The sequence below is a fragment of the Roseovarius salinarum genome (genome assembly GCF_002834145.1).
GTDB lineage: Bacteria > Pseudomonadota > Alphaproteobacteria > Rhodobacterales > Rhodobacteraceae > Roseovarius > Roseovarius salinarum.
In genome coordinates this window covers 1-55765 of sequence record NZ_PHNT01000001.1, presented here as the reverse complement: position 1 = coordinate 55765, position 55765 = coordinate 1, and the positions used below count along the sequence as shown (strand labels likewise).

Sequence of the window (55765 nt, the reverse complement as noted above, 5' to 3'; positions counted from 1 at the left end):
GCCTTCAAGGGTGATCCGGCCGCAGCCCCGCGTGACGCTTGCCGTGGTCACCACCGTGCCCGAACGGTCGACGTAGAAACCCGACCGCGACTTCATCGGCGTGCGCACCGCCAGCCCCGAGACGAGGTCGACGCTTTGCTGCGCGTCGGCGCCCGCGGTCGGCGGCAGGACACCGTCAAGACGCGTGAAGCTGTCCTGCATCGCGTCCAGCAGACGGGTGCGCCGGTCCTCGTCTCCGGCGGGCCAGACCAGCGTGAAGCCCTTGATGCGCCCGCCGCGCAGCGTGGCCTCTGTGTGGGAAACGATTTTCTGGTTCTCGCCCACCAGCTTGAAGGAGTTGCCGTCACGCTCGCGCGGTCCTTCGCCCGGGACGATCTCGAGTGTCTGCATGATATCGTAGAGCCCGTGCAGGGTGTTGCGGTCGCCTTCCTGGCTGATGAGCAGCACGCGCGCGTTCTCGATCTCGCCGATGGGGTCGTAATGGGCGAAAGGGGCCTGGTACTGGTAGAAGGCCACGACCTCGGTGGGCATCTTCATCTCGATGCCGGCGTTTTCGTCGCGGACCATCTCGACGCCCAGCCCGTCAAGCACGGCATTGTATTGCGCCAGAAGCTCGGCGCGCTGCCGCGTGGTCAGCACCGAGGTCGGCTCGTAGCCATTCTCGCGTTGCCAGTTCGCCATCGCGCCGCGCGTCCCCGGGCCGAAGGCGGCATCAATGCGGCCCTTGTAGTGGCCCGCCCATTTCAGCGCGATCTGAAGGTCCATCTTTTCCTGCCGGCTCAGCCGGTATTCGCTTTGCCGGGCTTCGCGCCGGGTTTCCTGCGGCAGTTCGTTGAACGAGGTCTGGGCCTGCGCGACGACCTGTGCGTCATTGCCGGACGCGTCTTGCGCGTCGGACTGTGACGCCTCGGGTTGTACCTGGGCCTCGGGCTGCACTTGCCCAGCGGCCGCTTGCGCCGCGGCGGCATCTGCGTTCTGCGCGCGCGCCCGTTGCAGGGTCTCGGCACCCACCGGCCAGATCTGGCGTCCGAACTGGGCGTTCTGCGCGATGAAGCTGTCGCGGGCGATCAACCCCCTCGCGGTATAGTCGCGCAGGACCTGCCGCGCCGTGTCCGCCCGGTAGGGGCCAAGCGCCACGGCGTACCATCCGCCGCCCGCCGTGAAGCCCGCCACGTTTTCCATCCGTGCCGACAGGCGCCGCAGCGCGGCCTGTGCCGCGCCCAGGCTCGGCTGGGATTCGATCTGGATCCAGACCAGTTCGTCGGCAGCGGCCCGCTGCTGCGCAAGGGCGGGGCCGGGCGCGGCCCCCAGGGCGGTCGTGACTGCAAGGGAAAAAGCCAGAAAAATCCGTTTCATCGCGTTATGCCGTTATCGTGCGTTTCCGGGTTATGTTTCGACATCCTTACCCGCACCACCCCGGCCTGCATAGAAAAAATATGACGTCGCGGTTGATTGACCCCGCCGGGGCGTCACCGTATGTCGTGCGGGCGAAACAGCAGCCGGCGGCGGAGAGCGACAATGGCGGAAAATCCGGGCAAACCGCGCAGTTTCCAGGAGGTCATCCTGCGGCTTCAGGACTATTGGGCGGCGAAGGGCTGCGCGATCATGCAGCCCTATGACATGGAGGTGGGCGCGGGCACCTTCCACCCGGCGACCACGCTGCGCAGCCTTGGCACGCAGCCCTGGGCGGCGGCCTACGTCCAGCCGTCGCGCCGGCCCACCGACGGGCGCTATGGCGAGAACCCCAACCGGCTGCAGCACTACTACCAGTTCCAGGTGCTGATCAAACCCAGCCCGACGGACCTGCAGGAGCTTTACCTCGGAAGTCTCGAGGCCATCGGCATCGACATGGCGCTGCACGACATCCGCTTCGTCGAGGACGACTGGGAAAGCCCCACCCTGGGCGCCTGGGGGCTCGGCTGGGAGGTGTGGTGCGACGGCATGGAGGTGTCGCAGTTCACCTACTTCCAGCAGGTCGGCGGGCACGATTGCAAGCCGGTCTCGGGCGAGCTGACATACGGGATCGAGCGGCTGGCGATGTACGTGCTGGGCATCGATCACGTGATGGAGATGCCCTACAACGACCCCGACGCTCCGATCGCGCTGTCCTATGCCGACGTCTTTCGCCAGACCGAGCAGGAGTATTCGCGCTTCAACTTCGACGTGGCAGAAACCGAGATGCTGCTGCGGCACTTCGAGGACGCCGAGACCGAGTGCGAGGCGATCCTGTCGCACCCGCACGAGGACCCCAGGACCGGCCAGCGCATCGTCATGGCGCATCCCGCCTATGACCAGTGCATCAAGGCCAGCCACATCTTCAACCTTCTGGACGCGCGCGGCGTGATCTCGCCCACCGAGCGGCAGGCCTACATCGGCCGCGTGCGCGCGCTGGCGCGCAAGTGCGCGGACGCCTTCGTGCAGACCGCCGCCGGGGGGCACGCGGGGTGACCGGCAAGATCATTGGCATCATCATCCTGGTGACGGCGCTTCTGGCGGGCGGCGGCATGTATTACCTTCAGGTCTATCATTTCTACGAGACGGTCGAGCCGACGGGTGCGCAGGACGTCCAGCTGACTTCCCTCGAGACCGGTGAGCCCGAGCCGCTGGCGCACGAGGGTTTCCGCGCCATCGACGCGGCAAGCTCGCCCATCCGCTACCGCGCCTGCTTCACCACGCAGGCACGCCCGGCAATGCTGTCGCAGACCTTTGAGCCGTACCCGGAGGCCGAGCCGCTGGTTGCGCCAAGCTGGTTCGAGTGCTTCGACGCCGAGGCCCTCGGCGCCGCGCTCGAGGAGGGGCGCGCGCGGGCCTTCCTGGGCCACAAGAACCTGCGTTACGGCATCGACCGGGTCGTTGCCGTCACGCGGGAGGGACGCGGCTACGTCTGGCACCAGATCAACCGCTGCGGCGAGGTGGTCTTCGACGGCCGGCCCGCCCCCGCCGACTGCCCCGAACCACCCGAAGGATACCAGTAGGCATGCCCGATCTTCTCATCGAACTGTTTTCCGAGGAAATCCCCGCGCGCATGCAGAGACGCGCCGCCGAGGATCTCAAGACCCGCATGACCGACGGGCTGGTCGAGGCCGGGTTGACCTATGCCGGCGCCGAGGCGTTCTCGACCCCGCGGCGGCTGGCGCTGACGGTGCAGGGGCTGCTGGCCGAAAGCCCGACGGTGACCGAGGAACGCCGCGGCCCGCGGGTGGACGCGCCCGACAAGGCGATCGAGGGCTTCCTGCGCGGCGCCGGTGTGGCGCGCGAGGATCTCGAGGTTGGCGAGGACAAGAAGGGAAAGGTCTACATCGCCCGGGTCACCCATCCCGGCCGGCCCGCCGATGCCATCGTGGCCGAGGTGCTGGGCGAGGTGATCCGCAATTTCCCCTGGCCCAAGTCGATGCGCTGGGGAGCGGGCAGCCTGCGCTGGGTGCGGCCGCTGCATTCGATCCTGTGCATCCTGACCGACGACGCCGGCGAGGCGCGCACGGTCGATTTCGAGATCGACGGCATCCGCGCGGGCGACACGACCTGCGGGCACCGGTTCATGGGGGCGGGGCGGTTCGCCGTCACCTGCTTCGACGACTATCGCGCGAAATTGCGGCGCGATCACGTGCTGCTGGACGCGCAGGAGCGCGCCGACCACATCCGCCAGGAGGCGGGCAACCTCGCCTTCGCCTCCGGGCTGGAGCTGGTGGAGGACCCGGGCCTTCTGGCCGAGGTCGCCGGGCTCGTGGAGTGGCCGGTGGCGCTGATGGGCGGGATCGGCGCGGATTTCCTCGAGCTTCCGCCCGAGGTGCTGCAGACCTCGATGAAGGAACACCAGAAGTTCTTCTCGGTGCGCAATCCGAAATCGGGCCGGATCGAGCGCTTCGTCACCGTCGCCAACCGCGAGACCGCCGACGACGGCGCGACGATCCTCGCCGGCAACCGGAAGGTGCTGGCCGCGCGGCTGGCCGACGCAAAGTTCTTCTGGGACAACGACCTGACCGTCGCACGCGCGGGCATGGACGACTGGCTGACACAATTGCAAAACGTCACCTTCGAACGCCAGCTCGGCAGCCAGGCGGCACGCATCGCCCGGATCCGCGCGCTGGCCGCCGACGTGGCGCAGCGTGTGGGTGCCGACGCCGAGCTGGCCGACTCCGCCGCGCGGGTGGCCAAGGCCGACCTTGAATCCGAGATGGTCGGCGAGTTCCCCGAGCTTCAGGGCACGATGGGCCGCTACTACGCCGCCGCCGCCGACCTGCCCGATGAGGTCGCGACCGCCTGCGAGGAGCATTACGCCCCGCTTGGTCCGAACGACGCGGTGCCGCGCGCGCCCGTATCGGTGGCCGTGGCGCTGGCCGACAAGCTCGACATGCTGGCCGGGTTCTGGGTGATCGGCGAGAAGCCCACCGGATCGAAAGACCCCTTCGCGTTGCGCCGTGCCGCCCTTGGCGTGATCCGCATCATCGTGGAGGGGGGGCACCGTCTCAGGCTCGACCAACTCCTCGATCGCCAGATCCTGCGCCACAAGATCGCGCTCAACCGCGAGACCGCGCGCGACGGCGAGATTGACACGCTCGAGGAAATCCTGGGCGAACTCCGTGAATACGGCGTCTTCGGTGCAGCCTTCCGCGCCGTGTGCGAACGCTTGGCCCACCGCGATGGTGCGCCCGACACCGGCGACGGAAGTCTGCTGCGCACGGTGGGCGACGCCGTGCCCGACATATCCACCGATTTGCTGGTGTTCATCCACGACCGTCTCAAGGTGGCGCTGCGCGAGGAAGGGCTGCGCCACGACGTGATCGATGCTTGCCTTGCCACCGATGGCGGCGACGACCTGACGCTGGTCGTCTCCCGCGCCCGCGCGTTGGCCGAGGTGCTGGAAACCGACGACGGCGAGAACCTCGTGCAGGGGTTCAAGCGCGTCGACCGCATCCTCACCCAGGCCGAGGAGGCCGACGGCGTGGAATACTCCATGGGCGCCGAGGAACGCTTCTTCGAGACCGAGGTGGAGCGTGACCTGTTCGCGGCGCTGGAAACCGGCGAGGTTACGATCGCCGAGGCCATCGGGCAGGAGGATTTCGCCCGCGCGATGGCCGCGATGGCCGCGCTGCGCGGGCCGATCGACGCCTTCTTCGACACCGTTCAGGTCAACACCGACAACCAGGTGGTGCGGCGCAACCGGCTCAACCTGCTCAGCCGGATCCGGCGCATCTGCCTGCAGGCCGCCGACCTGCGCCGGCTGGAAGGCTAGGGCGCGCCGGCGGCCTTTGGCCGGGCGGCGCCGCGTTCGTCGCCGGCCCAGGGCGTCGCCCACGGGCCACGGCGCGGCGCGGTTGCCCTTGCCATGCGCCGCACGCGGCGTATGCTGCGGCCACGAAAGAAGGACGCCGCAGTGCAGCAAAGCGATCCCGATATCACGCCGATCACCCCTGATGCGCCGATTGCCGCCGACACGCACGGCGGGCGGGCGAAGTGCCTTCAGCGTCTGGTGCGGCTGGATCTGCCGGTACCGTCCACGGTGGCGCTGTCCTTCGATGCCGTCCACGCGATCGCGGGCGGCGAGATGCCGGACATGGCCGGGCTCCTGGCGCCGTTCGGACAGTCGCCGTTGCTGTGCGTGCGCCCGTCGTCGGAAGACCCCGACTGGGGTGGGCCGGGCGCGGTGCTCAACATCGGCATGAACGACGCACATTACGTCGAGCTGTGCGACCGCATCGGCAAGCCGGCGGCGGCCGCGCTCTATCGCCGCTTCGTGCAGGCTTATGCCGTGCATGTCGCGCGGCTTGACGCCGACGCGTTCGACGACGCCTGCACCGACGATCCCGCCGAGAGCCTTGGCGCGATATTGCATGTCTACGAGGAAGAGACGGAGGAGCCGTTCCCGCAGGATCCGGCCGTGCAGCTGGCCGAGGTTTTGCGGTCCATGGCCCGGGCATGGGAAGGCACCACCGCCCGCCTGCTGCGGCAGGCCAAGGGGGCGCCCGCGGACGCGGGGCTGGGCCTGGTTGTGCAGGAAATGGCGCTGGGGCTGGGGCAGGGCGAATGCGGCTCCGGCGTGATCCAGCTGGTGGACAGCCAGACCGGCGCGCGCCAGATCACCGGCCGCTACCTCAGCCAGAGCCAGGGGCGCGAGGCGCTGACCGGGGGCGCCGACGCGCTTTACCTCGAACGCGATCCGCGCGGGCCGTCGCTCGAGGAGCTCGCACCGGAGGCGTTTGCCGATCTCGAGCGCTACACCGCGCTCATGCGCGAGAAGCTGCGCGAGGAGATGCAGGCCGAATTCACCATCGAGAACGGCAAGGTCTACCTGCTTGACGGGGTGCGCGTGGCGCGCACCGCCCGCGCGGCGGTGGCGATCGCCGTGAAGCTGGCCGAGGATGGCATCATCTCGCGCCAAGAGGCGCTGATGCGGGTGGAGCCGCGCGCGCTCAACGAACTGCTGCACCGCCAGGTCGACCCGGAGGCGCCGCGCGACGTGCTCGGCCGCGGTGTGGCCGCCAGCCCCGGCGCGGCCACGGGGCGCATCGTGTTCACCGCCGCCGCCGCCCAGGCCTGTGCCGCGCGTGACGAGGCATGCATCCTGGTTCGGCGCGAAACCTCGCCCGAGGACATCCGCGGCATGCATGCCGCCGTGGCCGTGCTGACCGAACGCGGCGGCATGACCAGCCATGCCGCCGTGATCGGCCGCGGCATGGGGCTGCCCTGTGTTGTCGGCGCCTCCGAGATCCGGTTCCAGACGCGCAAGAAACAGCTGCGCGCCCCCGACGGCCGCGTGTTCAGGGAAGGTGACGTGATCACCGTCGACGGCACCCACGGCGACGTGCTGGCCGGGCGCGCGCCCCTGCTGGAACCCGCGCGCGACACGTCGTTCCAGACGCTCATGGGCTGGGCCGACGCGGTGCGCGACATCGCCGTGCGCGCCAACGCCGACACGCCCGCCGACGCCGAGGTCGCCCGCAAGTTCCGCGCGCAGGGCATAGGGTTGTGCCGGACCGAGCACATGTTCTTCGAAACCGATCGCCTGACGGCCATGCGCGAGATGATCTTCGCCGACACCAGCGAGGACCGTGCGGCGGCATTGGAAATCCTGCTGCCGATGCAGCGCGGGGATTTCACCGACCTGTTCCGCATCATGCAGGGCCAGCCTGTGTGCATCCGGCTGTTCGACCCGCCGCTGCACGAATTCCTGCCCACCGACCGGGCGGGACACCGCGAGCTGGCCGAGTCGCTGGACATACCCGTCTCGGAGGTCACGCGGCGGGTCGAGGCGCTGGGCGAATACAACCCCATGCTCGGGATGCGCGGCGTGCGGCTGGGCGTCACCGTGCCGGAAATCTACGAGATGCAGGCGCGGGCGATCTTCGAGGCGACGATCGAGGCCAGCCGGGAGGGTGACCCGGTGGTGCCCGAGATCATGATCCCGCTGGTCTCCGCGCGCCGCGAGGTGGCGCTGGTGAAGGCGCGGATCGATGCCGTCGCGGCCGCGGTTCGGTCCGAGACGGGGACCGACTTCGCCTTTCGGCTGGGCGTCATGGTGGAAACGCCGCGCGCCGCGCTGCGCGCCGCAGACATCGCGCCGCAGGTCTCGTTCCTGAGCTTCGGCACGAATGACCTGACGCAGATGACCTACGGGCTCTCGCGTGACGATGCCGGCCGCTTCATGTCCGATTACGTCCAGCAGGGCGTCTACCCCGAGGATCCCTTTCACACGCTCGACACCGAGGGCGTGGGCGAGCTTCTGACCATCGGTGCCGAACGGGGCCGCTCGGCGTGCCCCGAACTGGTTCTTTCCATCTGCGGCGAGCACGGCGGCAACCCCGAATCAATCGCCTTCTGCCGCGCTGCCGGTTTCGACTACGTCTCGTGCTCGCCGTTCCGGGTGCCGGTGGCGCGACTCGCTGCCGCACAGCTGGCGGTCGCCGACAAGATTTCCTAGCCGGCGCCACGTTTTGTGAAACTTTCTTGAAAGCTGCGGACGGTGCGCCTTTCGTTCGTTGCCGGCGCCCGCCGGGCGCCCGGGTGCCAGGGTGGACAGGTTGTGATATAGTCGGTATCTGCCGCCGGTCGGCCTGAAGGGCCGCCGCGCCACCTGGAGGGACAGAGATGAAACGCATCGCCTTTGCGCTGGCCGTGATGTTTGCCGGAACGGCCTCGGCAGAAACGCCGCTTTCTCAACTCATCGAACGCGAGCGCGCCGCGCTGGACGGGCTGGGTGGCAATGCGCTGGTCAGCTACCTCGAGCGTCCCTCGACCGGGATGCGCTATTCCCGGGCGTGGATCGACGCCCAGCCCGAAGCGGAGGGCGGCGAGCAGTGGCGTTGCCTGGCCGAGGCGCTGTACTTCGAGGCGCGCGGCGAAAGCGTGAAGGGCCAGTTCGCCGTGGCCGAGGTCGTCATGAACCGCGTGGACAGCGCGGAGTTTCCCGATTCCGTCTGTGGCGTGGTCAACCAGGGCACGGGCCGGAAATACGCCTGCCAGTTCACCTATACCTGCGATGGCCATGCCGAGGTGGTGAACGAACCGCGTGCCTTCACGCGGGCGGGAAAGGTGGCCAAGCTGATGGTCGATGGCGCACCGCGGTCGCTTACCAAGGGGGCCACGCATTACCACGCCAAGCGCGTGTCGCCGCGATGGTCGCGCCGCTTCGCACGCACCGCGACGATCGGCGTGCATCACTTCTACCGCATGCCGACGCGGATTTCACAGAACTAGGTTTCGGCCCTCTGGACCGGGGGTACAGTTTGCCGCGCGCACGTGCGGCGAAGCCGGTTTCGTCTCGTCCCACATGACCGTGTGGCGCCAACGGCGGTGCCGCATTCGGACCTTGGTCTGCCGCGCCGTCCCGTGCTAGGGGCAGCCGGATATGCATGATGACAGGCGTGGCAACAAGGGAGCGCCCGGATGAGCAACGAAATCCGCCTCGCGTTCGAGCACCCGGCCGAGCGCGCCGACGCGACGGCGCCGGACGGGCCGCTCGACCGGATATCGGTGCGCGACCACGTCGTGGAGGTCGAGATCGGCGCCTTCCAGGCCGAGCGCGGCACGACCCAGCGGATCTGTTTCAACGTCGTCGTGGAGGTGCGGCCCATCACCGATCCGCTGGCCGACGACGTGGACCGCATCCTGTCGTATGATCGCGTGACCGAGGCGATCACCGCGGAGCTTGCCGAGGAACGGCTCAACCTCCTCGAGACGCTTGCGGAACGGATCGCCGAACGCATCCTCGCCGAGCCGCAGGCGGTTCGAACCTTCGTGCGCATCGAGAAACTCGATCGTGGTCCCGGTGCACTGGGGGTGGAGATCGTCCGCTCGGTCGCCGACCTTGCCACCCAGGCCGCCGCGCCGCAGGGTGCCCAGAGGCCGCACCCGCACGTCGTGTTCCTGTCCAATGCCGCCGCCGCCTCGCCAAACCTGGGCACCTGGCTGGACCAGCTTCAGGCAAGGGCGGAACCCGTCGTGCTTTGCGTGGGCCGGCCGCCGGCGGAGGTGCCCGAGAGCGACCACCCGATGGTGCAGCGCCGCATCGACCTGCTGGCCATCGAGCAGAACGCGTGGCTGCTGGCCGCGCGCGACGCGCGTTGCGTCGTGGTCGACACCCGCACCGAGCTCGACTGGGCGATGAAGAACGGCCAGATCAGCGTCTGGGCCCCCTCCAAGATCGTGCTCGACGCCGTGGACGGGCCCGCGCCGGAGGCTGCGCCCAACGAACTGGCGGCATGGCTCGCCGGGCACCTGGAGGCGTCGGATTTCCTGCTGATCGGCGAAAACCCGCCAAGCGCCGCACCGGTGCCCGTGCTGGTGCAGGACATCGCGCGCTCGGGGCTCTGAGGCGCTTGCCAATTCCGCGGTCTTGTCGCATTCACCGGCCATGACGGACTATTTCCGGCCCATCCCGCGCATTGATCCGGCCCGCCCGAAGGGCGCGCACACGCTGGCCGGCGGCTGGTGCTGGTTCGCGCAGGCCGAGGTGCTGCGCCGCGGCGCGGCGCCCGAGGTGATCGCGGCAGATGACCTTGCGCCCGAGGTGCGCGAAACCCTGACGCGCCCGCGCGCCCCGATCGCCGGGCTCGGGTTCGCCGCGCCGCGGCTGATGGGCATCCTGAACGTGACGCCCGACAGTTTCTCGGACGGTGGCGAGCACGCCACCTTCGACCGGGCCGTGGCGCATGCGCTGTCCATGACGGCCGCGGGTGCGGACATGATCGACGTGGGGGGCGAATCCACACGCCCCGGCGCCACCGAGATCCCGGCATCGCGGGAGATCGACCGCGCCGTTCCCGTGATCGCTGCAGTCGCAAAGGACCTCGGGGCGCCCATTTCGATTGACACGCGCAAGACGGCGGTGGCGCGCGCGGCCCGTGACGCCGGCGCGGCGCTGGTCAATGACGTGTCGGCCTTCACCTTCGACGACGGCCTCGCGCCTTTCTGCGCGGAGGAACGGTTGCCCGTGTGCGCGATGCATGCCCAGGGCGATCCGCAGACCATGCAGGACAACCCGAGTTACGACGACGTGCTGCTGGACGTTTATGATTTCCTTTCCGGGCGGGTCGCCGCGCTGGAGGCCGCGGGCATCCCGCGCGACGCGATCCTGGTGGACCCCGGCATCGGCTTCGGCAAGACGCAGTCGCACAACCTCGCGCTTCTGGCGCGGCTGTCGCTGTTCCACGGTCTGGGCTGCCCGGTGCTGCTGGGCGCGTCGCGCAAGCGGTTCATCGGCGACATCGGCCGCGCGCCTACCTCGCCCGAACGCGTTCCGGGCTCGGTCGCGGTCGCGCTGGCCGGGGTGGCACAGGGGGTACAGATGCTGCGCGTGCACGACGTGGCCGCCACGCGCTCGGCTCTGGCACTTTGGCAGGCGGCCACAACGGGAGACTCGCCATGACCCGAAGTCTGTTCGGCACGGACGGCGTGCGTGGCACCGCCAACACTGCACCCCTGACCGCCGAGACGGCCCTGCGCATCGGGGCGGCGGTGGGCCGCTATTTCCGGCGCGACAGCGAAACCGCGGTGCACCGCGTGGTGATCGGCAAGGACACGCGGCTGTCGGGCTACATGTTCGAGACCGCGCTGACCGCCGGGCTGACCTCGACGGGCATGAACGTGCTGCTGCTGGGGCCGGTGCCCACGCCCGCGGTGGGGCTTCTGACGCCCTCGATGCGCGCGGACCTCGGCGTGATGATCTCGGCCAGCCACAACCCGGCCGAGGACAACGGTATCAAGTTCTTCGGCCCTGACGGGTTCAAGCTGTCGGATGCCGCGGAGGCCGAGATCGAGCGGTTGATCGAGGCCGGTGTCGACCCGGCCCCGGCGGGCGAGATCGGGCGGGCCAAGCGCATCGACGATGGGCGGTTCCGCTACAACGAGCGGGTGAAAACGACCTTCCCGCGGGCCATGCGGCTCGACGGCATCAAGGTGGTCGTGGATTGCGCCAACGGCGCGGCCTACCGCGCGGCGCCCGAGGTGCTGTGGGAGTTGGGGGCCGAGGTGATCCCGGTGGGCGTGGCGCCCGACGGCTACAACATCAACGCCGAGTGTGGCTCCACCAAGCCGCGCGTGGCCGCCGAAACGGTGGTGGCGCACGGTGCCGATCTCGGGATCTGCCTTGACGGTGACGCCGACCGCGTGGTGCTGATCGACGAGACCGGCACCGTTGCCGACGGGGATCAGATCATGGCGCTGCTGGCCGATCGCTGGGCGGCCGAGGGCCGGCTGGCCGGCGGCGCGCTGGTGGCCACGGTGATGTCGAACCTGGGGCTCGAACGCTATCTCGGTGCACGCGGCCTGCGGCTGGAACGGACCGGCGTCGGCGACCGTTACGTCGTGGAACGGATGCGCGCGGGCGGGTTCAACCTTGGCGGCGAACAGTCCGGCCACATCGTGATGACAGATCACGCCACCACCGGCGACGGGCTGATGGCCGCGCTTCAGTTCCTGGCCGAGATGGTGCGCACCGGGCAGCCGGCCAGCGCGCTGGCGCGGTCGTTCGAGCCGGTGCCGCAGCTTCTGCGCAACGTGCGGTTCTCGCGTGGGCAGTTGCCGCTCGAGGTCGAGGCGGTGCAACGCGCCATCGCCGAGACCGAGGCGGAGCTTCAGGGCTGCGGCCGGCTGCTGATCCGCAAGTCGGGGACCGAGCCGCTGATCCGCGTGATGGCGGAATGCGAGGATGAACCACGGCTCACCCGCGCCGTGGAGCGTGTGGTCGAGGCGGTGGAGCGCGCCGTGACGCGGTGAACCACCGCGCCCGTTTCACGCCCGGGCGACCAGACGGCGCAGCGCCTGCGCCTGGCTCAGCGCAAGCCCGGCCATGATAAGCGCGAAGCCCGCGAAAAACAGCGGCGGCAGCGTTTCGCCCAGAAACACGGTGCCCAGCCCGATCGACCAAAGCGGCACGACGTAATTGGTCAGGCTCAGGAAGCTGGGCCCCGCGCTTCGGATCACGCGCACGAGGATCAGCGTCGCCAGCGCCGTGGGCCCGAGCCCGAGATAGAGAAAGCCGAGGGCTGGGATCAGCGTCACCCGCTCCGGCCAGTCCTCCAGCCACAGCGCCACGGGCGCGATCACCACCGTGGCGCACAGCAGCGCCCCGGCGCCGAAGACCAGCCGGTCGACTGGCGGGGCGCGGCGCGTGATGATCGACCCGGTGGCATAGCAGCAGGCCGCCCCAACGCATGCCAGTCGTGCCAGCGTCAGCCGCCAGCCACCGGCATCCAGCTTCATCAACTCGTCGGGCCCGATCAGAAGGATCACGCCCAGGAACCCGGTGAAGAAGCCGACGAGCTTGATCGGCCCGATCCGCTCGCCGGGCACGAAGAGATGCGCCAGCGGCAGCACGAAAAGCGGCACGCTGGCCATCGTCATGCCGGCGAAGGCCGAGGCGACGCTCTGTTGCGCCCAGTTGAGCAGGAAGAAGGGCAGCGCGTTGGAAAACACCCCCATGCCGAGACAGAACAGCCAGACGCGCCGGTCGTGCCCGCCGCGCAGCCCCGGCAGGCGCCGGCCGGTGAGCAGGATAGCCGCCAGCAGCACCGCGGCGGCCAGCGTGATCCGCCCCGCCGCCAGCACCAGCGGCCCGAAATCGGCCAGCGCCACCTTGGCGCCCATGAAGGACGCGCCCCAGAGCAGCCCCAGCGTCATGATCAACAGCCAGTCGGCAAGCCCCGGCGCTGCGGGGCCCACAGATGTCTGGGCGCTCGTCATCGCTGCCACCCGTCTCGTGCACATTCAACCGGACGGGCACCGCCGTTGCCCGGCCGCGCCCGCCCTGCGATCGATGAAAGATGGGTCAGTTCTTGGACTTGTCGACCATCTTGCCGGCGGTGATCCACGGCATCATGCCGCGCAGCTTCTCGCCCACTTCCTCGATCTGGTGGGCGTCGTTGTTGCGGCGGGTGGACTTGAAGAACGGCTGGCCGACGGCGTTCTCGCGCATGAACTCGCTGACGAAACGGCCCGACTGGATGTCGGTCAGGATGTCCTTCATCCGCGCCTTCGTCTCGTCGTAGGGCAGCACGCGCGGGCCCGAGACGTATTCGCCGAACTCCGCGGTGTTGGAGATCGAGTAGTTCATGTTGGCGATGCCGCCCTCGTAGATCAGGTCCACGATCAGCTTGACCTCGTGCAGGCACTCGAAATACGCCATCTCGGGGGCGTAGCCGGCCTCGACCAGCGTCTCGAAGCCCATGCGGATCAGTTCCACGATGCCGCCGCACAGCACGGCCTGTTCGCCGAAGAGATCGGTTTCGCATTCCTCCTGGAAGGTGGTCTCGATGATGCCCGAGCGCCCGCCGCCGATGGCCGAGCAGTAGGACAGGCCCGTCTCCAGCGCCTTGCCCGAGGCATCGGTGTGCACGGCGACGAGGCAGGGCACGCCGCCGCCCTTGGCGTATTCGCCCCGCACCGTGTGGCCCGGCCCCTTGGGGGCCATCATGATGACGTCGACGCCCTCCTTGGGCTCGATCAGGCCGAAGTGCACGTTCAGCCCGTGGGCAAAGGCGATGGCCGCGCCCGGCTTGATGTGGTCATGGACGTACTTGCGGTAGGTCTCGGCCTGCAGCTCGTCGGGCATGGTGAACATCATCAGGTCGCACCACGCGGCGGCCTCGGAAATCTCCTTGACCTCGAGGCCCTCGGCCTCGGCCTTCCTGGCTGACGACGAGCCTTCGCGCAGCGCCACGCAAAGATTCTTGGCGCCCGAATCGCGCAGGTTCAGTGCGTGGGCGTGGCCCTGGCTGCCGTAGCCGAGGATCGCCACCTTCTTGTCCTTGATCAGATTGATGTCGCAATCGCGGTCGTAATACACGCGCATGGCGTTTCTCCTTCGCGGGTTGATGTCGCGGGCCAGCATAGCGCCCGGGCACGCAGGATGGGATCAAAAGCGATGGTTTTCCGGGTTTTGCCGTGATAGCCATTCGTAAAACGACGAATTCCGACAAGATCATGCTCGACGACACCGACCGCCGGCTGCTGCGCCACTACCAGCACGCGCCCGATCTGCCGCCCGCGGAACTGGCCGAGCGCGCGGGCGTGACGCCCGCGACCTGTGCCCGGCGGTTGCAACGGATGCGCACGGCGGGCGTGATCCGGGGCAACCACGCGGTGATCGACTGGCGCGCGCTGGGCTACGAGGTCGAGGTCAGCCTGCGCATCACGCTCGACAAGGCACAGCCCAACGCCTTCGACGAACTGCACGCCGCCGCCCGCGCCGTGCCCGAGATCGTCGAGATCCAGACATTCCTGGGCCGCGTGGACCTGCGGCTGTCGGTGATCGCGCGCGACATGGCCCACTACCAGCAACTCTATCGCGACCACATCCTGACGCTGCCGCATGTCGCCGACATCGAGGCGCTGATGCACGTGGCGCGCATCAAGTCCGACGAGTTGTTGCCGCTGTGATCGAGCTGGACACCACCGACCGGATGATCCTGCGCGAACTGTCGCGCGACGCAACGCAGAGCGCGAGCGCGCTGGGCCGGCAACTTGGCCTGTCGCAACCGGCCGCCTGGCGGCGCGTCAGGCGGTTGCGTGATCTGGGTGTCATCAAGGGCCGGCGCCTCGACCTGAACCGCGAGGCGCTGGGGTTCGGCGTGACCGTCTTCCTCGGCGTGAAACTGGCCACCAAGGGCCGGATGAGCATCGAGGATTTCGAGCGCGCGGTCGCCGCCATCCCCGAAGTGCAGACCGTCGAGCACATCCTCGGCCTGTTCGATTACCGCCTCCGCGTGGTGGCCCGTGACATCGCGGATTTCGAACGCGTGCTGCGCCGCCGGATCATGATGCTTCCCGGCGTGGGAGAGGTGGAGGCCAACGTGCTGCTGAGCGAGGAACGTTTCCCGGGCCCGATAGGCTGACGCGCGGTGTGCTTTCATCCGCGCCGCGCGCTAGCACCCCGGGGCAGGACAGAGGAGAGACAGACCATGACAGCCCTTCGCGACGACGTGGACCCCGACGGCCTCCTGGAATACTCGGTGGTTTTCACCGACCGCTCGCTCAACCACATGAGCGCGGCGTTCCAGCAGGTGATGCGCGACATCTCCGGCATGCTGGGGCAGGTCTACAACGCCCAGGCAGTCGCGATCGTTCCCGGCGGCGGCACTTACGCGATGGAAGCGGTCGCGCGCCAGTTCGCCCGCGGGGCGCGCACGCTGGTGGTGCGCAACGGCTGGTTCTCCTACCGCTGGAGCCAGATCCTCGACTCCGGCGATCTCGGCGCCGGGGGCACCGTGTTGATGGCGCGGCGCACGGGCAACGCCGAGCCGGCCCCCTTCGCGCCCGTGCCGGTCGAGGAGGTCGCGGCGCACATCCGCGCGGAAAAGCCCGATGTCGTCTTCGCACCGCATGTCGAGACCTCTGCCGGGATCATCCTGGCCGACGATTACATCGCGGCGCTGGCGCAGGCCGCCCACGAGGTGGGCGCGCTGCTGGTGCTCGATTGTATCGCGTCCGGGGCGGTCTGGGTGGACATGGAAAAGACGGGCGTGGACGTCCTGATCTCGGCGCCGCAGAAGGGCTGGTCGGCCTCTCCCTCGGCGGGGCTGGTGATGCTCTCGGCGCGCGCGGGCGAGCGGCTGGAGGCGACCGTCTCGGACAGCTTTGCGCTGGACCTCAGGAAATGGCGCGCGATCATGAAGGCGTACGAGGATGGCGGGCACGCCTACCACGCCACCATGCCCACCGACGCCCTGCGCGATTTCCGAGACGCGATGGTCGAGGCACGCGATTTCGGCTTCGAGAAACTGCGCGCGGCGCAGTGGGCGCTGGGCGACGGCGTGCGCGCCATGCTGGCGGCGCGCGGCGTGACCTCGGTCGCCGCCGAGGGGTTCGGCGCACCCGGCGTCGTCGTGGCCTACACCGACGACCCCGAGATCAAGACCGGAGCGAAGTTCGCCGCGCACGGCATGCAGATCGCCGCGGGCGTGCCCCTGGCCTGCGACGAGCCCGAGGGGTTCATGACCTTCCGGCTGGGGCTTTTCGGCCTCGACAAGCTCTACGACGTCGATGGCGCGAAAGCCCGGCTGGAAGGGGTGCTCGACAAGGTGCTGTGACGCGGCGCCCGTCCGTTCATTTCGCCGATTTAGCGATAGGACCCCACTGGGGCTTGCAGCCGTTCACCCCCGTGCGCCAAGGCCGAGCTGCATCATCGTGCGCCGCACCGGCGGCAGCGAATAGATCGCGTCGAGCCCCAGCGCGCGCGCGTCGCGCAGTGGGCGTGCGTGCATCTGCGACGCGCGGTTGAGCACGTCGATGCCCGTCGCCCGCGCCTTGACGTCCCAGTGGCGACGGCGTTCGTAGGTCTCCAGCATCTGCGCGTCGCCCAGCCGGTCGGGGGCCTGCGCGGCCAGGTCTGCCAGCACGCGCATGTCGGCCAGCGACATGTTCAGCCCCTGTGCCCCGATGGGCGGGACGACATGCGCGGCCTCGGCGACCAGTGCCACGCGCTCGGCCTGCATCCGCTCGGCCACCTGGGTGATGATGGGCCAGACGGTGCGGCGCGATTCCAGCGTCAGCGGCCCGAACAGGTGGCACGACCTTTCGCTCATCGCCGCCTCGAACTCGGTCACGGGCAGGCCGGCCAGCCGCAGCGCCTCGGGGCCGTCCTCCATCCAGACCACGGCCGAGCGCGGCCGGCCGTCGGCGCGGTCGGGCAAGGGAACCAGCGTGAAGGGGCCGCCCGAGCGGTGGATCTCGGTCGACACGTTGTCGTGCGGGATCGGGTGCGTGACGGCGAACGCAAGCGCCTTCTGGCCGTATCGCGTGGTCTGCACGCGGATGCCGGCGGCCTGCCGGATGGGCGAATTGCGTCCGTCGGCCGCGATCACCAGCCGGCAGCGCACCGTGTCGCCGTCGCTGAGCGTAACGCGCGCCTCGCGCTCGCGGGTGAACAGGCCCGCCGTGCCGGTGCCGGCGCGGAACGCCACGCCGGGCAGGCTGTCGAGGTGTGCCACCATCTCGCGGCGCAGCAGCCAGTTGGGCAGGTTCCAGCCGAAGGGCCTGTCCGAGATGTCGCCGGCGTCGAAGTCCTTCACCAGCCGTGGCTCGGGCGTGGCGCCGCCGGCGTCCACGATGCGCATGACCTGAAGCTCGGCGGCGTGGGGCGCCAGACGGGCCCAGAGCCCCGCCTGGTCCAGAAGGGCCTGCGCGGGCTGGAGGAAAGCGGTCGTGCGCAGGTCGGCGCCCTCGCCCTCGCTTTCGGTGACCGGCGGGGCCGGATCGACGCAGACGACGGAGAAGCCGAGGTTTCCGAAGACGGCGGCGGCCGTCAGGCCGGCCACGCCGCCGCCGGAAATCAGGATGTCGCAAGAAACGTGCGTCATGGCAGATCCCTTCGGTCCGAAAACCTAGCCCGCGGCGGACGGATCTGCCAGCCGTCTCTGGTCATCCCTTGGTGATCATCAGAAGAACGATCATGATGACGGGCACGGAGGCAAGCGCGGGAATGTAGAGACCCGGCACGCCCCATTGCACCACGGCCAGCGCCCAGCCGGCCAGCAGCAGCACGACGGTCAGCAGGATCTTGAGAAACGTCGCGGTCTCGCCGGTGTCTTTCTGGCTGGTGGCGTGGTCGGCCGGCGCGGTGTCGGAAAGTGTCATGGCGGGGTCCTTTCGTGGGTTTCGGCTTGATCTCGACGGATATGATGCGTTCGTGGACCTGCATCAAAGGCGCATATCGCCGCACGCGGCGGGCTGTCACAGCAGCCGCGCGAGGAACCCCGACAGGTTGTCGGTGTGGTGGTGAATGTGCGGCGCCTCGGCCTTTTCCCCGGCGACGTGAACGGTGCGCAGGCCCATCGCATGCGGCGCGGCAAGGTTGCGCGGATCATCCTCGAAGATCGCCCCCTTGTTCGGGTCCAGACCGTCGCGGTCGAACACGGTGCCGAAGGCCTGCGCATGTGGCTTGGGCCGGAAGCCGGCGTGTTCCACGCCGTAGATCGCGTCGAAGGCGCCCGACAGGCCGCGGCGGTCGACCACCCGCGCGGCGTAAGGGGCACTGCCGTTGGTGTAGACGATCTTGCGCCCCGGCAGATCCCGGATCCGCGCGTGCAGCTCCGTGTCGGGCGCCAGCCCGTCGAGGGGAATGTCGTGGACGTGCTCGAGGTAGGGTTCCGGTGCCAGCCCGTGTTCCTGCATCAGCCCGGCCAGCGTGGTGCCATGTTCCCGCCAGTACTTGAGCCGCAGTCGGTCGGCCTCGGCGTGGGTGACGGCCAGGGCATCCATGACGTAGCGCGTCATCCGCGCCTCGATGCGGTCGAACAGCCGCACCTCCGGCGAATAGAGCGTGTTGTCGAGGTCGAAGACCCAGGTTTCGACGTGGCGGAAGTGATCGCGCGGCATGCCGCCAAGTTAGTGGGCCGCGACAACGCGTTCAATGCGGCAGTCTTGATCGCGGCGTGTGGGCGGGGATAGGGTCGCCCAACCCGGACAATGGCACGAGAGGCAATCGGCGCACCATGAAACCCGTTCAGAAGGATGCCTACACGCTGATCCTCGAGGCCATCGACATCGGTGTCTTCAAGCCCGGCGACCGGCTGGTGGAAAGCGACCTGGCCGAGCGTTTCGGCGTATCGCGCACCCCGATCCGCGAGGCGCTGCAGAGGCTGGAAACGCAATCGCTGCTCACGCGCGACGGGCGCAGCCTGATCGTGTCCTCGCTGGACCACAACCAGCTGGCCGAGCTCTACGTCGTCCGCGCCGAGCTGGAGGGGCTGGCCGCGAACCTTGCGGCGCGCCATGCCACCGACGAGGAGGTGCGCGTGCTGCGCGACATGGTGCGCGAGGACGAGGCGCTTCTTGGCGACCCGCCGGCGATGGCGCGCGCCAACCGGCGCTTCCACAAGCAGATTCACCTGGCGTCGCACAACCGGTTCCTGGTCCAGCAACTGGATCTGGTGCACCGGTCGATGGCGCTGATGGCGACCACCTCGCTGGCCGCGCAGGGGCGCGACGCGACCGCGCTGGAGGAGCATGACGCGATCGTCCGCGCGATCGAGAACCGTGATCCCGACGCGGCCGAGACGGCGCTGAAGGATCACATCTCGAAGGCGTTCGTGACCCGGCTGAAGCTGGATTCGGGCGAGGTCGGCTCGACCGTCTGAGGCCCGCCGCGCCGCCCCGGCAGGCTGAGCGAATGGCCGTGCGCGGTCTTGTCCCAGAAATACGGGGCGAACACCAGTTCGTAGAGCGCCTTGTAGGCGGCGATGGCGCCCAGCGGCCCGTAGAAGTGCATCGTCGGGGTCCATTTCATCAGGTGGCCGTGCTCGCGCCCGGAAACCGAGGCGAGATGGATGCAGATGTTGATCGCCTCGACCATCAGGAACAGGCTGACCAGCGTGATCAGCACGGGGGGCGCCATGATGGTCTGCAAAAGGTCCGGCTTTCCCAGCATCAGCAGCCAGAACAGCCACAGGAAGGGGGCGAGCAACACCTGCGAGACGGCCGAGACGAAATGCGCCTGGAACCCCCAGAACTGCCGGCGGCCGAGCTGCCGGCGCAGCAGCGCGGGCCGGCGCATGTGCACGAGATAGGTTGCCATGTAGCCCTTTAGCCAGCGCGAGCGCTGCTTGATCCAGGGCCAGAGGCGGCAGTTCGCCTCTTCGCCGGTGACGGTGTCGACCATCTCGGTGCGGTAGCCATGGCGTGCCAGCCGGAAGCCGAGGTCGGCGTCCTCGGTGACGTTGTGGGCATCCCAGCCGCCCAGTTCCTCCAGCGCAGCGCGGCGGAAATAGAGCGTCGTGCCGCCCAGCGGGATCGCGAGGCCCAGCCGCCGCATGCCCGGCAGGATGCTGCGGAACCATGTCGCGTACTCTATGGTGAAGCAGCGGGCCAGCCAGTTCTGACGCGCGTTGTAGTAGTCCAGTACGCCCTGCAGGCAGACCACGTCCTCGGGGGCGGACTGGAACCTGCGGGCGATGCGGGTGATCTGGTCGGGCTCGGGCGCGTCCTCCGCGTCGAGGATGCCGATGATCTCGCCCTCGCAGAAGTCCAGCGCATAGTTCATCGCGCGCGGCTTGGTGCGCGGCTGGCCTTCGGGCACCACGACCGGGCGAATCCAGGGCGGCAGGTCGATGCCGGCCAGCGTTTCCAGGGTGGTGGCATCATCCTCCTCGAGCACGAGGATCACGTCGAGCAGGCACTTGGGGTAGGTCAGCCGTGTCAGACGTGCGATCAGCGCGTGCGCGATCTCGGTCTCGCGGTAGAGCGGCACGAGGATCGAGACCCGCGGCAGTGGCCCCTGGCTGACCTCGGGCGCAATGTCCTGCGCGGCGCCGTCGCCGCCCGCGGTGACACGGGCCACGAAGGCAGCCGTCTTCAGCCCTGCGGACACGAGCAGGGTGACGGCGGCCCACACGACGAGCACGGTCAGCACCGCCAGCGGGAAGGCCACCGTGATCGCGGCCAGGGCGGCCAGAAGGCCCAGCGTGATCATCAGCCTCCGGCGCGGGGCGAATCCCCAGGTGCGGCAGCTCTCGGTGGCCGGCACGCGACGTTGGGCGGCGTCGGTCAGAACGGCACGGTTACCGGCGGCTGCGGCCTGTTGCACCTCGTGCCGGGTGGCAACGGCGACCTGCGCATCGCGGACCGCCGGTTCGAGATCTGCCGGAAGGGCGTCGAGCGCATCGGGATCGGGCGTGATGACGAATGGCGCGCCGGTGTCGTCGCGCACGGGCAGAACACCGTGCTTGATCAGCAGCCGGGGGTCGGCGCGGGTGCGACGCTGTTCGGCCGCCCCGAGCTGTTCGGCGTCCAGAACCTGGGTCTCGTGCCGGCGGGCCTGCACGGCCAGAACGTCCGCCTCGCGCAGGAGGTTCTCGGCCTCGAGCACCCGGGCCAGCGGCGCGTCGCAATGACGCTGCACGAGCCGTGCGAGCGATTCGTCGGCGCGGCTGATGATACCGGACTGGACGAGATCCGCGCCCAGCGTGTCGCGCCCCGCCGGCGTCGCCGCGCCGGCACCATCCACCTGACGCAATTCGGAAATGCCCATGGTTCAGCCTCGCCGTCCGTTACGGGACGAGGGTCGACCAATCCGGTTAACGAAAGATAAACGCGGCCCCGGCGCGTCAGCCGGCCATCGCGGCGGCGAAGCGTTCGAAGAGGTAGAAGCTATCCTGCGGGCCGGGGCTGGCTTCGGGGTGGTGCTGGACCGAGAACACCGGCGCATCGGTCATGCGGATGCCGCAGTTCGAGCCGTCGAAGAGCGAGACATGCGTCTCGGCGACGCCGTCGGGCAGGCTCTGGCCGTCGACGGCAAAGCCGTGGTTCATCGAGGTGATCTCGACCTTGCCGGTCTCCACTTCCTTGACCGGGTGGTTGGCGCCGTGGTGGCCGTGGTTCATCTTGACCGTCTTGCCGCCGAGCGCGAGCGCGAGCATCTGGTGGCCGAGGCATATGCCGAACATCGGCAGGCCGCGGTCGAGCACGCCGCGGATCATCGGCACGGCGTAATCGCCCGTGGCCGCGGGATCGCCGGGGCCGTTGGACAGGAACACGCCGTCGGGTTCGTGCGCAAGGACGTCGTCGGCGGTGGCCGTGGCGGGCAGTACCGTGACCTCGCATCCGGCGCTGGCCAGGCAGCGCAGGATGTTGCGCTTGGCGCCGTAATCCACGGCGACGACGCGGTGGCGTGCCTGCGTCTGACGGGTGTAGCCTTCGGGCCAGGCCCAGCGCATCTGGTCCCAGCGATAGGACTGTGCGCAGGTCACCTTGCGTGCGAGGTCCATGCCCTCCAGCCCGGCGAAGCCGCGCGCCTTGTCCACCAGCGCGGCGGCGTCGAAGTCGCCCGCCGGGTCGTGGGCCAGCGCGATGTGCGGCGCGCCCTGCTGACGGATCGCGCGGGTCAGTCGCCGGGTGTCCACGCCGCCGATGGCGATGCGCCCGCGGCGGGCCAGCCAGTTTGCCAGCGTGTCGGCGGCACGCCAGTTGCTGGGGTCCGTCGGGTCCCACTTGACGACCATGCCCTCGGCCACCGGTTCGGCGGTTTCGTCGTCCTCGGGGTTCACGCCCGTGTTGCCGATGTGGGGAAAGGTGAAGGTCACCACCTGACCGGCGTAGGAGGGGTCGGTCATGATCTCCTGGTACCCGGTCATCGCGGTGTTGAAACACAGCTCCGCGGTGGTCTCCCCGGTGGCGCCGAACCCGGTTCCGTAGAACACGGTGCCGTCGGCAAGGGCCAGGCAGGCGGTCGGGCGGGGCGAGGACGCAGGGGCCATGTCAGGGAGTCTCCGGGATGCAAACCGGCGCGACCGTATGGCCGGGCAGGGCGGGGGTCAAGGGGCGGTGCACCCGATCGCGTGAATGTGCGTACGGTTGCCTCGGCCTTTTCCTTTCACTACCCTGCGTCTCTTGTCACACGTCACAGGGGGCATGCGAAATGCAATTGCGCGAGCGCGTGAACGCGGCGCTCAAACAGGCGATGAAGGACAAGGACCCGGACCGCCTGGCAACGCTGCGTCTGATCAATGCCGCCATCAAGGACCAGGACATCGCCGCACGCGGCGAGGAGGGGGATTCGGGCGTCAGCGAAAGCGACATCCTCGGGATTCTGAGCAAGATGATCCAGCAGCGCCGCGAGAGCGTCCGCTCCTACGAGGAAGGCGGCCGCCTCGACCTGGCCGAGCGCGAGAGCGCGGAGATCGACGTGATCGCCGAGTTCCTGCCGCCGCAGCTTGATGACGCGGATGTCGAGGGCGCGATCGACGAGGCGATTGCCGAGGTGGGCGCGAAATCCATCCGCGACATGGGCAAGGTCATGGGCGTGCTCAAGCAGAGATACAGCGGCCAGATGGATTTCGGCGTGGTCGGCCCGAAGGTGAAGAACCGGCTGAGCGGTTAGGCTTGGCGCGGCCGATGCCACGTGCGCCCGCGTTCGCTCAGCCGGCCCGTGCCCGGCGCAGGGCCTCGGCAAGTTCGCCGTAGAGCGTCTTGCGCTCGTCTTCCGACAGGAACGATCCGATCTCGACCTGACGGCCCCTTCCCGTGAGCGTGATGTAGTGCTCCACCGGCCCGCCCTTGGGGTGCATCTCGACCCTGGCCCAGTAGCTGTTGCAATCCCATTCCTGCGTGCCGCCATCCGGGTTGCGGCGCAGCAGGTGGGTGTGCACTGGCCCGATGATCAGCGCCTCGTGCAACTCGGCGGTGCGGTAGGAGCGTTCCAGCGCCCACCACAGCCCGCCGACCGCCAGCAGCATGAACGGCAGCAGGCCCCACAGCACCACCGTACCAAGCAGCGGGTAGAGGGGAATCGTGATCAGCGTGAAGGTCGCGAGGATGAAGGCCGCGAACCCGCGGCGCGGCAGCGAGCGGTGCGGCCAGAGATCGAGCCGTGTCACATCGGCCGCGTCCGCGCCCGTCTGTCTGGACCATTCGTAGGGCATGACCGGGTTCTAGTGTCGCCCGCGGGTTGGAAAAGGCCCGTCGGGCAGGTTCGAAAAAAAGCGGGCCCTGACGCTTGCCGGGCCCGCCTGTTCGTTCGGTTCGGCCGCGCGCTCAGTGCGCGTGGCCCTTGTCCCAGTCCTCGCGCTTGGGGAGCGTTTCGAAGGTGTGCTCCGGCGGTGGCGAGGGCAGGGTCCACTCCAGCGTGTCGGCGTATTCGTTCCAGTAGTTGTTCTCGGTCACGCGCGCCCCGCGGAACAGCGAGTAAAGCACGACACCGAAGAAGAACACGAAGCTGGCGAAGGCGATGAACGCGCCGATCGACGACCAGTAGTTCCAGGTGGCGAAGGCCTCGGGGTAGTCGATGTAGCGCCGCGGCATGCCCTGGCGACCCAGGAAGTGCTGCGGGAAGAACGTCAGGTTGGACCCGATGAACATCGCCCAGAAGTGCAGCTTGCCGGCCCACTCGGGGTACTGGCGGCCCGTCATCTTGCCGAAGTAGAAGTATATGCCGGCAAAGATGGCGAACACGGCGCCGAGGCTCATCACGTAGTGGAAGTGCGCCACGACGTAGTATGTGTCGTGGTAGGCGCGGTCCACGCCGGCCTGGCTGAGCACGACGCCCGTCACGCCGCCGACGGTGAACAGAAACAGGAAGCCGAAGGCCCATAGCATCGGCGTCTTGAACTCGATCGAGCCGCCCCACATCGTCGCGATCCAGCTGAACACCTTAACCCCGGTCGGCACGGCGATCACCATCGTGGCCAGCATGAAGTAGGACTGCTGCGTCAGGCTCATGCCGACGGTGTACATGTGGTGCGCCCAGACGACGAAGCCCAGGAATCCGATGGCGATCAGCGCCCAGACCATCGGCAGGTAGCCGAAGATCGGCTTGCGCGAGAAGGTCGCGATGACGTGGCTGATGATCCCGAAGCCCGGCAGGATGATGATGTAGACCTCCGGGTGCCCGAAGAACCACAGGATATGCTGGTAGAGCACGGGGTCGCCGCCGCCGGCGGGGTCGAAGAAGGTGGTGCCGAAGTTGCGGTCGGTCAGAAGCATGGTGATCGCGCCCGCGAGAACCGGCAGCGCCAGCAGGATCAGCCAGGCGGTGACGAAGATCGACCAGGAAAACAGCGGCACCTTGAACAGCGTCATGCCCGGTGCGCGCATGTTCAGGAAGGTCGTGATCATGTTGATCGCGCCGAGGATCGAGGACGCGCCGGAGACGTGCACCGCGAAGATCGCGAGGTCCATCGACATGCCCGCCTCGTTCGTCGACAGCGGCGGGTACATCACCCAGCCCACGCCCGAGCCGAGTTGCGCGTTGCCGCCCGGCGCCAGCAGAGAAGCGACGCCCAGCGCGGTGCCGGCGACGTACATCCAGTAGCTGAGGTTGTTCATGCGCGGGAAGGCCATGTCGGGCGCGCCGATCTGCAGCGGCATGAAGTAGTTGCCGAAACCGCCGAACAGCGCCGGGATCACCACGAAGAACATCATCAGGATGCCGTGGTAGGTGATCAGCACGTTCCACAGGTGCCCGTTGGGGGTGCATTCGCCGGCCGCCGCGGCGGTGAAGCGCGCCCCCTCCATGCACATGTACTGCACGCCGGGCTCCATCAGCTCCATGCGCATGTAGACGGTGAACAGCACCGCGATCAGCCCGACCACGGCCGAGGTGACCAGGTAAAGGATACCGATATCCTTGTGGTTCGTGGACATGAACCAGCGGGTGAAGAACCCGCGTTCGTCATCATGCTCATGGCCGTGAATGGCTGCGTCTGCCATTATGTTGCCTCCTGCTGAGAATATCGTCCGCACGCGACTTTCAACGCGCGATGTCGCATTCGCGTTGATGCAAGTTCTAGAATTCTTTTCCCGCGGCGGCAACGTCGGAGTTTGATCTGGATCAAGAAAAAATGTCGCGCCCGGGCGATCCCGCGGCCGCCCGGGCGCGCGCCGCCGGATCAGCCGACCGGCGCACCATCGCGGCGCGAGACGGCGATCACCGATGAGCGGGGCAGCCCCTCGCCGTCGGGCCAGCTGCCGCCCGGGTGCTGGATGCCCACGAACATGGTGCGCCGGTCGTTCGACCAGCACAGGCCCGTGACCTCGCAGCCGTAGGGGCCGGTCATGAAGCGCGCGATCTCGCCCGTGACCGGGTCGCCCACCAGCATCTGGTTGTTGCCCATCCCGGCGAAATCGCCCTCGTTGTCGTAATCGCCATCGGTCTGTATCCAGACGAGGCCGCTGCTGTCGAAGGCCATCCCGTCGGGCGAGTTGAACATGTTGCCCGGCGTGATGTTGGCCGACCCGGCGTAGGCATCGTCATGCACCGTCGGGTTGCCGGCCATGACGTAGAGATCCCAGTCGAAGGTCTCGGCGGCATGATCGTCGGCGTGCGGCATCCAGCGCACGATCTGGCCGTAGTGGTTGACCTCGCGCGGGTTGGGGCCGCCCACCGGGGTCTCGTCGCCGCCCGCGTTGGGCTTGACGCCGCGGTTGCGGTTGTTGGTCAGGCAGCAGTAGCCCTCGACCGCGTGCGGGTTCACCGAGATCCACTCGGGGCGGTCCATGGTGGTCGCGCCCACGGCGGAACCGGCCTTGCGGGCGAAAATGCGGATTTCCGCCTCGCTCTCCATGCCCGTGGTCCCGGGCGTCAGGGGCAGCCATTCGCCGGTCTGGTCGTCGTTGAACTTGGCCACGTATAGCGTGCCCTCGTCCAGCAGGCCTTCGGTCGGGCCGCCGGGCGCATAGGTGCCGTCGGAAACGAACTTGTACATGAACTCGCCGCGCTCGTCGTCGCCCATGTAGACGACCACGCGCCCGTCGGCGGCCAGAACGACCTCGGCGTTCTCGTGCTTGAAGCGGCCCAGGCCGGTGTGCTTGACGGGTGTGCTCTCGGGGTCGGTCGGGTCGATCTCGACGACCCAGCCGACGCGGTGCGGTTCGTTGGGGTTCTGCGCGGTGTCGAAGCGCGCGTCCCACTTGTGGTAATCGTAGCCCCAGCCATCGGTGCCGATGCCGTAGCGGGCATAGCCATCGACCAGCGCGTTGGGTTTCTGGTCCTGCGGCTCGGCGGTCGAGCCGAAGTAGCCGTTGAAGTTCTCTTCGCAGGTCAGGTAGGTGCCCCAGGGCGTGCGGCCCGAGCCGCAGTTGTTCATCGTGCCCAGCGATTGCGTGCCGGTCGGATCGGCCGCGGTCTTGAGCAGGTCGTGCCCGGCGGCGGGGCCGACGATCCGCATGGGCGTGTTGTGATGGATGCGACGATTGTAGGGGCTGTCGGTGACGATCGACTAACCGTTTTCGCCCTCGGCCACTTCCACCACGGTCACGCCCTGCAGGTTCTGCAGCTTGCGCACGTCGCCGGCATTGGCGGGCACACCCTCCTGCTCGGCCGGCAGGTTGGTGCCGCGGTTGGTGTATTCGCTGTTGATCGCGAGGATCGTACGGCCATTCAGCGCGAAGGTCTCCATCCCGTCGGTGTTCTCGCCGAAGACACGGTCGGAGCCCTCGACCGGGCCGCCGCCCGCGTTCACGTCATAGCCATCGGCATCCGAGAACAAGGGATCGCCCCAGCGCATCATCGTTTGCCAGGAATAGCCCTCGGGGACATGCACGTCGAAATCGGTCTGGATGTCGATGGGGGTGAAGGGAAAGCGACTGGACGCCGCCTGCGCCTCGGCCGAGGTTCCGCTCAGCAGGCCGTTGCCCATCGCCGCGGCGCCCGACCCGAAGGCCAGCACACCGCCCAGAAAGCCGCGGCGCGAGATTGCGCGCTCGACCACCCGGTCGAAGTCGTTGGTCTCGGGACGCGGGAAATTCTGCTCGTCCCAGTCGTCGGCGGACATGTTGACGGTGTCGATATCTTTCATCGGTCTCTCCTCTCGGGAACGGTGACAAGGGGTCCGTTATTCGTAGTTGCCGCCGATGTCTGAGACGTGAGAGATTGATGACATCAGAAAGACTCAGGTTTCCGCTGCGTCGCCCGCCGCTGGGCCGAAGTGGGCGTCGAAGGTGCGCCGCAGTGCCGTGTCCACGTCGCCCAGCGTTACCGGCAGGCCGAGGTCCACCAGCGAGGTCACCCCGTGGTCAGAGATGCCGCATGGCACGATGCCGGCAAAGTGGTCGAGGTCCGGCTCGACGTTGATCGAGATGCCGTGGAAGCTGACCCACTTGCGCAGCCGGATCCCGATGGCCGCGATCTTGTCCTCGGGCGGTTGCCCGGTCTCGGTGCGCGGCTTGTCGTCGCGCACCACCCAGACGCCGACGCGGCCCTCGCGGATCTCGCCGCGCACGTTGAACTGGTCGAGCGTGGCGATGACCCAGGCCTCCAGCGCGGCGACGAACGACCGAACGTCGCGCCCGCGCCGGTCGAGATCGAGCATGACGTAGACGACCCGCTGGCCCGGCCCGTGATAGGTGTATTGCCCGCCGCGTTTCGTTTCGTAGACCGGAAAGCGGTCCGGGCTGACGAGGTCTTCGCGACGCGCGCTCGTTCCCGCGGTGTACAGCGGCGGGTGCTCCAGCAGCCAGATGCATTCGTCGGCCTCGCCGGCGCGGATCGCCGCGACGCGCCCTTCCATGACGCGTTCGGCGGTGCGGAAATCGACGGGCTGGGTTGACGTGATCCACTCGACCAAGGGGCGGCTCCGGCGGTTGCGCGGGCGGAAATTTGGAGTCCCGGTCCGGGCCGGGCCTGTGCTATGCTTCCGTATTACCTTTTCACACGGAGGAAAACCGACCATGCCATTCCAACGGTCGACCAAGGCCATGCTGATTGCCGCGATCCTTGCCACATCGACCACCGCCGCGCGTGCGGACAACGAGTTCCTCGGCGGGCTCGTGGGTGGCATGATCGGCAGTGCGATCGTCACCGGCGTGGCCAAACAGAACGAGCAGAAGCGCCGGACGACCACGGTGGTGCGCGAACGCGTCTACCGCCCCGGCGCCTCGGCCGCCGTGGTGCAGGAGCGCCGCCAGATCCAGACCTCGCTGAACTACTTCGGGTTCAACGCGGGCGTCGTCGACGGTGTGCTGGGCCCCAACACGCGCAACGCGATCTCGCGCTACCAGGGCTTCATGAACTACCCGGCAAGCGGGCAGTTGACCAACTTCCAGAAAAGCCTGCTGCTGGCGGCCTACCAGCGCGGCCAGGCCGGCGGCCCCGAGGTGAACCGGCTGATCAGCCAGGACCCCAACGGCGTGCGCGCGCTGCTGCTGGAACAGCGCAAGGCGCTGACCGGCGGGCAGACGCGGCTTTCGGGTTATGCCGGGCTGCCGCCGGCGGTGTCGAACGCCATCGACGAGGTCGCGCGCAGCAGCGATCCCTCGGCCGAGCAACTGCTTCAGCGCGCGGGCTTCATCCAGCTCGCGGACCTGAACGGCGACGGCAACAACGATTACATCCTCGATACCTCGGTCAGCGGGTCGAGCTTCTGGTGCAACGCCGACCAGTGCAAGAGCCTGGTCTTCGCGTCGACACCCCAGGGCTACGTGCGCAACGAACTGCTGGTGCATGACCCGCAGCCGGCCAGCTTCACCTGCACCGGCGGCTCCTGCCGCCTTGCGCAGGGGCAGGACACGCAGATGGCCAGTGGCGGCGCGCAGGGTACGACCGGCGGCGACCAGACGACCATGGCCGCGGCCCGTTCGGGAACGGCCTCCTCGGGCGACCAGGGCAGCCTGCCGGTGTTCGAGACCGCCAAGCCGCAGAAATCCCTGGGCGATCACTGCAACAGGGTCAACATGCTGACCAACGCCAACGGCGGGTTCACCACCGTGTCCGAGATGAACGACCCCGAGTTCGTGCTGAGCGAGCAGTTCTGCCTCGCGCGGACCTACGCCATCGCGGCGGGCGAGGACCTGGCCGGCTCGGTGCAGGGGGCCAGCCCCGCGCAGATCGACGCCAAGTGCGATTCCTTCGGCAAGGCGATGTCGGACTACGTCGCCCGCGCCGGCGAAGCCGGGCGTGACGCGGTGCTTTCGGACGTGCGCCAGTTCGTCCTCGGCGCCGACATGACGACGGACCAGCTGTCGACCACCGCGCGCATCTGCCTGGCTTCCGGGTATCGCCGCGACGAGATGACACCGGCCATCGCCGGGGCTATGACCCTGGTCGCGCTGGGCGAGAAACCCTACGCCGAGCTTCTGGGCCATCACCTGTCCAAGGGCTTCGGCACGCCCGAACGCGCCGATCTCGCGCAGGACTGGTACACCATGGCGGTCGACGCGCTGGACGGCGGGGCAACTCCCGTCTTCGCCCCCGAGCAGGCGAATCGCGGCACGCTGCTGCACCAGGCGACGATGGCGCTCTCGGGCGGCCAGGCGTCGGGTGGCCCGGCGCCCGTATCCACGCAGGGCGAACCTCTGCCGGTGTTCCAGGTCTCGCAATGACGCGCCGGGGCGGGCCGTTCGCGGCCCGCCCCCACGTCCCGTGAAATCGCGTTTCGCCGGGATGCGATTTGCCCCTTTTCAAGCGCGGCCATAATGCGTATATGCCGCGGCACCTACCGGATCACGTGCGGTCGTGGCGGAATTGGTAGACGCGCAACGTTGAGGTCGTTGTGGGGTAACACCCGTGGAAGTTCGAATCTTCTCGACCGCACCATCACTCTCCCAGGCAGTTGATCCGAAAAAGGATTCGAAGGATTCACTGGCCGTCGCGGTGTTCGGCGACGAACCGTGACGCCCGGGGCAGGACCGCCTGCACCGCGTCCCCGAGCGGGAAGCGCCGTGGTCGCGGCCGCGGAGATGGGGCCGTTCATCCTGCACACGGACGCACGCCGATGCCCGCAGTCCCCGGCTCCGGCATCAGCCGCCGGTATCCGCCTCGGCCAGCCTGTCTATGGTCCGCGTTATGTCCTCGGGGGTGGTCAGCGGGTTGATCGTGCACAGCCGCAGCGCCGGCTTGCCCTTCAGCACGGTGGAGGACACGCAGGCGAAGCCCGACTCCGACAGGCGCGCGGCGCGGGCCGCGTGGGTCTTTGCATCCGCCCCCTTCAGCGTGAAGCACACGATCCCCAGCCGCGCGGGCGAACTCACCTCCCAGGTCTCGGGGGCCTGCCGCAGGTGCGCCTCGGCCGTCTCGGCCAGGGCAATGCCGCGCGCGACAGCCTCGCGGAACGTGCCCGCGCCATAGGTGCGAAGCGACATCCACAGCTTGAGCGCGCGTGACCGGCGCGACAACTCGAGGCTGCGCATGCCGTAGCTGACTTCGCCGGCCGTCTGTACGTCGCGCAGGTATTCCGGGCTCATCGCGAAAGCCCGCTCCAGCGCGCCCGGCCGCGTGACGAGGCACACGCCCAGGTCGTAGGGCTGGAACAGCCACTTGTGCGGGTCGAGCACCAGCGAATCCGCCCGGGCCAGCCCGGCCAGCTCGGCGCGGCCGCGCTCGGTGATCGCCGCCGGCGCGCCATAGGCCCCGTCGACGTGCAGCCAGATCGCTTCGGCCGCGCAGATGTCGGCCAGCGTGTCCAGCGGGTCGGTCGCGCCCGTGTTCGTCGTGCCGGCCGAGGCGATCACCGCCATGGGGCGGCGACCTGCCGCGCGGTCCTCGGCCAGCGCGGCGCGCAGCGCGCCCGGGTCCATGCGGAAGGCATCGTCGGAGGGCAGCACGCGGATCTCCGACTCGTGCAGGCCCATCTCGTGCAGGTCGCGCGCCAAGGAGGCATGCGTCTGGTCTGTCAGGTAGGCGACCCCTTGCCCGATCGCGTGCCGCGCCGCGCAAAGCGCGGTGAAACTGGCCATCGACCCGCCCGACTGCAGCACGCCCTCGGTATGCGCCGGCAGCCCGAGCATCTGGGCCAGCCAGTCGATGACGGTGGTTTCCACGGTGGCGGGGCCTGCCGCGCCGCCCCAGCTGGCGCAAATGGCATTGAAGCCGGTGCCCATCCAGTCGCCCAGGATCGCGGCGAAGGCGGCGGGCCCCGGCACCCGCGCGAAATACCGCGGGTGGTCGCCGTGCTGCATCCGCGCAAGCGCGACCTCGGCCATCAGCTCGAGCGCGGCGTCGGGATCGCCGGGCGCCTCCGGCAGCGGCCCGCCCAGCCGTTCGGCCAGAGCGCCGGGCGTGTCGGCGGCGACCGCCGGCTCGGCGTTGCGGCGCATGGCGCGGTCAACGACCATGTCGACGACCTTGTGGCCCAGCCGCCGCATCTCCTCGGGCGGCAGGCCCAGCGTGTCGGCGGGCGTGGCGAAGGGGTCGGGGTCGTCGGGCGCGTCGTGGCGTGTCATGGGCTGTCCTCGCTGTTGCGCCAGCCTTTGCCCGGTGCCCGGGCGATTGCAAGGGGTCAGACCTGCGCGGCCAGCCGCCCGCGCAGGTGACGCACGCGGGCGCGCACGGTGTCCGACACGGCCGCTCGGGGCGCGTCGTCGCGCAACGTGCGCATCCAATGGTCGGGGCGCGGCCCGCCCCCGCGGCGGTTCCATGTCAGCGCCCCCAGCACCTCCTGCGCGGCCGGCGGCAGGCGGTCGGGGATCTCGCGGCCGTTCAGCGTGGCCCAGACGCCGGCCCAGAGGCGGCCCACCGTCCAGGGGTTGTAGCCACCCCCGCCAAGGACCAGCAGCCGCGGCGCCAGCGGCATCAGCCCGGCAACCGCCTGCCAGTGCGCGTTGTTCGACAGCGCCAACCGCGCCAGCGGATCCTCGGCCACGGCATCGGCCCCGCATTGCAGCACGATGGCCTGCGGGCGGTGCCGCGCCACGGCGGGCAGGATCAGCTCGTGCAGCGCCAGCGCGAAGTCGGCGTCGCCCGCGCCGCGCGGCAGCGGCAGGTTGAAAGCGGTGCCGCGCGCGTCGTCCTCCAGCCGCCCCGTGAAGGGCCAGCGCCCTTCCTCGTGGGTGGAGATGGTCACCAGCCCCTCGGTGCCGCCCAGCGCGTCCTCGACGCCATCGCAGTGGTGCGCGTCGATGTCGACGTAGGCGATCCGCGACAGTCCCTGCGCGAACAGCGCACGCAACGCGAGCACGGGGTCGTTGAGGTAACAGAAACCGCTGGCGCGATCGGCCAGCCCGTGGTGCGTGCCACCGCCGGGATTGTACACGATCCCGCCGTCGCGCAGCAACTCGGCCGCCAGGAGCGAGCCGCCGGCCGCCGTGGCGGGGCGCCGGAACATCTCGTTGAAGACGGGGTTCGACAGCGTGCCCAGCCCGTGCCGCGTGCGCGTGGCCGCGTCCACCGCGCCCGCCGCCTCGGCCCGTTCAAGCGCCGCGACGTAGCGCGGGGTGTGAAAGCCCGTCAGCGCCGCCGGGCGCGCCCGCGGGCTGGTGCGGTATTGCGCCGGCGTCAGCCACCCCAGCGCGCGGCACAGGTCGGTAACGGTCGGCACCCGCGGGATCGATAGCGGGTGACGCGGCCCGTAGCTGGAGCCGCGGTAGATTTCCGAGCCGATGAAAAGCGGCGCCTGCATGCGCGGCAGTGTAATGCGCGGGCCGCGCGGGGAAAGGGCCCGCCTGCGCGCGCGGCGCCGCCGGGATGCCTCCGGCGGGAGTATTTCGGCCAAGGTGAAGCCGGGATCGGGCCGGATCTTAACCTTGGGGCAAATACTCCGGGGGTGAATTGGCCGCAGGCCAAGAGGGGGCAGCGCCCCCTTCGCGCGGCGTGGCCCCCTGCGGCGGCGGTTCCCCTTTACTCGGTGTGCGCCTTGCTGTTCAGTTCGGCGAACACTCAAGGCAGGGAGGGCACGGGCGTGCGGATGGACCTCGGGATCAGGCCGGAAAAGGCGGAGTTGCTGGACAAGGTGGTGGCGATGATCCGCGACGAGATCGCGCCGATGGAGGCGGCCTATCGCGCCGAGATCGGAAAGGGCGACCGTTGGCAATACACCGACCGGCAGGCGGAGATCCTCGAGGGCCTCAAGGCGACCGCGCGCACGCGCGGCCTGTGGAATTTCTGGCTGACCGACAGCGCGGGGGGGGCGGGTCTGACCACGGTCGAATACGCCTATTTCGCCGAGGAGATGGGCAAGACGCCGCTGGCGGCTGAGGTGTTCAATTGCTCGGCGCCGGACACCGGCAACATGGAGGTCTTCCAGCGCTACGGCTCCGAGGCGATGAAAGAGCGCTGGCTCGCGCCGCTGCTTGAGGGCGAGATCCGGTCGGCCTATCTCATGACCGAGCCCCGGGTCGCCAGCTCGGACGCCACCAACATCGCCATGTCCTGCGTGCGCGACGGGGACGCCTGTGTGCTCGACGGCGAGAAGTGGTGGGCCTCCGGCGCGGGCGACCCGCGCTGCGCGGTCTACATCGTGATGGTGCGCACGGGCGATGATGACGCGCCCAGGCACAAGCGTCACTCCATGATCGTCGTTCCGGCCGACACCCCCGGCATCGAGGTGCTGCGCCCGATGGAGGTCTATGGCCACGACGACGCGCCGCACGGGCACATGCACATCCGGTTTTCCAACGTGCGCGTGCCGGCCGAAAACCTCCTGCTGGGCGAGGGGCGCGGATTCGAGATCGCGCAGGGGCGCCTGGGGCCCGGTCGGATCCACCACTGCATGCGTGCCATCGGCATGGCCGAGGCGGCGCTTGCGATGCTGTGCGAGCGCGCGCAGTCGCGCGAGGCCTTCGGCAAGCCGCTGGCGCAGCTGGGCGCGAACTTCGACATCATCGCCGAGGCGCGCATGGAGATCGAGCAGGCCCGGCTGCTGTGTCTCAAGGCCGCGTGGATGATGGACGGGGGCGACGCGCGGGCGGCCGCGCCGTGGATTCACCAGATCAAGGTCGTGGCGCCGCGGGTGGCGCTGCGCGTGATCGACGAGGCCATCCAGGTGTTCGGCGGGCAGGGCATTTCGCAGGACACGCCGCTGGCGGCGATGTGGACGCACGCGCGCACGCTGCGGCTGGCCGACGGGCCGGATGCCGTCCACCGCAGGCAGGTTGCACGCACCGAGCTGCGCCGCCACGGCGGCTGAGCGTCGGAGGGTCACGCTGCGGTCGCGTGATGGTGACCGGTCGTGTTTTGGCATTGCCGGGCCGCGGCCCTTAGCGTGCCGGCGAAACACGCCAAGAGGAGGCCCCATGACCGCAGAGTATCGTCTCGAAACCCCGCCCGTCAGCGATGACGCCGCCGAAGGCCAAGCCAAGGAGATGCTCGACGGCGCCCGCGCCAAGCTCGGCTTCGTGCCCAACATGTACCGCGCGATGGCGATCAATCCCGGCGTCCTGTCGACCTATCTTCACGGGTATGACCACTTCCGCAATTCGGGCCGCTTCACCCCGCCCGAGCAGGAGGTCGTGTTCCTGACGATCTCGATGGCCAACGGCTGCGACTACTGCACCGCGGCGCATTCCATGCTGGCGGTGAACGTCTCGAAGCTGTCGCCGGAAAACACCGCGGCGCTGCGCGACGGGCGCCCGATGGATGACGAAAAGCTCGACGCGCTGGCACGGTTCACGCATCACGTGTGGGAAACGCGCGGTCTGCCGACCCGCGCGGAGGCCGAGGCGTTCAAGGCCGCCGGCTATTCCGAGGCGCACATGCTGGAGGTCGTGCTGGCCATGGCGGTCAAGACGCTGTCGAACTACACCAACCACCTGGCCCATACCGAGCTCGACGATGCCTTCGCCGAGCACCGCGTCGCCGCCGAGTGACCGGCAGCGCCGGCCCCGCGTTGCCGGCGGGGCCGGGCGGGCTCATTCCGCGGGCTGGAATCCCTCGATCAGCTGGCGCAGGCCCAGTGCCGCGCCGGCGAAGATCGACAGGAAGGTGACCGGCGCCGAGAAGCTGAGCACCGAGAAGGCCGACAGCCCCTGGCCCACCGTGCAGCCCATGGCAATCACCGCGCCCGCGCCCATCAGGGCGGCGCCGCCGATCTGGCGGCGCAGTTCGCGCGGGTCCTCGCAGGCTTCCCAGCGGAAATGGCCCTTGAACAGCGACCCCGCGAAGGCGCCGAGGACCACGCCGGCGACCGAGCCCACGGCGAACGAGGGCGCGCGGGCCGATCCCGTCATCATGTAGAGAAGCGATTCGCCCACCGGCGCCGAGAAGCTGTGCGAGACCACGGGCATCGCGGCGAAACCCTGGGTGGCGACCCAGTAGCTGCCGGCCCAGCCCCCCGTGATGGCAAGGCCGACGACGATGCCCCAGAACACGGATTTCGCATCGGACAGGAAGGTCCGCGACGCCAGCGCCCCGAGCACGATGAGCAGGCCGATGGCGATGCCGACGGCCGTCGGCGGCAGGCCCGTGGCACTGCCGGCAAGATGCGCCAGCCCGGGCGGCGTCTCGTTCACGACATCGGCCTGCGGGAAGACCCAGTTGCGCAGGTAGGCCAGGGGCCCCAGCAGCACGGCGTAGGCCGAAACCCCCATGACCACCACGATCACGAAGGCGCGGATGTCCCCGCCGCCCAGCCGCGCGATGGCGCCGTAGCCGCAGTTGCCCGCCAGCGCCATGCCGTAGCCGAACATCAGCCCGCCCAGGACCGAGGCCAGCGGCATCCAGCGGATCGACAGGTAGAACGAGGCCTCGGGGCGCATCATGCCGTTCGCGGCCAGCGCGAAGGTGCCCAGCGTGGCCACCCCGATGGCCAGCACCCACATGCGCATGCGCGTGCCCGAGTTGCCGTAGAGCAGGTCCTCGATCGCGCCCATGGTGCAGAACCGGCCCATCCGCGCCGCCAGCCCCAGCAGGACGCCCGTGACCGCCCCGACGAGCGCGACCAGCGCGTGATCGGAAATCCAGTCGTACATCGCTCCTCCTCCCCCGGTCGAGGCGTTCGCGCCACGCGCGCCGGTCAGGCGGCGCCGTCCTCATCCTCGTCGGCGCAGAACAACTCGTAGACGACCTCGAGTATACGTTTCGGACGATCATCGGCCAAACGGTAATATATCGCCTTGCCCTCGCGCCGCGGCACCACGAGCCCCTCGAGCCGGAGCCGCGACAGCTGTTGCGACACGGCCGCCTGCCGGGCCGACAGGAGATCCTCCAGTTCGGTAACGGATTTCTCGCCCGAAACAAGGTGGCACAGGATCATGAGCCGCCCCTCGTGGCTGATGGCCTTGAGGAAGTTGGAGGCCGTGGTCGCGTTCTCGACCATGCGGTCCATCTCTTCTTCGCTGATGCTTCCATCGAAAACGGGCAATCCCATCGCTTCACACCGATTGGCCATGACGGGTGCGCACAGGGCGCACAACGCCTCATTTCTAGTTGCTTTTTCCGTCCGGCGCAAAATCGGTGTTCTCCTCGAGCAGCATGGCGAGCAGCCCCCAGAAGAAATCCTCGCCCGGATACCCTTCGATCCGGCCCAGTTCCGCGCCGTCCCGGACGAGCACGAAGGTGGGGGTGAAGACAACATCGCGGTCGAACGTGACGTCCGGCGGAGGCGCATCGCCCATGTCGACGATTCGCAGCGGCGCGAACGCCCCCTCGTCCGTCTTGGGGTAGATCGGGCCGAGGTCTTCCTTCCACGCGATGCAGTAATGGCATCCCTTCCGCTCGACCATGATCAACTCGGCCGCCCGGCCGTGGCTGCCGATCATCAAGGCGATCCCCAGAAGGGCCGGAAGGAGGAAACGCAGGGTCATGGGGCACCCGATTGACGTGCAGTAGAGATACAACGTAATCTGAATATGTGAATTACACAAGGAAGACGGGATGCTCGAGATTTCCTTCGCCGGCGCGGCAATGGCGGGGCTGCTGTCCTTTTTCACGCCCTGTATCCTGCCCATGGTGCCATTCTACCTGTGTTACATGGCCGGCATCTCGATGACCGAGTTGCGCGACGACGGCGCCATCGCGGCGGGTGCGCAGAAGCGTCTTGTCGTCTCCGCGGTGATGTTCGCGCTGGGCGTGACCACCATCTTCGTGTTGCTGGGCATGGGGGCCACGGCGCTGGGGCAGGCCTTCGCGCAGTGGAAACAACCGCTCAGCTACGTTGCCGCCGCGTTGCTGGCGGTCTTCGGTCTGCATTTCCTCGGTCTCCTGCGCATCCCCTTGCTGTACCGCGAGGCCAAGATCGAAAGCACGGCGGAGCCCACGACGGTGCTCGGCGCCTACCTGATGGGGCTGGCGTTCGGTTTCGGCTGGACGCCCTGCGTCGGGCCCGCGCTGGCCTCGATCCTGATGGTCGCCAGCGGCATGGGCGACCTGGGGCGGGGGGGCAGCCTGCTGCTGGTCTACGGCCTGGCGATGACGGCGCCCTTCATCGTGGCCGCGCTGTTCGCCAAGCCGTTCCTGGCATGGATGCAGCGCAACCGGAAATACGTCGGGCACGCGGAAAAGGCGATGGGCGCGATGCTGATCGTCTTTGCCGTGCTGATCGCGACCAATGCCGTCAACCTGATCGCGGACGCGATGATCCGCTGGTTCCCCGCGTTCGGGCAGATGGGATGACGTCGGGAAAACAAGGGAGGAAGACATGAAACGAATTCTCGTGACACTCGCCGCTCTGGTGGCGATGGCCGTGCCGGCCGCGGCGGCGGAAGTCGGCGACGACGGCCTGCACAAGACCGACTGGATGCGCCAGACGTTCCTCGACCTGCGCGAGGATCTGGCCGAGGCCAATGCCGAGGACAAGCGCATGGCCCTGATGTTCGAGCAGCGCGGCTGCATCTACTGCAAGAAGATGCACGAGGAGGTCTACCCGCGCCCCGAGATCGCGGACTACATCCGCAACAACTTCTTCGTCGTGCAGCTGAACCTGCACGGCAACCGCGAGGTGACCGATTTCGACGGCGAGGTGCTTGGGGAAAAGGCCCTGGCGCGCAAGTGGGGGATTCTCTTCACGCCCACCGTCCTGTTTCTGCCCGAGGAGGTTCAAGAGGGCGAGTCCGCCAAACAGGCGGCGGTTGCCGAGATGCCCGGCGCCTTCGGCTGGCAGACCACGCTGGACATGCTGACCTGGGTCAATGAAAAACGCTACGCGCTTGATAACGATGAGGATTTCCAGCGTTACCATGCCCGGCGCATCCGCGAGCGCCAGGCCGCGCAAGAAGAGTAAATGCAGCCCCCGGCGCACAGAAATAATTCACAATCGTGAATTCGTTGTTGCGTTGCGGACCTGCCGTAAACTATCGTATGCAAAGCTAACCAAGCAAACAACATGGTAGCCATGGGAGGAGACATGAAGTTTTCAACGGCAATCCTGGCGGCGGCTGTCGTCACCGCGGGGGCGGCACAGGCCGAGTCCGTCGCGCCCGGCGAGGTGCAGTTCGGCGAATACGGTGCCGTCTCGGAATCGCTGACCGGCAAGCCGGGTGATCCCGAGAACGGTGCAATGGTCATGAAGACCAAGTCCATCGGCAACTGCATTTCCTGCCACGAGGTCGGCGCGCTCAAGGATGCGCCGTTCCATGGCGAGATCGGGCCGATGCTTGACGGTGCCGGGGACCGCTGGAGCGAGGCACAGCTCCGCGGGATCGTCGCGAACGCGAAGAAGACGTTCCCGGGATCGATGATGCCTGCCTACTACAAGACCGAAGGCTTCGTTCGTCCCGGCGACGCCTTCACCGGCACGGCGGCCGAGGAGCCCCTGCCGCCGCTGCTTACCGCGCAGCAGATCGAGGACGTGGTCGCTTTCCTGATGACGCTGTCGGACGGGTGACCCGGAAGTTGGACGCAAGGAGATGACAATGGAATTCACGAGACGCGAAACCCTGGCGATCGGCGGCGCGGCCACCGCGGCGGCGATCCTTCCGATGCCCGCCCTGGCCGAGGCGGACGCCACGAAGGCCCTGATCGACGAGTTCACCGGCGGCGCCGACGTCGCCGAGGGCGGCGTCAACCTCGACGCACCCGAGATCGCCGAGAACGGCAACACCGTTCCGATCGAGGTCAGTGCCGAGGGCGCGAGCGCGATCATGGTGCTGGCCGACGGCAACCCGACGCCGCCCGTGGCCACCTTCAACTTCGGCCCGCTGGCCGGCGCGCACCGCGCCAAGACGCGGATCCGCCTGGCCGGCACGCAGGACGTGGTCGCAGTGGCCAAGATGGCCGACGGCAGCTTCGCCAAGACCACCAAGACCGTGAAAGTCACAATCGGCGGCTGCGGCGGCTGATCGAGCTAAGGAGAGACAAGACATGGCAGAGAATGTTCGCCCCCGCGTGAAGGTGCCCCGCTCGGCCGAGGCCGGCGAGGTCGTCACCATCAAGACGTTGATCAGCCACAAGATGGAATCGGGTCAGCGCAAGGACAGCGACGGCAACGTCATCCCGCGCTCGATCATCCATCGCTTCACCTGTGACTTCAACGGCGAGAACGTGATCGACGTGAAGATGGAGCCGGCGATCTCGACGAACCCGTACTTCGAGTTCGAGGCGACCGTCCCGGAGGCCGGTGAATTCAAGTTCACCTGGCACGACGACGACGGCTCCGTCTACGAGACGTCGAAGGCCGTGAAGGTCGGCTGAGGCAAACACGCGACAGGAGGGGCTGGCCGCGCCCGCGCCCTGACGGGGCGGGCCGGCGGCCCAAGGGAGGTAAAACTAAATGAGAATGCAAGCAAAGGCTGCAATCGCTGCGCTGCTCGTCGCGGCGCCGGGCCTGGCCAGCGCTGACCCGGACGACGATACGCTGGTGGTCAACGGCGAGATCGAGATGACCACCAAGACGGCGGCGCCCGACCACATGTCCGACACGGCGGTCGACACGATCATGTCGGGCTGGCACTTCCGGTCGGACGAGACGCAGGCGCTGCAGATGGACGACTTCGACAACTCCGGCATGATCTTCGTTGACGAGGGCCGTGCCCAGTGGAACCGGGAAGCCGGCTCCGAGGGCAAGTCCTGCGCGTCGTGCCACGAGGATGTGGCCGAGAGCATGAAGGGCGTTCGCGCGACCTATCCCAAGTGGGACGCTGAGGCCGGGGAGGTCCAGACGGTCGCGATGCAGATCAACGACTGCCGCACCGAGAACATGGGCGCCGAGCCCTACGGCTACACCAGCACCGAGATGGCCAACATGGAGGCGCTGATCGCCGTGCAATCGCGCGGCATGCCCGTGGACGTCAAGATCGACGGCCCGGCGCGCGAAATGTGGGAGCAGGGCAAGGAACTCTACTACACCCGCACCGGGCAGCTGGAATTGAGCTGCGCCAACTGCCACGAGGACAACTACGGCAACATGATCCGCGCCGACCACCTCAGCCAGGGGCAGATCAACGGGTTTCCGACCTACCGCCTTAAGAACGCCAAGCTCAACACCGTGCATGCGCGTTTCAAGGGCTGCGTCCGCGACACCCGTGCCGAGACCTACAAGCCCGGCAGCGACGCCTTCGTCGCGCTGGAGCTTTACGTGGCCAGCCGGGGCAACGGCCTGTCGGTCGAGGGCCCCTCGGTCCGCAACTGATCGCATGACCGGCGGAGGCGGCCCGGTCGCCTCCGCCATGCTGCCGCCAGCACACCAACTTGACTGTCGGGCCCTCGGGGCCGGATGCCGAAAGCCCGCCCGCGGGCGGGCCTGGGCTACAGAAACCACTCGGAGTATCACATGATCTCTCGCCGCGACTTTCTTCAGGTCAGCATGGCCGCATCGGCGCTCGTGGGCGCCAGCGGGTTCGGCAACTGGGCACGCCTTGCCGCGCAGCAGAGCCTGACGCAGGACCAGCTCCTGGATTTCGACACCTTCGGCAACGTGTCGCTGATCCACGTCACCGACATCCATGCGCAATTGAAGCCGATCTACTTCCGCGAGCCCGAGATCAACATCGGTGTCGGCCCCAACAAGGGGGACGTGCCCCATATCACCGGCGCTGACTTCCGGCGCCGTTACGGCATCGAGGACGGCTCGCCGTTGCATTACGCGCTGACCTATGACGATTTCACCGCGCTGGCGCGCGAGTACGGCAAGGTCGGCGGCATGGATCGCGTGGCGACCGTCGTCAACAGGATCCGGGCCGACCGGCCCGACGCGCTGCTGCTGGACGGCGGCGACACCTGGCACGGCAGCTACACCTGCTACCATACCGAGGGCCAGGACATGGTCAACGTGATGAACGCGCTGCAGCCGGACGCGATGACCTTCCACTGGGAATTCACGCTGGGCCAGGAGCGCGTGCGCGAACTGGTGGACGGTCTGCCGTTCGCCGCGCTGGGCCAGAACATCTTCGACAAGATGTGGGACGAGCCCGCGGCGGAATTCGCCCCCTACAAGTTCTTCGAGCGTGGCGGCACCAAGATCGCCGTGATCGGGCAGGCCTTCCCCTACATGCCGATCGCCAACCCGGGCTGGATGTTCCCCGACTATTCCTTCGGCATCCGCGACGAGCGCATGCAGGAGATGGTGGACGAGGTGCGCAGCCAGGGCGCGGAACTGGTGGTCTGCCTGAGCCACAACGGCTTCGACGTGGACAAGAAGATGGCCGGGCAGGTCAAGGGCATCGACGTGATCCTGACCGGGCACACGCACGACGCGCTGCCCGAGCCGGTCCTGATCGGCGACACCGTCCTGATCGCCAGCGGCAGCAACGGCAAGTTCGTCAGCCGCGTCGACCTCGACGTGCGCGACGGCCGGATGATGGGTTTCCGGCACAAGCTGATCCCGGTGTTCTCGGACGTGATCGAACCGGATCCGGCGATGACCAAGGTGATCGACGAACAGCGCGCGCCCTTCAAGGCGGAACTGGAGGAGGAGATCGGCCAGACCGACAGCCTGCTTTACCGCCGGGGCAACTTCAACGGGTCGTGGGACGACCTGATCTGCAATGCGCTGCTCGAGGAGCGGGACGCGGACATCGCCATGTCGCCGGGCGTGCGCTGGGGCCCGTCGCTCATCCCCGGGCAGACCATCACGCGCGAGGACATCTGGAACGTCACCTCGATGACCTACCCGGAGGCCTACCGCACCGAGATGACAGGCGAATTCATCAAGGTCGTGCTCGAGGACGTGGCCGACAACCTGTTCAATCCCAACCCCTACTACCAGCAGGGCGGGGACATGGTCCGCATCGGCGGCATGGGCTACCGGATCGACGTTTCCAAGCCGCAGGGGGAACGCATCAGCGACATGACCCTGCTGCGCACCGGGGAGCCGATCGACCCGTCGCGCAATTACGTCGTGGCCGGCTGGGCCAGCGTCAACGAGGGCACCGAGGGGCCGCCGATCTGGGACGTGGTCGAGGCGCACATCCGCAAGAAGGGCACCATCAGCCTTGAACCGAACGACACCGTGACCGTCGCTGGCACGTGATGCCCGCGACGCTATGCAGCATGACTTTTCGCATCGAATTCATTATTGTGAATTTGATGATCTGAGAGGAGGCAAGGACAGAGATGACAGCCAGTGACAAGGGCACCAAGGCCTCGCGGCGCGCGTTCCTCAAGGGCGCCCTGGCCGCCGGGGGGACCGTGGCGGGCGCCGGCGCGGCGCGCGCGTCGGGCGATCCGCTGATCACCGAAACCCAGCCGTGGGCACAGTATCTGGGCGAAGGCGTGGATGCCACGCCCTACGGCATGCCGATCCGGTTCGAGGACGACGTGGTGCGTCGCAACGTCGAGTGGTTGACGGCCGACACGATCAGTTCGATCAACTTCACGCCGATCCACGCGCTCGACGGGACGATCACCCCGCAGGGCTGCGCGTTCGAACGCCATCACTCCGGCGCGATCGAGTTGCGCAAGCAGGATTACCGCCTGATGATCAACGGGCTGGTCGATCAGCCGCTGGTCTTCACCTATGACGACCTGGAACGCTTCCCGCGTGAACAGCACGTCTATTTCTGTGAATGCGCGGCGAACACGGGCATGGAATGGGCCGGTGCGCAGCTCAACGGCGCGCAGTTCACCCACGGCATGATCCACAACATGGAATACACCGGCGTGCCGTTGCGCACCCTGCTCGAAGAGGCCGGCGTGCAGACCGAGGGCAAGTGGGTCTTCGTCGAGGGCGCCGACGCCTCGTCGAACGGCCGGTCGATCCCGATGGACAAGGCGCTGGACGACGTTCTGGTCGCCTTCAAGGCCAACGGCGAGGCGCTGCGCAAGGAGCACGGCTATCCCGTGCGCCTGGTGGTGCCCGGCTGGGAAGGCAACATGTGGGTCAAGTGGCTTCGCCGCGTCGAGGTGACGGACGGCCCCGTGGAAAGCCGCGAGGAAACAAGCAAGTATACCGACACGCTGGCCGACGGCACGTCGCGCAAGTGGACATGGGAAATGGACGCGAAATCCGTCGTGACCTCGCCCAGCCCGCAATCGCCGATCAAGCACGGCCCCGGGCCGCTGGTCATCACCGGGCTGGCCTGGTCGGGGCGCGGCGCGATCACCCAGGTGGACGTGTCGATCGACGGCGGAAAGAACTGGCAGACCGCGCGGCTGGCCGCACCGGGCCAGGACAAGGCGCTGGCGCGGTTCTACCTCGATATCGAGTGGGACGGCAGCGAGATGCTCCTGCAAAGCCGGGCGCACGACAGCACCGGCTACGTGCAGCCCACCAAGGACGCGCTGCGCGAGATCCGCGGCGAGAACTCGATCTATCACAACAACGGTATCCAGACGTGGTGGGTCAATTCGGACGGGGAGGCAGAAAATGTCGAAGTCTCTTAACCTCTGCGGCGGTGCCGCGTTCGGGCTGGCCGGCCTTCTGGGCACTGTGGCCCATGCCGAGCCGGCAGCTTCCGACGGACCCTACGGCCTGGGCCGCGAGGCGCTGCCCGAGGAGATCGCCGCCTGGAATCACGAGGTCATGCCCGATGGCACCGGCCTGCCGGAAGGCGCCGGGTCGGTCGAGGAAGGCGAGATGCTGTTCTCGGAAAAATGCGCCGTCTGTCACGGCGACTTTGCCGAGGGCGTGGGCAACTGGCCGCCGCTGGCCGGCGGCGAGGACACGCTGGCCGACAAGGACCCGGTCAAGACCGTGGGATCCTACTGGCCCTACCTGTCCACGGCGTGGGATTACGTCCATCGCTCGATGCCATATGGCAACGCGCAAACGCTCAGCGACGACGAGGTCTATGCGATCGTCGCCTACATCCTCTACTCCAACTATCTGGTGGAGTACGATTTCACGCTGACCAAGGACAATTTCCTGGACGTCGAGATGCCCAATGCCGACGGCTTCATCGTCGACGACCGCGAGGAGACGGAGTTTCCCACCTTCACGCAAGAACCTTGCATGAGCGACTGCAAGGACGAGGTGGAGATCACCATGCGTGCGGCGGTGCTCGACGTGACGCCCGAAGAGGAGTCCGAGGGCGAGGACCAGGCATCGGCCGAACAGGCGCAGGAAGCCGCGGCCGGGGAAGGGGCCGCAGCCGCTGAACCCGAATCCGAGCCATTGGACATGGCGCTTGTGGAACAGGGCGAAAAGGTCTTTCGCCAGTGCCAAGCCTGCCACATGGTCGGCGATGGCGCCAAGCATCGCGTCGGGCCGCACCTCAATGACGTGATGGGCCGCAAGCTGGGCGGTGCCGAGGACTTCCGCTATTCCAACACGATCGTGGAGATGGGGGAATCCGGCACGACCTGGAACGAGGAGACCCTTGCCAAGCTTCTCGAGGACCCGATGGGTTACATCAAGGGCACCAAGATGGCCTTCGGCGGCCTTCGCAAGGAGGAGGACATCGCCGCGGTGACCGAATACCTGAAATCCTTCTCGCAATAGGCGGGGGGCGCGGGGCCGGGTGACCGGCCCCGTTCGATCGTGCCGCGGCGTGGAACCGCGGCACGAAATAGGCAGCTCTTTTGGGAGGAGGAGTGATGCTGACCATACAGCGGGCGCTGGTCGCCCTGTGTGCCGCGGCCGTCGCGGCGCAGGCCCAGGCGCAGGATTTCGGGGATCCCGAGAACGGCGCAGAGGTTTTCCAGCTTTGCTCGGGCTGCCACGAGGTGGGCCGCGGCGCCGAGAACGGCATCGGTCCGCATCTCAACGGCATATTCGGGCGCAAGGCGGCGTCGGTGGCCGGCGATTACCGGTATTCCGAGGATTTGCAGCGCGCGGGTGCGGACGGGCTTGTCTGGCACCTCGACACGCTGGATGCCTACCTGGAGAACCCCAAGGCACTGGTGACCGGCACGCGGATGAGTTTCAGCGGGCTGGACGACCCGCAGGAACGCGCGGATGTCCTGGCCTACCTCCGGCAATTCTCGGACGATCCGCAGAACATCCCCGAGGCCGACCCGACGGCGCGCGCGCCCGAGGTCGAGCTGTCGCCCGCGACCCTTGAGATCGTCGGGGACCCGGCATACGGTGAATACCTGTCGAGCGAATGCACGACCTGCCACCAGCGCGACGGCCGCGACGAGGGCATCCCGTCGATCGTGGGCTGGCCCGAAGAGGATTTCGTCGTCGCCATGCACGCCTACAAGCAAAAGGTCCGCCCGCACCCGGTCATGCAGATGATGGCCCGCCGGTTGACGGACGAGGAGATCGCGGCGCTGGCCGCCTATTTCAAGGAAGTCGAATAACGCGCGAATGCAATTCCGGCGGGAAAGCCCGCCACAAAAGGGAGGAGGACGCAATGAAACTCAACAGACGAGCCTTTATCGGCACCGGGGCCGCGGCCGCGGCCACCCTGGCCGCGCCGCAGGTCATGGGACAGGGCAAGCCCAGGGTCGTGGTCATCGGCGGTGGCGCGGGGGGCGCCACGGCGGCGCGTTACATCGCGAAGGACAGCGACGGCGCGATCGACGTCACGCTGGTCGAACCCACGCGGAAGTACTACACCTGCTTTTTCTCGAACCTCTACATCGGCGGGTTCCGCAAGCTGTCGAGCATCGGCCACAGCTACGGCACGCTTGCCAGCGACTACGGCATCAACGTGGTGCACGACTGGGCCACCGGGATCGATCGCGATGCGAAAACCGTCACGCTGGCCGGCGGTGCCGTGCTGCCCTACGACCGGCTGATCCTGAGCCCCGGCATCGATTTCGTCGAAGGGTCGGTTCCCGGCTGGGACGTCACGCAGCAGCACAAGATGCCGCATGCCTACAAGGCCGGCAGCCAGACCGAGCTTCTCAAGGCGCAGGTCGAGGCGATGCCGGAAGGCGGGCTTTACGCGATGGTCGCGCCGCCGAACCCCTACCGCTGCCCGCCGGGGCCGTACGAACGGGTGAGTATGGTCGCGCACCTGCTCAAGGAGATCAATCCGACCGCCAAGATCCTGATCGCGGACCCAAAGCCCAAGTTCTCGAAGCAGGCGCTGTTCCAGGAAGGCTGGCGCAAGCACTACTCGGGCATGATCGAATGGCTGGGGCCGGATTTCGGCGGCGGCAACGTGTCGGTCAATGCCGACGAGATGACGCTCGACATCGACGGCACCGTCGAGAATGTCGACGTCTGCAACGTGATCCCCGCGCAGAAGGCCGGGCGCATCTGCGAACTGGCCGGAATCACCGAGGGCAACTGGGCCCCCGTCGTGCCTCACACGATGCAGAGCCGGGTGGACGAGAACATCCACGTTCTCGGCGATTCGACCGATCAGGGCGACATGCCGAAATCGGGCTTTTCCGCCAACAGCCAGGCGAAGGTGGCGGCGATGGCGCTGCGCGGATCGCTGACCGGTGCGAAGGTGTTCCCGCCGAAGTTCACCAACACCTGCTGGTCGCTGATCGATACCAACGACGGCGTGAAGGTCGGCGCGTCCTACGAGGCCACGGACGAGAAGATCTCGAAGGTCGACGGCTTCATCAGCCAGACCGGCGAGGATGCCGCGCTGCGCAAGCGGACCTACGAGGAAAGCCTTGGCTGGTATGCCGGAATCACCGAGGATATGTTCGGCTGACCCGCGAGGACCCCGGAAACCCGGAGCCGCCGCGCGCGGCTCCGGGCGAAAGCCAAAGGAGAAAGCTCATGCGTAAATTCCTGGCAACCGCGGCGCTGACGGTGTTCGCCGCCGCGCCGGCCGTGGCAGAAGACGGCCCCACGACCTATGCCTTCGAGGGCAGCTTCGGTGACGCGACCTTCGCGCTGGAGAACGCGATCATCGGCAAGGGACTCGTGATCGACTACGTCAGCCATGTCGGCGACATGCTCAACCGAACCCGCGAGGACGTGGGCGGCGAGAAGATCTATGACAACGCCGACATCTTCATCTTCTGCTCGGCCGTCGTCTCGCGCGAGGTCATGGAGGCTGACCCGATGAACGTCGCGCATTGCCCTTACGGAATCTTCGTGACGGAACGCGACGGGGAGGTCGAGGTTGGTTACCGCGACTACCCGGACGGCGAGATGGAAAAGGTCGAGGCGCTGCTCGACGGGATCGTCCAGGAGGCGCTCGGCGAGTGAACCTCGGCGCGTGAGTCCATGATCCGGCAAGGCGTTTTCAAACCCGGCCCGCCGGTTTGAGGCCCATTGCCGCGATGAGTTCGGGGATGCGTTCCTTGAACCGGAAGAAGCCGTGCGTGGCGTGCGGCCAGGCCCGCAGGTCATACTGTTGCGGCACCTGAACGAGGCGGATTCCCGCGCTTTCCAGGGCGGTCTCGAGGGCGTCCAGGCATTCGGCCGTCGGCCCGGTGGGCGCGTAGGACGTGACGACCTGTTCCAGCCCGTTGGCCCGGGCCCAGTCCACGACCGGCGCAGTCCCGTCGTGCCGCCCGCCGTCGCCGCCGGACCGGCCGCGCCAGCGCGACGCCGCATCGTCCAGCGCGTCCGCGGCGAAATCCCCCACCGGCGCCGCCACCGCGAGCGGCGAGCGCCGTGCTGTCGCCTGAAGCCGGATCTGCGAAACCGGGGCGAGGCCGGTCTGGAACAGGTGGCCCGGGCTCAGGTCGTCCTCGTGCAACAGCAGGCCGGACGGGACCGCGGGGGACCACGCCGGCGCCTGCGGGGGTGCCGATCGCGCGGGATGCGGCGGGCCGTCGATGGGCGCGGCCCCGGTCGCCAGCCCGGTGGGCCGGAAGCGTCCGCCGCTGTATTTGTGAATGTTGTCCGGCCGCGCGAGGTAGGTCTTGCCGCGCGTCTGCAGCCCGGCGACCCATCGCCACCCCAGCGTGTTGGATGCCGGATCGCCGTCCAGCAGGTGGCGCAGGAAGAAATCGGCCCCCAGTTGCCACGGCAACTGCAGGGTGAAGATCCAGATCGAGGCGAACCACATCCGGGCGTGGTTGTGCAGGTAACCGGTCTCGACCAGTTCGCGCGCCCAGTCGTCGAAGCCGTCGATCCTGGTCTCTCCCGCGCAGGCGTCGGACCAGCGCGCGCGCAGCCCGTCCTCGGCCTGCAGGCGGTCCAGCGCCCGCGACACACCCGCGCGGTAGTCCGCCCAGACCGCGGGCCGCAGTTCCAGCCACCCTTTCCAGTAGGTCCGCCAGAACACTTCCTGCACGAATTTCCCGGCCGCTTCGGCGGAATGCCGCCCCAGCACGGCCTCCAGCACCTCGGTCTCGGCAATCAGCCGGTGGCGCAGGTAGGGCGACAACCCCGAGACATGCGGGTTGTGGCCACGTCCGAGATCATGGTTGCGCAACCGGGCGTAGTCGCGGCCGGCGCGCGGGGTGAACTCGGCCAACCGTGCCAGCGCGGCGGCGCGCGTTGCGTTCATTTTCGCGATCCTCGTTGACGTTGCCGCGCGGGGCAGTTAGCCCGCCCGCCGGTCCGATCAAGACCGCGCGAAAGCGGGCGGAAACATCCGCGCGGCCCCCCCCTTGCAGCCCCTTGGGCGCGACACTAAGACTCCGTTAGGCTCGCGGGCCGTAGGCTCACAACATCATCAGCAGGCAGGCGCACATGAACGATCCCTTCGAGACATACATGAACACTCTGGTGCCCATGGTGGTCGAACAGACCAGCCGCGGAGAGCGCGCCTACGACATCTTCTCGCGCCTGCTGAAGGAACGCATCATCTTCGTCAGCGGCCCCGTGCATGACGGGATGTCGTCGCTGATCGTGGCGCAGCTGCTGCACCTCGAGGCGGAGAACCCGTCGAAGGAAATCAGCATGTACATCAACAGCCCCGGCGGCGTGGTCAGCAGCGGGCTGTCGATCTACGACACCATGCAGTACATCAAGCCGGGCGTTTCGACGCTGGTGATCGGGCAGGCGGCCTCGATGGGCTCGATGCTGCTTGCGGCGGGCGAACCGGGCATGCGGTTCTCGCTGCCCAACAGCCGGATCATGGTTCACCAGCCGTCCGGCGGGTACCAGGGGCAGGCGACCGACATCATGATCCACGCCGAAGAAACGCTGAAGCTCAAGAAGCGGCTCAACCAGATCTATGTCAAGCACACCGGCCAGACCCTCAAGAAGGTCGAGGACGCGCTGGAGCGCGACAACTTCATGTCGCCCGAGGAGGCCAAGGACTGGGGCCTGATCGACGAGATCGTCGAGAACCGCTCGAAAACCGAAAGCCACGACAGCTGAGGCGCGACCCGGCCAGCTGCTCGTCCGGCCGGAATTTGACATTGTAGCCGCCCCGATGCTGTCCTAAGCTGGTGCGAAACAGCGATTGCGAGGCCGCCCCGAGCACGGCCCGGCAATGACAAGGCGAGGCCCGAAAGGTACGTTATGTCGAACAACTCTGGCAGCGACAGCAAGAACACGCTCTACTGCAGCTTCTGCGGCAAGAGCCAGCACGAAGTGCGCAAGCTGATCGCCGGACCGACGGTGTTCATCTGTGACGAGTGTGTCGAACTGTGCATGGACATCATCCGGGAAGAGACCAAAAGCTCCGGCCTGAAGTCCAGCGAGGGCGTGCCGTCACCGCAGGAAATCTGCAGCGTGCTCGATGATTACGTGATCGGCCAGGCGATGGCCAAGCGCGTGTTGTCGGTGGCCGTCCACAACCACTACAAGCGGCTCAATCACTCGGCCAAGTCCAGTGATATCGAGCTGCAGAAATCCAACATCCTGCTGATCGGCCCCACGGGCTGCGGCAAGACGTTGCTGGCGCAGACGCTGGCGCGCATCCTGGATGTGCCGTTCACAATGGCCGATGCCACCACGCTGACCGAAGCGGGCTACGTCGGCGAGGACGTGGAGAACATCATCCTCAAGCTGCTCCAGGCCAGCGAATACAACGTCGAGCGCGCACAGCGCGGCATCGTCTACATCGACGAGGTCGACAAGATCACCCGCAAGGCCGAGAACCCCTCGATCACCCGCGATGTCTCGGGCGAGGGCGTGCAGCAGGCGCTGCTCAAGCTCATGGAGGGCACGGTTGCCGCGGTCCCGCCACAGGGCGGGCGCAAGCATCCACAGCAGGAATTCCTGCAGGTGGACACCACGAACATCCTGTTCATCGTCGGCGGCGCCTTCGCGGGGCTCGAGAAGATCATCGCGCAGCGCGGCAAGGGCAGCGCCATGGGCTTCGGCGCCGACGTTCGCGACACCGAGGAACGCGGCGTGGGCGAGGTCCTGTCCGACCTGCAACCCGAGGATCTTCTGAAGTTCGGGCTGATCCCCGAATTCGTCGGCCGCCTGCCGGTGGTCGCCACGCTGGAAGACCTCGACGAGGACGCGCTGGTCAGCATCCTGACCGAACCGAAGAACGCCCTGGTCAAACAGTACCAGCGCCTGTTCGAGCTGGAAGAGGCGCAGCTGACCTTCACCGACGACGCGCTCAAGGCCATCGCGCGCAAGGCGATCGCCCGCAAGACCGGCGCGCGCGGCCTGCGCTCGATCCTCGAGGACATCCTTCTGGACACCATGTTCGATCTTCCGGGCATGGAGGATGTCGAGGAAGTGGTCGTCAACGAGGAGGCGGTGACCTCGGAGGCCGCGCCGCTGATGATCTATGCCGAGCAAAAGAAGGAAGGCACCAGCGCGGGCTGACCGCAACGGCCCGTGCCGCCGTCCGTCGTGGCCCTGCGAACGACGCCCATTGTGGTGATCCGCACGCGGTGGCTGTGAAACGGCGCCTTTCCCACCAACGGGACCAAGAATGCGCGTTTCCACGGACGACCAAGCCGATGCCGGCGCGATCGTCGGGTTGTTCGAGGAAACCTTCGCGGCCTCGGAGGGCGCCGAGGAAGGCGCCCTGATCGGGCAACTGGCAAAAGCACTGCTCGAGACCACGTCGCCGGACGACCTTTTCGTCGTCTCCGCCTGGGAAAAGGGCAGCCTCGTGGCGAGCCTCCTGTTCACACGTCTGGATTTTGCCGCGGACGAGCGCACGGTGTTCCTGCTGGGGCCCGTCGCCGTCAGGCCCGACCGGCAGGGCATGGGCATCGGGCAGGCGCTGTTGCGGCAGGGGCTGGAGGCGCTGCGCGCCGGCGGCGTGGATGTGGCAGTGACCTATGGCGATCCGGCGTATTATGCCAAGGTCGGCTTTCATCCCGTCGGCGAAGACGACGTGCCGCCGCCCCAGCCGCTGAAGTTCCCGCACGGCTGGCAGGCGCAGGCGTTGGACGGCAAGGCGATGAAGCCGCTGGCCGGGCCGTCGCGATGCGTTGCCGCGTTTGCCGATCCACGTTACTGGTAGCGCGCGCTGCGGCCCTCGCGGGCTGGACCTTTGCGCGCATATGCGCCATATGTGCGGGGAACACAGCCGGAGGTTTCGATGGGCGTTCTCAACACCCTTCTGCGCGCCGTCACCTGGTGGAACGGCCAGACGCTCAACACCCAGTTCTACACATGGCGCAAGGGCGTCAAGGTCGGCGAGGACGAGCAAGGCAACATCTTCTACCGGAACCGTGACGACACCAAGCGTTGGGTCATCTACAACGGCGAGGCCGAGGCGAGCCGCGTCAGCCCCGACTGGCACGGCTGGCTGCACTACACCTATGATGCGTCACCCACCGACAAGCCCCTGCCGCACAAGTCGTGGGAGAAGCCGCACCACGAGAACCTGACCGGAACCGCACTGGCCTATGCCCCCGCGGGTTCGATCCGGCGGTCCGAACCGGTCGAGCGTCGCGACTACGAACCCTGGACCCCGGAATAAGCGCCCTCGAATGTCGGAAAACACCACAGAAGTTGTGATTGGCGGGCTCGTGCTGGCCGTGGCGCTGGGCTTTGTCGTCTACACGGGCCAGAAAACCGGCGTCTCCGCGCGGCCCGGCGGCTACGAACTGACGGCGAGCTTCCGCGCCGCCGACGGGGTGACCGTGGGCACCGACGTTCGTCTGGCCGGGGTCAAGGTTGGCCGGGTGACCGATATCGGTCTCGATCCGGAAACCTACCGGGCCGAAACCGTGTTCACCGTGCGCGAGGGCATCCAGGTGCCCGACGACAGCGCCGTGGCCGTCTCGTCGGAGGGGCTTCTGGGCGGCAACTTCGTCGAGATCATGCCCGGCGGGTCGCCGTTCTATTTCTCGCCCGGCGACGAGATCGAGTTCACGCAAGGGTCCGTCAGCCTTGTCGGGTTGCTCATGAAATTCGTCTCCGGCCAGGAAGACGAGGACTCCGCGCAATGAGAGTGTTGGCGCCGCTTGCCGGGGTGCTGATGTTCGCCGCCGGGGCGGCCGCGCAGGAGCAGCCGGTCACCCAGGGCAGCGGCGCGGTGGTCCGCGCGCTGGACAAGGTCACGGGCAAGCTCGAGGATCTCGAGATCGCCGCCGGCGGCGCGGCCGAGTTCGGCCGCATCTCGGTTTCGGTGCGCGAATGCCGTTACCCCCAGGACGACCCGGCGGGCGACGCCTATGCCTTCCTCGACATCACGACCGAATCGTCCCCTGGGGCCGCGTTCTCGGGCTGGATGATCGCCTCATCGCCAGCGCTCAATGCGCTCGACCACCCGCGCTACGACGTCTGGGTGTTGCGCTGCACCACCGAGTAGGGATCGTCGCACAGCGCCACGTCGTGGATCGAGACCTTCCGGCCCAGCGCCTGTGTCAACAGCGCGTGGTAGCGCACGCGGCTGATCTCGATCGCGCCCAGCGAGGCGAGATGCGGCGTGATGAACTGCGTGTCGAACAGCGTGAAGCCGCAGCGGCGCAGATGGTCCACGAGGAAGGCCAGTGCGATCTTCGACGCATTGGAACGGCGCGAGAACATGCTTTCGCCGAAGAAGGCGCCGCCGATGGCCACACCGTAGACGCCGCCCGAGAGGGCGCTGCCGTGGCGGATTTCCAGCGAATGGGCGCGCCCGAGATCGTGCAGGGCGACGTATAGGCGCCGGATCTCGGCGTTGATCCAGGTGTCTTCGCGGTCGGCGCAGCCGTCCACGACGCCCGTGAAATCGCGGTCGAGCGACACGCTGTATCCGCCGCGCCGCATGGTCCTGGCCAGTGAGCGCGAGATGTGGAACCCCGCGAGCGGCAGGATGCCCCGCCGGCGCGGGTCGACCCAGAACACGCGGGGGTCGTCGCGATGCTCGGACATCGGGAACACGCCGGCACGGTAGGCCTGCAGCAACAGTTCGGGCGTGAGGTCGGGGTCGGTCATGGCGTGGACGATCCAGCCGGGCGCCGCCGCGGCGGCGCTAGCCCGGCATGTTGGTTTCCAGCCAGTGCTCGAGCCAGTGGATGTTGTAATCGCCCGTGCGGATGTCCTCTTCCTGCAGAAGGGCGTGGAACAGCGGCACCGTGGTGTCCACCCCGTCCACGATCAGTTCGCCCAGGGCACGGTTGAGGCGCGTGAGCGCACCCTGCCGGTCGTGGCCGTGGACGATCAGCTTGCCGATGAGCGAGTCGTAGTGCGGCGGGATCCTGTAGCCGTCGTAAAGCGCCGAATCCATCCGCACGCCAAGCCCGCCGGGCGCGTGGAACTGGGTGATCGTGCCCGGCCGTGGCGCGAACTCGGGCAGTTTCTCGGCGTTGATGCGCACCTCGATGGCATGGCCGTTGATCTTCAGGTCATCCTGCGCAAACGACATCGGCTGTCCTTCGGCCACGCGGATCTGTTCCTGCACCAGATCAACGCCGAAGATCGCCTCGGTCACGGGGTGCTCCACCTGCAAGCGGGTGTTCATCTCGATGAAGAAGAACTCGCCGTTCTCGTAGAGGAACTCGACCGTGCCGGCGCCCGCATACTCGATCTCGGCCACCGCGTCGGCGCAGATCTTGCCGATGCGTGCGCGCTCCTCCTCGGTGATTGCCGGGCCGGGTGCCTCCTCGAACACCTTCTGGTGACGGCGCTGCAGCGAACAGTCGCGCTCGCCCAGGTGCACGGCGTTGCCCTTGCCGTCGCCGAAGACCTGGATCTCGATGTGGCGCGGCTTCTGAAGGTATTTCTCGATGTAGACCTCGGCGTTGCCGAAGGCGGCCTTTCCCTCGGACCGTGCCGTCATGTAGGCCTGTTCCATCTCGGCGGGGCCGTTGGCCACCTTCATGCCGCGCCCGCCGCCGCCGGCGGTGGCCTTCACGATCACCGGGTAACCGATGTCGTCGCCCAGTGCCCTGGCCTCGTCGAGCGAACCGACGCCGCCCTCGGAGCCGGGAACGCAGGGCACGCCGAGCCGCTTCATCGTCTCCTTGGCGGTGATCTTGTCGCCCATGATACGGATGTGCTCGGCCCGGGGGCCGATGAAGGTCAGGTCGTGGTCCTCGACGATCTGGACGAAATTGGCGTTCTCCGACAGGAAACCGTAGCCGGGGTGGATCGCCTGTGCGCCGGTGACCTCGCAGGCGGCGATGATCGCGGGGATCGAAAGGTAGCTGTCGGTGCTGGACGGCGGGCCGATGCAGACCGATTCATCGGCCATGCGCACGTGCATCGCGTTCGCGTCCGCGGTGGAATGCACCGCGACCGACCAGATGCCCATTTCGCGCGCCGCGCGGATGACCCTGAGCGCGATCTCGCCACGGTTGGCCACGAGTATCTTGTCGAACATCGCGCCGGACCTCACGCCACGATCATGAGGGGCGCGCCGAATTCGACCGCCGCGCCGTCGTCGACGAGGATGCGCTTGACGGTCCCGGCGTGCGGCGCGGGGATGTGGTTCATGGTTTTCATCGCCTCGACGATAAGCAGCGTGTCGCCCTCGTTCACCGCGTCGCCCACCTTCACGAAGGGCGCGGCGCCGGGTTCGGCCTGCATGTAAACCGTGCCCACCATCGGCGAGGTCACGGCGCCCGGGTGACTGGCGGGGTCATCGACGGGTTCTTCGGCTGCCGCGGCGGGCCCGGGCGCCGGGGCCGCGGGCGCGGCGGGCGCCTGCGCGGGGGCGG

54 protein-coding genes, 1 tRNA gene and 1 pseudogene (1 of these 56 cut by a window edge) are annotated in these 55765 nt (G+C 67.9%); 35 read left to right on the top strand and 21 right to left on the bottom strand.

Annotation, left to right across the window (positions count from 1 at the left end; all coding sequences use genetic code 11):
* A protein-coding gene (locus CEF10_RS00275) for a serine protease (protein ID WP_101065374.1) crosses the window boundary here: on the bottom strand, nucleotides 1–1356 show its 5' portion. Its footprint begins 501 nt before the window's first position; only the first 1356 of its 1857 coding nucleotides appear in the window; the start codon lies at nucleotides 1354–1356; its stop codon lies beyond the left edge, outside the window.
* 162 nt (nucleotides 1357–1518) lie between these two features.
* Between CEF10_RS00275 and CEF10_RS00270 the strand changes: the two genes are divergently transcribed.
* The 8 genes from CEF10_RS00270 (at nucleotide 1519) to glmM (ending at nucleotide 12213) form a co-directional block, all read left to right on the top strand.
* Complete coding sequence (locus tag CEF10_RS00270; RefSeq protein ID WP_101065373.1) at nucleotides 1519–2448, top strand: glycine--tRNA ligase subunit alpha; 930 nt, start codon at nucleotides 1519–1521, stop codon at nucleotides 2446–2448.
* Nucleotides 2445–2975, top strand: a complete 531-nt coding sequence (locus CEF10_RS00265) for a DUF6446 family protein (protein WP_232796350.1) — start codon at nucleotides 2445–2447, stop codon at nucleotides 2973–2975. The genes CEF10_RS00270 and CEF10_RS00265 overlap by 4 nt, the downstream gene beginning before the upstream one ends.
* Before the next feature lie 2 nt (nucleotides 2976–2977).
* Entirely contained in the window at nucleotides 2978–5233 is a 2256-nt protein-coding gene (gene glyS, locus CEF10_RS00260; RefSeq protein ID WP_101065372.1) for a glycine--tRNA ligase subunit beta, read from the top strand.
* A gap of 111 nt (nucleotides 5234–5344) precedes the next feature.
* Nucleotides 5345–7918 carry a pyruvate, phosphate dikinase gene (ppdK, locus tag CEF10_RS00255; RefSeq protein WP_198586115.1) on the top strand — a complete coding sequence of 858 codons (2574 nt, stop codon included), beginning with the start codon at nucleotides 5345–5347 and terminating at the stop codon, nucleotides 7916–7918.
* Nucleotides 7919–8085: 167 nt separating this feature from the next.
* Entirely contained in the window at nucleotides 8086–8694 is a 609-nt protein-coding gene (locus CEF10_RS00250; protein ID WP_232796349.1) for a cell wall hydrolase, read from the top strand.
* A 189-nt stretch (nucleotides 8695–8883) separates the two neighbouring features.
* Complete coding sequence (locus tag CEF10_RS00245; protein ID WP_101065370.1) at nucleotides 8884–9810, top strand: dihydroneopterin aldolase; 927 nt, start codon at nucleotides 8884–8886, stop codon at nucleotides 9808–9810.
* Nucleotides 9811–9850: 40 nt separating this feature from the next.
* The gene (folP, locus tag CEF10_RS00240; protein ID WP_101065369.1) at nucleotides 9851–10864 is read left to right on the top strand and encodes a dihydropteroate synthase; all 1014 of its coding nucleotides are present in this window, start codon (nucleotides 9851–9853) and stop codon (nucleotides 10862–10864) included.
* Entirely contained in the window at nucleotides 10861–12213 is a 1353-nt protein-coding gene (glmM, locus tag CEF10_RS00235) for a phosphoglucosamine mutase (protein WP_101065368.1), read from the top strand. Before folP ends, glmM begins: the two co-directional genes overlap by 4 nt.
* Before the next feature lie 15 nt (nucleotides 12214–12228).
* Here glmM and CEF10_RS00230 read toward each other — a convergent pair whose 3' ends face one another.
* Both CEF10_RS00230 and ilvC read right to left on the bottom strand, forming a co-directional pair.
* Nucleotides 12229–13179: a DMT family transporter gene (locus tag CEF10_RS00230; protein ID WP_101065367.1), complete on the bottom strand. Its 951-nt coding sequence runs from the start codon at nucleotides 13177–13179 to the stop codon at nucleotides 12229–12231.
* Between the two features lie 85 nt (nucleotides 13180–13264).
* Nucleotides 13265–14326, bottom strand: coding sequence for a ketol-acid reductoisomerase (gene ilvC, locus CEF10_RS00225; protein ID WP_108723454.1), 1062 nt, complete (start codon nucleotides 14324–14326; stop codon nucleotides 13265–13267).
* Between the two features lie 92 nt (nucleotides 14327–14418).
* On the opposite strand from ilvC, the gene CEF10_RS00220 reads away from it, so the two are divergent.
* From CEF10_RS00220 to CEF10_RS00210, 3 genes are all read left to right on the top strand, one after another.
* Nucleotides 14419–14874 (top strand): Lrp/AsnC family transcriptional regulator, encoded by a 456-nt coding sequence (locus tag CEF10_RS00220; RefSeq protein WP_101065365.1) that lies wholly within the window; start codon nucleotides 14419–14421, stop codon nucleotides 14872–14874.
* Nucleotides 14871–15329: an Lrp/AsnC family transcriptional regulator gene (locus CEF10_RS00215; protein WP_101065364.1), complete on the top strand. Its 459-nt coding sequence runs from the start codon at nucleotides 14871–14873 to the stop codon at nucleotides 15327–15329. The genes CEF10_RS00220 and CEF10_RS00215 overlap by 4 nt, the downstream gene beginning before the upstream one ends.
* Before the next feature lie 66 nt (nucleotides 15330–15395).
* Nucleotides 15396–16523, top strand: a complete 1128-nt coding sequence (locus CEF10_RS00210; RefSeq protein WP_101065363.1) for an aminotransferase class V-fold PLP-dependent enzyme — start codon at nucleotides 15396–15398, stop codon at nucleotides 16521–16523.
* A 63-nt stretch (nucleotides 16524–16586) separates the two neighbouring features.
* Here CEF10_RS00210 and CEF10_RS00205 read toward each other — a convergent pair whose 3' ends face one another.
* From CEF10_RS00205 to CEF10_RS00195, 3 genes are all read right to left on the bottom strand, one after another.
* On the bottom strand, nucleotides 16587–17792 hold the full coding sequence (locus tag CEF10_RS00205; protein ID WP_101065362.1) for a UbiH/UbiF family hydroxylase: 1206 nt from the start codon (nucleotides 17790–17792) through the stop codon (nucleotides 16587–16589).
* A gap of 61 nt (nucleotides 17793–17853) precedes the next feature.
* Nucleotides 17854–18069 carry a hypothetical protein gene (locus tag CEF10_RS00200; RefSeq protein ID WP_101065361.1) on the bottom strand — a complete coding sequence of 72 codons (216 nt, stop codon included), beginning with the start codon at nucleotides 18067–18069 and terminating at the stop codon, nucleotides 17854–17856.
* 96 nt (nucleotides 18070–18165) lie between these two features.
* Nucleotides 18166–18810, bottom strand: coding sequence for a pyrimidine 5'-nucleotidase (locus CEF10_RS00195; RefSeq protein WP_101065360.1), 645 nt, complete (start codon nucleotides 18808–18810; stop codon nucleotides 18166–18168).
* 116 nt (nucleotides 18811–18926) lie between these two features.
* Between CEF10_RS00195 and CEF10_RS17110 the strand changes: the two genes are divergently transcribed.
* The gene (locus CEF10_RS17110; RefSeq protein ID WP_232796348.1) at nucleotides 18927–19571 is read left to right on the top strand and encodes a GntR family transcriptional regulator; all 645 of its coding nucleotides are present in this window, start codon (nucleotides 18927–18929) and stop codon (nucleotides 19569–19571) included.
* Here the strand turns inward: CEF10_RS17110 and CEF10_RS00190 are convergent.
* Together CEF10_RS00190 and carA are read right to left on the bottom strand one after the other, a co-directional pair.
* Nucleotides 19505–21460 (bottom strand): glycosyltransferase, encoded by a 1956-nt coding sequence (locus tag CEF10_RS00190; RefSeq protein ID WP_232796347.1) that lies wholly within the window; start codon nucleotides 21458–21460, stop codon nucleotides 19505–19507. The genes CEF10_RS17110 and CEF10_RS00190 overlap by 67 nt on opposite strands.
* 76 nt (nucleotides 21461–21536) lie before the next feature.
* A complete protein-coding gene (carA, locus tag CEF10_RS00185) occupies nucleotides 21537–22685 on the bottom strand; it encodes a glutamine-hydrolyzing carbamoyl-phosphate synthase small subunit (RefSeq protein ID WP_101065359.1) in 1149 nt (382 codons plus the stop codon).
* A gap of 161 nt (nucleotides 22686–22846) precedes the next feature.
* Here carA and CEF10_RS00180 point away from each other — a divergent pair, with 161 nt between their 5' ends.
* Nucleotides 22847–23308 carry a GatB/YqeY domain-containing protein gene (locus tag CEF10_RS00180; protein WP_101065358.1) on the top strand — a complete coding sequence of 154 codons (462 nt, stop codon included), beginning with the start codon at nucleotides 22847–22849 and terminating at the stop codon, nucleotides 23306–23308.
* 37 nt (nucleotides 23309–23345) lie between these two features.
* Here CEF10_RS00180 and CEF10_RS00175 read toward each other — a convergent pair whose 3' ends face one another.
* The 4 genes and pseudogenes from CEF10_RS00175 to lipB form a co-directional block, all read right to left on the bottom strand.
* Complete coding sequence (locus tag CEF10_RS00175) at nucleotides 23346–23849, bottom strand: DUF2244 domain-containing protein (protein ID WP_101065357.1); 504 nt, start codon at nucleotides 23847–23849, stop codon at nucleotides 23346–23348.
* A 112-nt stretch (nucleotides 23850–23961) separates the two neighbouring features.
* Entirely contained in the window at nucleotides 23962–25635 is a 1674-nt protein-coding gene (gene ctaD, locus CEF10_RS00170; RefSeq protein ID WP_101065356.1) for a cytochrome c oxidase subunit I, read from the bottom strand.
* 179 nt (nucleotides 25636–25814) lie between these two features.
* A pseudogene (locus CEF10_RS00165) lies at nucleotides 25815–27722 on the bottom strand (PhoX family protein).
* Nucleotides 27723–27815: 93 nt separating this feature from the next.
* Nucleotides 27816–28595 carry a lipoyl(octanoyl) transferase LipB gene (lipB, locus tag CEF10_RS00160; RefSeq protein ID WP_101065355.1) on the bottom strand — a complete coding sequence of 260 codons (780 nt, stop codon included), beginning with the start codon at nucleotides 28593–28595 and terminating at the stop codon, nucleotides 27816–27818.
* Here lipB and CEF10_RS00155 point away from each other — a divergent pair.
* Nucleotides 28594–30243, top strand: coding sequence for a peptidoglycan-binding domain-containing protein (locus CEF10_RS00155; protein WP_232796345.1), 1650 nt, complete (start codon nucleotides 28594–28596; stop codon nucleotides 30241–30243). The genes lipB and CEF10_RS00155 overlap by 2 nt on opposite strands.
* A gap of 127 nt (nucleotides 30244–30370) precedes the next feature.
* A tRNA-Leu gene (locus tag CEF10_RS00150) sits at nucleotides 30371–30457 on the top strand.
* Nucleotides 30458–30660: 203 nt separating this feature from the next.
* Here CEF10_RS00150 and CEF10_RS00145 read toward each other — a convergent pair.
* Together CEF10_RS00145 and CEF10_RS00140 are read right to left on the bottom strand one after the other, a co-directional pair.
* The gene (locus CEF10_RS00145; protein ID WP_101065354.1) at nucleotides 30661–32082 is read right to left on the bottom strand and encodes a pyridoxal phosphate-dependent decarboxylase family protein; all 1422 of its coding nucleotides are present in this window, start codon (nucleotides 32080–32082) and stop codon (nucleotides 30661–30663) included.
* Between the two features lie 56 nt (nucleotides 32083–32138).
* Complete coding sequence (locus tag CEF10_RS00140) at nucleotides 32139–33257, bottom strand: acetoin utilization protein AcuC (RefSeq protein ID WP_101065353.1); 1119 nt, start codon at nucleotides 33255–33257, stop codon at nucleotides 32139–32141.
* Nucleotides 33258–33542: 285 nt separating this feature from the next.
* Between CEF10_RS00140 and CEF10_RS00135 the strand changes: the two genes are divergently transcribed.
* Complete coding sequence (locus CEF10_RS00135; protein WP_408638397.1) at nucleotides 33543–34763, top strand: acyl-CoA dehydrogenase family protein; 1221 nt, start codon at nucleotides 33543–33545, stop codon at nucleotides 34761–34763.
* A 106-nt stretch (nucleotides 34764–34869) separates the two neighbouring features.
* The gene (locus tag CEF10_RS00130; RefSeq protein ID WP_101065351.1) at nucleotides 34870–35442 is read left to right on the top strand and encodes a carboxymuconolactone decarboxylase family protein; all 573 of its coding nucleotides are present in this window, start codon (nucleotides 34870–34872) and stop codon (nucleotides 35440–35442) included.
* Between the two features lie 42 nt (nucleotides 35443–35484).
* On the opposite strand, the gene CEF10_RS00125 is transcribed toward CEF10_RS00130, so the two are convergent.
* Genes CEF10_RS00125 through CEF10_RS00115 form a run of 3 tightly spaced genes read right to left on the bottom strand, consistent with a single transcriptional unit; the run spans nucleotide 35485 to nucleotide 37377 of the window.
* Nucleotides 35485–36543, bottom strand: coding sequence for a YeeE/YedE family protein (locus CEF10_RS00125; RefSeq protein ID WP_101065350.1), 1059 nt, complete (start codon nucleotides 36541–36543; stop codon nucleotides 35485–35487).
* A 44-nt stretch (nucleotides 36544–36587) separates the two neighbouring features.
* Complete coding sequence (locus tag CEF10_RS00120; protein WP_101065349.1) at nucleotides 36588–36941, bottom strand: ArsR/SmtB family transcription factor; 354 nt, start codon at nucleotides 36939–36941, stop codon at nucleotides 36588–36590.
* 55 nt (nucleotides 36942–36996) lie between these two features.
* Nucleotides 36997–37377: a thioredoxin domain-containing protein gene (locus tag CEF10_RS00115; RefSeq protein WP_101065348.1), complete on the bottom strand. Its 381-nt coding sequence runs from the start codon at nucleotides 37375–37377 to the stop codon at nucleotides 36997–36999.
* Between the two features lie 70 nt (nucleotides 37378–37447).
* Between CEF10_RS00115 and CEF10_RS00110 the strand changes: the two genes are divergently transcribed.
* The 12 genes from CEF10_RS00110 to CEF10_RS00055 all read left to right on the top strand — a co-directional run bounded on the left by CEF10_RS00110 (nucleotide 37448) and on the right by CEF10_RS00055 (nucleotide 48008).
* Nucleotides 37448–38185, top strand: coding sequence for a cytochrome c biogenesis CcdA family protein (locus CEF10_RS00110; RefSeq protein ID WP_101065347.1), 738 nt, complete (start codon nucleotides 37448–37450; stop codon nucleotides 38183–38185).
* 25 nt (nucleotides 38186–38210) lie between these two features.
* Nucleotides 38211–38792, top strand: coding sequence for a thioredoxin family protein (locus tag CEF10_RS00105; protein ID WP_101065346.1), 582 nt, complete (start codon nucleotides 38211–38213; stop codon nucleotides 38790–38792).
* Between the two features lie 123 nt (nucleotides 38793–38915).
* Entirely contained in the window at nucleotides 38916–39395 is a 480-nt protein-coding gene (soxX, locus tag CEF10_RS00100) for a sulfur oxidation c-type cytochrome SoxX (protein ID WP_101065345.1), read from the top strand.
* 28 nt (nucleotides 39396–39423) lie between these two features.
* A complete protein-coding gene (gene soxY, locus CEF10_RS00095; RefSeq protein ID WP_101065344.1) occupies nucleotides 39424–39849 on the top strand; it encodes a thiosulfate oxidation carrier protein SoxY in 426 nt (141 codons plus the stop codon).
* Nucleotides 39850–39871: 22 nt separating this feature from the next.
* Complete coding sequence (soxZ, locus tag CEF10_RS00090) at nucleotides 39872–40201, top strand: thiosulfate oxidation carrier complex protein SoxZ (protein WP_101065343.1); 330 nt, start codon at nucleotides 39872–39874, stop codon at nucleotides 40199–40201.
* Nucleotides 40202–40286: 85 nt separating this feature from the next.
* Nucleotides 40287–41138 carry a sulfur oxidation c-type cytochrome SoxA gene (gene soxA / locus CEF10_RS00085; RefSeq protein ID WP_101065342.1) on the top strand — a complete coding sequence of 284 codons (852 nt, stop codon included), beginning with the start codon at nucleotides 40287–40289 and terminating at the stop codon, nucleotides 41136–41138.
* Nucleotides 41139–41279: 141 nt separating this feature from the next.
* Nucleotides 41280–42977, top strand: coding sequence for a thiosulfohydrolase SoxB (gene soxB / locus CEF10_RS00080; protein ID WP_101065341.1), 1698 nt, complete (start codon nucleotides 41280–41282; stop codon nucleotides 42975–42977).
* A gap of 83 nt (nucleotides 42978–43060) precedes the next feature.
* Complete coding sequence (soxC, locus tag CEF10_RS00075; protein WP_101065340.1) at nucleotides 43061–44329, top strand: sulfite dehydrogenase; 1269 nt, start codon at nucleotides 43061–43063, stop codon at nucleotides 44327–44329.
* A complete protein-coding gene (locus CEF10_RS00070) occupies nucleotides 44313–45386 on the top strand; it encodes a c-type cytochrome (RefSeq protein ID WP_101065339.1) in 1074 nt (357 codons plus the stop codon). Before soxC ends, CEF10_RS00070 begins: the two co-directional genes overlap by 17 nt.
* A gap of 95 nt (nucleotides 45387–45481) precedes the next feature.
* Complete coding sequence (locus CEF10_RS00065) at nucleotides 45482–46189, top strand: c-type cytochrome (RefSeq protein ID WP_101065338.1); 708 nt, start codon at nucleotides 45482–45484, stop codon at nucleotides 46187–46189.
* A 53-nt stretch (nucleotides 46190–46242) separates the two neighbouring features.
* Nucleotides 46243–47505, top strand: a complete 1263-nt coding sequence (locus CEF10_RS00060) for an NAD(P)/FAD-dependent oxidoreductase (protein WP_101065337.1) — start codon at nucleotides 46243–46245, stop codon at nucleotides 47503–47505.
* Nucleotides 47506–47573: 68 nt separating this feature from the next.
* Nucleotides 47574–48008, top strand: coding sequence for a DUF302 domain-containing protein (locus tag CEF10_RS00055; protein ID WP_101065336.1), 435 nt, complete (start codon nucleotides 47574–47576; stop codon nucleotides 48006–48008).
* Between the two features lie 37 nt (nucleotides 48009–48045).
* Here CEF10_RS00055 and CEF10_RS00050 read toward each other — a convergent pair whose 3' ends face one another.
* Entirely contained in the window at nucleotides 48046–49260 is a 1215-nt protein-coding gene (locus CEF10_RS00050) for an FAD-binding domain-containing protein (RefSeq protein WP_101065335.1), read from the bottom strand.
* A gap of 185 nt (nucleotides 49261–49445) precedes the next feature.
* On the opposite strand from CEF10_RS00050, the gene CEF10_RS00045 reads away from it, so the two are divergent.
* The 6 genes from CEF10_RS00045 to CEF10_RS00020 all read left to right on the top strand — a co-directional run bounded on the left by CEF10_RS00045 (nucleotide 49446) and on the right by CEF10_RS00020 (nucleotide 53433).
* Entirely contained in the window at nucleotides 49446–50078 is a 633-nt protein-coding gene (locus CEF10_RS00045) for an ATP-dependent Clp protease proteolytic subunit (RefSeq protein ID WP_101065334.1), read from the top strand.
* Nucleotides 50079–50222: 144 nt separating this feature from the next.
* The gene (gene clpX, locus CEF10_RS00040) at nucleotides 50223–51488 is read left to right on the top strand and encodes an ATP-dependent Clp protease ATP-binding subunit ClpX (protein WP_101065333.1); all 1266 of its coding nucleotides are present in this window, start codon (nucleotides 50223–50225) and stop codon (nucleotides 51486–51488) included.
* A 109-nt stretch (nucleotides 51489–51597) separates the two neighbouring features.
* A complete protein-coding gene (locus tag CEF10_RS00035) occupies nucleotides 51598–52137 on the top strand; it encodes a GNAT family N-acetyltransferase (RefSeq protein ID WP_101065332.1) in 540 nt (179 codons plus the stop codon).
* 78 nt (nucleotides 52138–52215) lie between these two features.
* The gene (locus CEF10_RS00030) at nucleotides 52216–52599 is read left to right on the top strand and encodes an NADH:ubiquinone oxidoreductase subunit NDUFA12 (RefSeq protein ID WP_101065331.1); all 384 of its coding nucleotides are present in this window, start codon (nucleotides 52216–52218) and stop codon (nucleotides 52597–52599) included.
* Between the two features lie 10 nt (nucleotides 52600–52609).
* On the top strand, nucleotides 52610–53071 hold the full coding sequence (mlaD, locus tag CEF10_RS00025; protein ID WP_101065330.1) for an outer membrane lipid asymmetry maintenance protein MlaD: 462 nt from the start codon (nucleotides 52610–52612) through the stop codon (nucleotides 53069–53071).
* Entirely contained in the window at nucleotides 53068–53433 is a 366-nt protein-coding gene (locus CEF10_RS00020; protein WP_101065329.1) for a DUF2155 domain-containing protein, read from the top strand. The genes mlaD and CEF10_RS00020 overlap by 4 nt, the downstream gene beginning before the upstream one ends.
* On the opposite strand, the gene aat is transcribed toward CEF10_RS00020, so the two are convergent.
* The 3 genes from aat to CEF10_RS00005 form a co-directional block, all read right to left on the bottom strand.
* Complete coding sequence (gene aat, locus CEF10_RS00015) at nucleotides 53397–54041, bottom strand: leucyl/phenylalanyl-tRNA--protein transferase (RefSeq protein WP_101065328.1); 645 nt, start codon at nucleotides 54039–54041, stop codon at nucleotides 53397–53399. The genes CEF10_RS00020 and aat overlap by 37 nt on opposite strands.
* Nucleotides 54042–54078: 37 nt before the next feature.
* Nucleotides 54079–55428, bottom strand: coding sequence for an acetyl-CoA carboxylase biotin carboxylase subunit (gene accC / locus CEF10_RS00010; RefSeq protein ID WP_101065327.1), 1350 nt, complete (start codon nucleotides 55426–55428; stop codon nucleotides 54079–54081).
* An 11-nt stretch (nucleotides 55429–55439) separates the two neighbouring features.
* Nucleotides 55440–55765: acetyl-CoA carboxylase biotin carboxyl carrier protein (locus CEF10_RS00005; RefSeq protein ID WP_332870118.1), on the bottom strand; the 326-nt coding region annotated here is incomplete at its 5' end.

Coding starts and splice junctions, on each gene's coding strand:
- CEF10_RS00200 (WP_101065361.1), bottom strand. CDS start 18,069: ATGACACTTTCCGACACCGCGCCGGCCGACCACGCCACCAGCCAGAAA.
- CEF10_RS00270 (WP_101065373.1), top strand. CDS start 1,519: ATGGCGGAAAATCCGGGCAAACCGCGCAGTTTCCAGGAGGTCATCCTG.
- CEF10_RS00020 (WP_101065329.1), top strand. CDS start 53,068: ATGAGAGTGTTGGCGCCGCTTGCCGGGGTGCTGATGTTCGCCGCCGGG.
- CEF10_RS00130 (WP_101065351.1), top strand. CDS start 34,870: ATGACCGCAGAGTATCGTCTCGAAACCCCGCCCGTCAGCGATGACGCC.
- CEF10_RS00135 (WP_408638397.1), top strand. CDS start 33,543: ATGGACCTCGGGATCAGGCCGGAAAAGGCGGAGTTGCTGGACAAGGTG.
- glyS (WP_101065372.1), top strand. CDS start 2,978: ATGCCCGATCTTCTCATCGAACTGTTTTCCGAGGAAATCCCCGCGCGC.
- CEF10_RS00155 (WP_232796345.1), top strand. CDS start 28,594: ATGCCATTCCAACGGTCGACCAAGGCCATGCTGATTGCCGCGATCCTT.
- CEF10_RS00065 (WP_101065338.1), top strand. CDS start 45,482: ATGCTGACCATACAGCGGGCGCTGGTCGCCCTGTGTGCCGCGGCCGTC.
- mlaD (WP_101065330.1), top strand. CDS start 52,610: ATGTCGGAAAACACCACAGAAGTTGTGATTGGCGGGCTCGTGCTGGCC.
- soxX (WP_101065345.1), top strand. CDS start 38,916: ATGAAGTTTTCAACGGCAATCCTGGCGGCGGCTGTCGTCACCGCGGGG.
- folP (WP_101065369.1), top strand. CDS start 9,851: ATGACGGACTATTTCCGGCCCATCCCGCGCATTGATCCGGCCCGCCCG.
- soxC (WP_101065340.1), top strand. CDS start 43,061: ATGACAGCCAGTGACAAGGGCACCAAGGCCTCGCGGCGCGCGTTCCTC.
- soxY (WP_101065344.1), top strand. CDS start 39,424: ATGGAATTCACGAGACGCGAAACCCTGGCGATCGGCGGCGCGGCCACC.
- CEF10_RS00110 (WP_101065347.1), top strand. CDS start 37,448: ATGCTCGAGATTTCCTTCGCCGGCGCGGCAATGGCGGGGCTGCTGTCC.
- CEF10_RS00250 (WP_232796349.1), top strand. CDS start 8,086: ATGAAACGCATCGCCTTTGCGCTGGCCGTGATGTTTGCCGGAACGGCC.
- CEF10_RS00140 (WP_101065353.1), bottom strand. CDS start 33,257: ATGCAGGCGCCGCTTTTCATCGGCTCGGAAATCTACCGCGGCTCCAGC.
- CEF10_RS00115 (WP_101065348.1), bottom strand. CDS start 37,377: ATGACCCTGCGTTTCCTCCTTCCGGCCCTTCTGGGGATCGCCTTGATG.
- ilvC (WP_108723454.1), bottom strand. CDS start 14,326: ATGCTGGCCCGCGACATCAACCCGCGAAGGAGAAACGCCATGCGCGTG.
- CEF10_RS00035 (WP_101065332.1), top strand. CDS start 51,598: ATGCGCGTTTCCACGGACGACCAAGCCGATGCCGGCGCGATCGTCGGG.
- CEF10_RS00220 (WP_101065365.1), top strand. CDS start 14,419: ATGCTCGACGACACCGACCGCCGGCTGCTGCGCCACTACCAGCACGCG.
- CEF10_RS00125 (WP_101065350.1), bottom strand. CDS start 36,543: ATGTACGACTGGATTTCCGATCACGCGCTGGTCGCGCTCGTCGGGGCG.
- CEF10_RS00180 (WP_101065358.1), top strand. CDS start 22,847: ATGCAATTGCGCGAGCGCGTGAACGCGGCGCTCAAACAGGCGATGAAG.
- ctaD (WP_101065356.1), bottom strand. CDS start 25,635: ATGGCAGACGCAGCCATTCACGGCCATGAGCATGATGACGAACGCGGG.
- lipB (WP_101065355.1), bottom strand. CDS start 28,595: ATGGTCGGTTTTCCTCCGTGTGAAAAGGTAATACGGAAGCATAGCACA.
- CEF10_RS00145 (WP_101065354.1), bottom strand. CDS start 32,082: ATGACACGCCACGACGCGCCCGACGACCCCGACCCCTTCGCCACGCCC.
- CEF10_RS00105 (WP_101065346.1), top strand. CDS start 38,211: ATGAAACGAATTCTCGTGACACTCGCCGCTCTGGTGGCGATGGCCGTG.
- soxA (WP_101065342.1), top strand. CDS start 40,287: ATGCAAGCAAAGGCTGCAATCGCTGCGCTGCTCGTCGCGGCGCCGGGC.
- CEF10_RS00055 (WP_101065336.1), top strand. CDS start 47,574: ATGCGTAAATTCCTGGCAACCGCGGCGCTGACGGTGTTCGCCGCCGCG.
- accC (WP_101065327.1), bottom strand. CDS start 55,428: ATGTTCGACAAGATACTCGTGGCCAACCGTGGCGAGATCGCGCTCAGG.
- CEF10_RS00195 (WP_101065360.1), bottom strand. CDS start 18,810: ATGCCGCGCGATCACTTCCGCCACGTCGAAACCTGGGTCTTCGACCTC.
- CEF10_RS00070 (WP_101065339.1), top strand. CDS start 44,313: ATGTCGAAGTCTCTTAACCTCTGCGGCGGTGCCGCGTTCGGGCTGGCC.
- soxZ (WP_101065343.1), top strand. CDS start 39,872: ATGGCAGAGAATGTTCGCCCCCGCGTGAAGGTGCCCCGCTCGGCCGAG.
- ppdK (WP_198586115.1), top strand. CDS start 5,345: ATGCTGCGGCCACGAAAGAAGGACGCCGCAGTGCAGCAAAGCGATCCC.
- CEF10_RS00190 (WP_232796347.1), bottom strand. CDS start 21,460: ATGGGCATTTCCGAATTGCGTCAGGTGGATGGTGCCGGCGCGGCGACG.
- CEF10_RS00205 (WP_101065362.1), bottom strand. CDS start 17,792: ATGACGCACGTTTCTTGCGACATCCTGATTTCCGGCGGCGGCGTGGCC.
- CEF10_RS00210 (WP_101065363.1), top strand. CDS start 15,396: ATGACAGCCCTTCGCGACGACGTGGACCCCGACGGCCTCCTGGAATAC.
- CEF10_RS00175 (WP_101065357.1), bottom strand. CDS start 23,849: ATGCCCTACGAATGGTCCAGACAGACGGGCGCGGACGCGGCCGATGTG.
- CEF10_RS00230 (WP_101065367.1), bottom strand. CDS start 13,179: ATGACGAGCGCCCAGACATCTGTGGGCCCCGCAGCGCCGGGGCTTGCC.
- CEF10_RS00120 (WP_101065349.1), bottom strand. CDS start 36,941: ATGGGATTGCCCGTTTTCGATGGAAGCATCAGCGAAGAAGAGATGGAC.
- glmM (WP_101065368.1), top strand. CDS start 10,861: ATGACCCGAAGTCTGTTCGGCACGGACGGCGTGCGTGGCACCGCCAAC.
- carA (WP_101065359.1), bottom strand. CDS start 22,685: ATGGCCCCTGCGTCCTCGCCCCGCCCGACCGCCTGCCTGGCCCTTGCC.
- clpX (WP_101065333.1), top strand. CDS start 50,223: ATGTCGAACAACTCTGGCAGCGACAGCAAGAACACGCTCTACTGCAGC.
- CEF10_RS00245 (WP_101065370.1), top strand. CDS start 8,884: ATGAGCAACGAAATCCGCCTCGCGTTCGAGCACCCGGCCGAGCGCGCC.
- CEF10_RS00045 (WP_101065334.1), top strand. CDS start 49,446: ATGAACGATCCCTTCGAGACATACATGAACACTCTGGTGCCCATGGTG.
- soxB (WP_101065341.1), top strand. CDS start 41,280: ATGATCTCTCGCCGCGACTTTCTTCAGGTCAGCATGGCCGCATCGGCG.
- CEF10_RS00030 (WP_101065331.1), top strand. CDS start 52,216: ATGGGCGTTCTCAACACCCTTCTGCGCGCCGTCACCTGGTGGAACGGC.
- CEF10_RS00060 (WP_101065337.1), top strand. CDS start 46,243: ATGAAACTCAACAGACGAGCCTTTATCGGCACCGGGGCCGCGGCCGCG.
- CEF10_RS17110 (WP_232796348.1), top strand. CDS start 18,927: ATGAAACCCGTTCAGAAGGATGCCTACACGCTGATCCTCGAGGCCATC.
- aat (WP_101065328.1), bottom strand. CDS start 54,041: ATGACCGACCCCGACCTCACGCCCGAACTGTTGCTGCAGGCCTACCGT.
- CEF10_RS00050 (WP_101065335.1), bottom strand. CDS start 49,260: ATGAACGCAACGCGCGCCGCCGCGCTGGCACGGTTGGCCGAGTTCACC.